General features: G+C 62.4%; 53 protein-coding genes, 2 tRNA genes and 1 pseudogene (2 of these 56 cut by a window edge). 27 read left to right on the top strand and 29 right to left on the bottom strand.

Annotated features, from left to right (window positions below):
- From JQ574_RS19930 to JQ574_RS19915, 4 genes are all read right to left on the bottom strand, one after another.
- Positions 1-269, bottom strand: partial view of a hypothetical protein gene (locus JQ574_RS19930; RefSeq protein ID WP_212204764.1) — the start only. 358 nt of this gene lie to the left of the window's left edge; the window shows 269 of its 627 coding nt (coding positions 1-269); the start codon lies at positions 267-269; the stop codon falls past the left edge of the window.
- An 80-nt stretch (positions 270-349) separates the two neighbouring features.
- Entirely contained in the window at positions 350-859 is a 510-nt protein-coding gene (gene gpt / locus JQ574_RS19925) for a xanthine phosphoribosyltransferase (RefSeq protein ID WP_192734055.1), read from the bottom strand.
- Between the two features lie 41 nt (positions 860-900).
- Positions 901-1,365, bottom strand: a complete 465-nt coding sequence (locus JQ574_RS19920) for a GNAT family N-acetyltransferase (protein ID WP_212204762.1) — start codon at positions 1,363-1,365, stop codon at positions 901-903.
- Between the two features lie 5 nt (positions 1,366-1,370).
- Complete coding sequence (locus JQ574_RS19915) at positions 1,371-2,108, bottom strand: molybdopterin-binding protein (protein WP_212204760.1); 738 nt, start codon at positions 2,106-2,108, stop codon at positions 1,371-1,373.
- Positions 2,109-2,442: 334 nt separating this feature from the next.
- Between JQ574_RS19915 and JQ574_RS19910 the strand changes: the two genes are divergently transcribed.
- The 3 genes from JQ574_RS19910 to JQ574_RS19900 all read left to right on the top strand — a co-directional run bounded on the left by JQ574_RS19910 (position 2,443) and on the right by JQ574_RS19900 (position 5,776).
- Positions 2,443-3,861: a circularly permuted type 2 ATP-grasp protein gene (locus tag JQ574_RS19910; protein ID WP_192734058.1), complete on the top strand. Its 1,419-nt coding sequence runs from the start codon at positions 2,443-2,445 to the stop codon at positions 3,859-3,861.
- 2 nt (positions 3,862-3,863) lie between these two features.
- Positions 3,864-4,808: an alpha-E domain-containing protein gene (locus JQ574_RS19905; RefSeq protein WP_192734059.1), complete on the top strand. Its 945-nt coding sequence runs from the start codon at positions 3,864-3,866 to the stop codon at positions 4,806-4,808.
- Positions 4,809-4,939: 131 nt separating this feature from the next.
- Positions 4,940-5,776, top strand: a complete 837-nt coding sequence (locus tag JQ574_RS19900) for a transglutaminase family protein (RefSeq protein WP_212204758.1) — start codon at positions 4,940-4,942, stop codon at positions 5,774-5,776.
- A gap of 150 nt (positions 5,777-5,926) precedes the next feature.
- Here the strand turns inward: JQ574_RS19900 and JQ574_RS19895 are convergent, their stop codons facing one another.
- On the bottom strand, positions 5,927-7,537 hold the full coding sequence (locus tag JQ574_RS19895) for an ABC transporter substrate-binding protein (RefSeq protein ID WP_249119463.1): 1,611 nt from the start codon (positions 7,535-7,537) through the stop codon (positions 5,927-5,929).
- A 107-nt stretch (positions 7,538-7,644) separates the two neighbouring features.
- Here JQ574_RS19895 and JQ574_RS19890 point away from each other — a divergent pair, with 107 nt between their 5' ends.
- Positions 7,645-8,457 (top strand): class I SAM-dependent methyltransferase, encoded by an 813-nt coding sequence (locus JQ574_RS19890; RefSeq protein ID WP_212204754.1) that lies wholly within the window; start codon positions 7,645-7,647, stop codon positions 8,455-8,457.
- A 131-nt stretch (positions 8,458-8,588) separates the two neighbouring features.
- Complete coding sequence (locus tag JQ574_RS19885) at positions 8,589-9,611, top strand: AI-2E family transporter (RefSeq protein ID WP_212204747.1); 1,023 nt, start codon at positions 8,589-8,591, stop codon at positions 9,609-9,611.
- Here JQ574_RS19885 and JQ574_RS19880 read toward each other — a convergent pair.
- Entirely contained in the window at positions 9,608-11,401 is a 1,794-nt protein-coding gene (locus JQ574_RS19880) for a metallophosphoesterase family protein (RefSeq protein WP_249119462.1), read from the bottom strand. The two genes, JQ574_RS19885 and JQ574_RS19880, sit on opposite strands and share 4 nt — an antisense overlap.
- Positions 11,402-11,677: 276 nt before the next feature.
- Here JQ574_RS19880 and JQ574_RS19875 point away from each other — a divergent pair, with 276 nt between their 5' ends.
- The 8 genes from JQ574_RS19875 to JQ574_RS19840 all read left to right on the top strand — a co-directional run bounded on the left by JQ574_RS19875 (position 11,678) and on the right by JQ574_RS19840 (position 19,469).
- Positions 11,678-11,935 carry a hypothetical protein gene (locus JQ574_RS19875; RefSeq protein WP_212383793.1) on the top strand — a complete coding sequence of 86 codons (258 nt, stop codon included), beginning with the start codon at positions 11,678-11,680 and terminating at the stop codon, positions 11,933-11,935.
- A gap of 433 nt (positions 11,936-12,368) precedes the next feature.
- Positions 12,369-13,367: a glutaminase A gene (gene glsA / locus JQ574_RS19870; protein WP_212204745.1), complete on the top strand. Its 999-nt coding sequence runs from the start codon at positions 12,369-12,371 to the stop codon at positions 13,365-13,367.
- Positions 13,368-13,439: 72 nt separating this feature from the next.
- Entirely contained in the window at positions 13,440-15,092 is a 1,653-nt protein-coding gene (locus tag JQ574_RS19865) for an MFS transporter (protein WP_249119461.1), read from the top strand.
- Positions 15,093-15,572: 480 nt separating this feature from the next.
- Positions 15,573-16,136, top strand: coding sequence for an HdeD family acid-resistance protein (locus tag JQ574_RS19860; protein ID WP_212204743.1), 564 nt, complete (start codon positions 15,573-15,575; stop codon positions 16,134-16,136).
- Between the two features lie 13 nt (positions 16,137-16,149).
- Entirely contained in the window at positions 16,150-16,359 is a 210-nt protein-coding gene (locus JQ574_RS19855) for a hypothetical protein (protein WP_212204741.1), read from the top strand.
- A gap of 94 nt (positions 16,360-16,453) precedes the next feature.
- A complete protein-coding gene (locus JQ574_RS19850) occupies positions 16,454-17,755 on the top strand; it encodes a metal-dependent hydrolase family protein (RefSeq protein ID WP_249119460.1) in 1,302 nt (433 codons plus the stop codon).
- A 177-nt stretch (positions 17,756-17,932) separates the two neighbouring features.
- Complete coding sequence (locus tag JQ574_RS19845) at positions 17,933-18,691, top strand: proteasome-type protease (protein WP_212204737.1); 759 nt, start codon at positions 17,933-17,935, stop codon at positions 18,689-18,691.
- A gap of 13 nt (positions 18,692-18,704) precedes the next feature.
- The gene (locus JQ574_RS19840; protein ID WP_212383789.1) at positions 18,705-19,469 is read left to right on the top strand and encodes an SDR family oxidoreductase; all 765 of its coding nucleotides are present in this window, start codon (positions 18,705-18,707) and stop codon (positions 19,467-19,469) included.
- A gap of 176 nt (positions 19,470-19,645) precedes the next feature.
- Here JQ574_RS19840 and JQ574_RS19835 read toward each other — a convergent pair whose 3' ends face one another.
- Positions 19,646-20,869 (bottom strand): MFS transporter, encoded by a 1,224-nt coding sequence (locus JQ574_RS19835; protein ID WP_212383787.1) that lies wholly within the window; start codon positions 20,867-20,869, stop codon positions 19,646-19,648.
- Positions 20,870-21,050: 181 nt separating this feature from the next.
- Between JQ574_RS19835 and JQ574_RS19830 the strand changes: the two genes are divergently transcribed.
- The 3 genes from JQ574_RS19830 (at position 21,051) to JQ574_RS19820 (ending at position 23,513) form a co-directional block, all read left to right on the top strand.
- Positions 21,051-22,307, top strand: a complete 1,257-nt coding sequence (locus JQ574_RS19830) for a NupC/NupG family nucleoside CNT transporter (protein WP_212204733.1) — start codon at positions 21,051-21,053, stop codon at positions 22,305-22,307.
- Positions 22,308-22,412: 105 nt separating this feature from the next.
- Entirely contained in the window at positions 22,413-22,589 is a 177-nt protein-coding gene (locus JQ574_RS19825; RefSeq protein WP_212204731.1) for a hypothetical protein, read from the top strand.
- Positions 22,590-22,733: 144 nt separating this feature from the next.
- Entirely contained in the window at positions 22,734-23,513 is a 780-nt protein-coding gene (locus JQ574_RS19820) for a phosphatase PAP2-related protein (RefSeq protein WP_212204730.1), read from the top strand.
- A 72-nt stretch (positions 23,514-23,585) separates the two neighbouring features.
- On the opposite strand, the gene JQ574_RS19815 is transcribed toward JQ574_RS19820, so the two are convergent.
- A complete protein-coding gene (locus tag JQ574_RS19815; protein ID WP_212204728.1) occupies positions 23,586-24,653 on the bottom strand; it encodes a glycosyltransferase family 4 protein in 1,068 nt (355 codons plus the stop codon).
- Positions 24,654-24,943: 290 nt separating this feature from the next.
- Between JQ574_RS19815 and JQ574_RS19810 the strand changes: the two genes are divergently transcribed.
- From JQ574_RS19810 to JQ574_RS19795, 4 genes are all read left to right on the top strand, one after another.
- Positions 24,944-26,707 carry an ABC transporter ATP-binding protein gene (locus JQ574_RS19810; RefSeq protein WP_212204726.1) on the top strand — a complete coding sequence of 588 codons (1,764 nt, stop codon included), beginning with the start codon at positions 24,944-24,946 and terminating at the stop codon, positions 26,705-26,707.
- 188 nt (positions 26,708-26,895) lie between these two features.
- The gene (locus tag JQ574_RS19805; protein WP_212204724.1) at positions 26,896-29,097 is read left to right on the top strand and encodes an amylo-alpha-1,6-glucosidase; all 2,202 of its coding nucleotides are present in this window, start codon (positions 26,896-26,898) and stop codon (positions 29,095-29,097) included.
- Positions 29,098-29,184: 87 nt separating this feature from the next.
- Positions 29,185-29,697 (top strand): PRC-barrel domain-containing protein, encoded by a 513-nt coding sequence (locus JQ574_RS19800; protein WP_212204723.1) that lies wholly within the window; start codon positions 29,185-29,187, stop codon positions 29,695-29,697.
- 12 nt (positions 29,698-29,709) lie between these two features.
- The gene (locus JQ574_RS19795; RefSeq protein ID WP_212204721.1) at positions 29,710-31,047 is read left to right on the top strand and encodes an MFS transporter; all 1,338 of its coding nucleotides are present in this window, start codon (positions 29,710-29,712) and stop codon (positions 31,045-31,047) included.
- Positions 31,048-31,160: 113 nt separating this feature from the next.
- On the opposite strand, the gene JQ574_RS19790 is transcribed toward JQ574_RS19795, so the two are convergent.
- Complete coding sequence (locus tag JQ574_RS19790) at positions 31,161-31,736, bottom strand: cupin domain-containing protein (RefSeq protein ID WP_212204719.1); 576 nt, start codon at positions 31,734-31,736, stop codon at positions 31,161-31,163.
- A gap of 159 nt (positions 31,737-31,895) precedes the next feature.
- The gene (locus tag JQ574_RS19785; protein WP_192734078.1) at positions 31,896-32,183 is read right to left on the bottom strand and encodes an usg protein; all 288 of its coding nucleotides are present in this window, start codon (positions 32,181-32,183) and stop codon (positions 31,896-31,898) included.
- Positions 32,184-32,559: 376 nt separating this feature from the next.
- Between JQ574_RS19785 and JQ574_RS19780 the strand changes: the two genes are divergently transcribed.
- From JQ574_RS19780 to JQ574_RS19770, 4 genes and pseudogenes are all read left to right on the top strand, one after another.
- The gene (locus JQ574_RS19780) at positions 32,560-32,877 is read left to right on the top strand and encodes a co-chaperone GroES (protein WP_212204717.1); all 318 of its coding nucleotides are present in this window, start codon (positions 32,560-32,562) and stop codon (positions 32,875-32,877) included.
- A gap of 91 nt (positions 32,878-32,968) precedes the next feature.
- Positions 32,969-34,615, top strand: a complete 1,647-nt coding sequence (gene groL / locus JQ574_RS19775) for a chaperonin GroEL (RefSeq protein ID WP_212204715.1) — start codon at positions 32,969-32,971, stop codon at positions 34,613-34,615.
- Positions 34,616-34,751: 136 nt separating this feature from the next.
- A pseudogene (locus tag JQ574_RS35170) lies at positions 34,752-35,030 on the top strand (type II toxin-antitoxin system RelE/ParE family toxin).
- Between the two features lie 9 nt (positions 35,031-35,039).
- Positions 35,040-35,324, top strand: coding sequence for a HigA family addiction module antitoxin (locus tag JQ574_RS19770; RefSeq protein WP_212204713.1), 285 nt, complete (start codon positions 35,040-35,042; stop codon positions 35,322-35,324).
- Positions 35,325-35,407: 83 nt separating this feature from the next.
- Here JQ574_RS19770 and JQ574_RS19765 read toward each other — a convergent pair whose 3' ends face one another.
- The 3 genes from JQ574_RS19765 to JQ574_RS19755 form a co-directional block, all read right to left on the bottom strand.
- Positions 35,408-36,559 carry a slipin family protein gene (locus JQ574_RS19765; RefSeq protein WP_212204711.1) on the bottom strand — a complete coding sequence of 384 codons (1,152 nt, stop codon included), beginning with the start codon at positions 36,557-36,559 and terminating at the stop codon, positions 35,408-35,410.
- 336 nt (positions 36,560-36,895) lie between these two features.
- Positions 36,896-36,959: transfer RNA gene (locus JQ574_RS19760), tRNA-Ser, on the bottom strand.
- Between the two features lie 8 nt (positions 36,960-36,967).
- Positions 36,968-37,036, bottom strand: a tRNA-Ser gene (locus JQ574_RS19755).
- A gap of 402 nt (positions 37,037-37,438) precedes the next feature.
- Here JQ574_RS19755 and JQ574_RS19750 point away from each other — a divergent pair.
- Positions 37,439-37,624: a hypothetical protein gene (locus JQ574_RS19750; RefSeq protein ID WP_212204709.1), complete on the top strand. Its 186-nt coding sequence runs from the start codon at positions 37,439-37,441 to the stop codon at positions 37,622-37,624.
- Positions 37,625-37,851: 227 nt separating this feature from the next.
- A complete protein-coding gene (locus JQ574_RS19745; RefSeq protein ID WP_212204707.1) occupies positions 37,852-38,046 on the top strand; it encodes a hypothetical protein in 195 nt (64 codons plus the stop codon).
- 107 nt (positions 38,047-38,153) lie between these two features.
- On the opposite strand, the gene JQ574_RS19740 is transcribed toward JQ574_RS19745, so the two are convergent.
- The 15 genes from JQ574_RS19740 to JQ574_RS19670 form a co-directional block, all read right to left on the bottom strand.
- Complete coding sequence (locus JQ574_RS19740; RefSeq protein ID WP_192734082.1) at positions 38,154-38,315, bottom strand: hypothetical protein; 162 nt, start codon at positions 38,313-38,315, stop codon at positions 38,154-38,156.
- 238 nt (positions 38,316-38,553) lie between these two features.
- Entirely contained in the window at positions 38,554-39,702 is a 1,149-nt protein-coding gene (locus JQ574_RS19735) for a DUF2778 domain-containing protein (RefSeq protein WP_212204705.1), read from the bottom strand.
- Between the two features lie 246 nt (positions 39,703-39,948).
- On the bottom strand, positions 39,949-41,250 hold the full coding sequence (locus tag JQ574_RS19730; protein WP_212204704.1) for an RtcB family protein: 1,302 nt from the start codon (positions 41,248-41,250) through the stop codon (positions 39,949-39,951).
- Between the two features lie 160 nt (positions 41,251-41,410).
- Positions 41,411-42,106 (bottom strand): DUF899 family protein, encoded by a 696-nt coding sequence (locus tag JQ574_RS19725; RefSeq protein WP_212295651.1) that lies wholly within the window; start codon positions 42,104-42,106, stop codon positions 41,411-41,413.
- Between the two features lie 81 nt (positions 42,107-42,187).
- Positions 42,188-43,726, bottom strand: coding sequence for a glycosyltransferase family 39 protein (locus tag JQ574_RS19720; RefSeq protein WP_212204694.1), 1,539 nt, complete (start codon positions 43,724-43,726; stop codon positions 42,188-42,190).
- A 7-nt stretch (positions 43,727-43,733) separates the two neighbouring features.
- On the bottom strand, positions 43,734-44,867 hold the full coding sequence (locus tag JQ574_RS19715) for a glycosyltransferase family 2 protein (protein ID WP_212204691.1): 1,134 nt from the start codon (positions 44,865-44,867) through the stop codon (positions 43,734-43,736).
- Positions 44,868-45,221: 354 nt separating this feature from the next.
- On the bottom strand, positions 45,222-45,416 hold the full coding sequence (locus JQ574_RS19710; protein WP_192734088.1) for a hypothetical protein: 195 nt from the start codon (positions 45,414-45,416) through the stop codon (positions 45,222-45,224).
- Positions 45,417-45,497: 81 nt separating this feature from the next.
- The gene (locus JQ574_RS19705; RefSeq protein ID WP_212204688.1) at positions 45,498-45,854 is read right to left on the bottom strand and encodes a hypothetical protein; all 357 of its coding nucleotides are present in this window, start codon (positions 45,852-45,854) and stop codon (positions 45,498-45,500) included.
- A 322-nt stretch (positions 45,855-46,176) separates the two neighbouring features.
- Positions 46,177-47,688, bottom strand: a complete 1,512-nt coding sequence (locus tag JQ574_RS19700; RefSeq protein WP_212383783.1) for a SulP family inorganic anion transporter — start codon at positions 47,686-47,688, stop codon at positions 46,177-46,179.
- 62 nt (positions 47,689-47,750) lie between these two features.
- Positions 47,751-48,629 (bottom strand): formylglycine-generating enzyme family protein, encoded by an 879-nt coding sequence (locus tag JQ574_RS19695; RefSeq protein WP_212204683.1) that lies wholly within the window; start codon positions 48,627-48,629, stop codon positions 47,751-47,753.
- Between the two features lie 134 nt (positions 48,630-48,763).
- Positions 48,764-50,131, bottom strand: coding sequence for an arylsulfatase (locus JQ574_RS19690; RefSeq protein WP_249119459.1), 1,368 nt, complete (start codon positions 50,129-50,131; stop codon positions 48,764-48,766).
- A 129-nt stretch (positions 50,132-50,260) separates the two neighbouring features.
- Positions 50,261-51,133: an ABC transporter ATP-binding protein gene (locus JQ574_RS19685; RefSeq protein ID WP_249119458.1), complete on the bottom strand. Its 873-nt coding sequence runs from the start codon at positions 51,131-51,133 to the stop codon at positions 50,261-50,263.
- Between the two features lie 2 nt (positions 51,134-51,135).
- Positions 51,136-52,113 carry an ABC transporter permease gene (locus JQ574_RS19680; RefSeq protein ID WP_249119457.1) on the bottom strand — a complete coding sequence of 326 codons (978 nt, stop codon included), beginning with the start codon at positions 52,111-52,113 and terminating at the stop codon, positions 51,136-51,138.
- Between the two features lie 9 nt (positions 52,114-52,122).
- A complete protein-coding gene (locus JQ574_RS19675; RefSeq protein ID WP_212204681.1) occupies positions 52,123-53,559 on the bottom strand; it encodes an ABC transporter substrate-binding protein in 1,437 nt (478 codons plus the stop codon).
- 524 nt (positions 53,560-54,083) lie between these two features.
- Entirely contained in the window at positions 54,084-54,806 is a 723-nt protein-coding gene (locus JQ574_RS19670) for a Crp/Fnr family transcriptional regulator (RefSeq protein WP_249119479.1), read from the bottom strand.
- Between the two features lie 343 nt (positions 54,807-55,149).
- Between JQ574_RS19670 and JQ574_RS19665 the strand changes: the two genes are divergently transcribed.
- A complete protein-coding gene (locus JQ574_RS19665) occupies positions 55,150-55,974 on the top strand; it encodes a DUF72 domain-containing protein (protein ID WP_212204675.1) in 825 nt (274 codons plus the stop codon).
- Between the two features lie 8 nt (positions 55,975-55,982).
- Here the strand turns inward: JQ574_RS19665 and JQ574_RS19660 are convergent, their stop codons facing one another.
- Positions 55,983-56,660, bottom strand: the 3' portion of a protein-coding gene (locus JQ574_RS19660; protein WP_212204672.1) for a tripartite tricarboxylate transporter substrate binding protein. 297 nt of this gene lie beyond the right edge of the window; 678 of the gene's 975 nt are visible here — the last part of the coding sequence; its start codon lies off the right edge, out of view — the gene reads right to left on this strand; its stop codon occupies positions 55,983-55,985.

Raw genomic sequence — 56,660 nt, 5'->3', positions numbered from 1 at the left:
CGGCAGAAGAAGCAGGGACGGTGGCCGGCCGCGAACGCGGTCGCTTCATCGAGGAAGAACAGTTCGGTCCAGCTGCGCGCCCCCATCACCTGGCGCCGCCATCCCCTGAACTCGCAGACACAGGTGATCCACGCCGGGCTCGCCCAGCGCTTGTTCAGCAGCGTCTTCGTCAGGGGATCATGGATGATGCCCCGATTGCCGGTGAACAGGCCGCGATGCGGATCGGCGATGATGTCGCCTGAGGGCGTGACGCGGTTTTGCAGCGGCATTGTGCGACCGCGAATGGCGAATAGCGAATGGCGAATGGTATGTCCCTATTCGCTACTCGCCATTCGCTATTCGCTCCCTACTACGCGCCGTCGCGGATCGGCGGCTGGAACGACAGCGCGGTGTCCCAGGGAAAGTGAATCCAGGTGTCCTGCGACACTTCGGTAATGAAGGTATCGACCAGCGGCTTGCCCTGTGGCTTGGCGTAAACAGCCGCGAAATGCGCCTCCGGCATCATCGAGCGCACCAGCCGCCCGGTCTTGCCGGTATCGACGAGGTCGTCGACGATCAACAGCCCCTTGCCGGTACCGCCGCCGAGTTTTGCCACATCAGCCGAAACGCCCTTGAGAGCCTTCAGGTCGCCCTGCCTGGTGTGGTCATAGCTCGCAATGCACACGGTATCGATGATGCGAATGCCGAGTTCGCGCGCCACGATCGCGGCCGGCACCAGCCCACCACGGGTAATCGCAATGATGGCATGAAACGGCCCGACCTCATTGAGCCGCCAGGTCAGCGCCCGGCAATCCCGGTGAAACTGATCCCACGAGACCGGAAAGGCCTTCTCCAGCGGCGGAGTGACTTTTTCACTCATGACTTCGCTCCAAAACGATCGGCCACCTTTGATCTCCTCAACTATAGCGACTTTGCCATCTCGCTGGTCGCCGACCAGCCCAGTTGCGCGTACAGCGGCCGTCCCATCCTGGTGGCGTGCAATATCGCGAAAGCCACGCCTCGCCTGACGAATTCCTGATCCGCCCGGTCCATCAGCGCCTTGGCAATTCCTTGTTTGCGATGCGACGGCTCGACAAACAAATTGAGCACATAGCCCCGCTTGTCCAGCGTCGGATGGGAGGGGCCCGGCGGCCACTCGATAACCATCAGCCCGATTCCCGCGATGGGCTTGCCGTGCTCCTCGACAATATAGCCGAAATACGATCCGTCGCCGAGGTGCTTGGCCAGCCAGGGTCGAAAATGCGCGGTCTGACTCTCCAAAATCGCTTCGGTCCTGCCCGGCGCGTCGGATTCGCGGAACATCTGTTCGCGGTGCCGGCACACCAGTTCGAGATCGTCGGCGCGGATCGGCCTGGTCGAAATCATCGGTGCTATCGCGGCGTATTCAAACCCGCCAGCATCTCCTTCACCGCAGCCATCGCGGCGGCGAGTTTTTCCGGATCGCGCGAGCGGACCACCAGATTGGTGTTCGGCTTCTTGTCTTCGTCCTGGAACGGATAACTGCCGATGATGGTGTCGGGATGGGCGTTGGCGATCGCCCGCAGGGGGCCGCCAATGTCGCCTTCCCGCGCGTTCGCCCGGACTGAATCCGACAGCATCCGCACGCCCGATTTCAGCTTCGGTGCGACGATGTCCATCATCGCCTGCATGATCGTGGGAATGCCGGCCATCACGATGACATTGCCGAGCTTGAACCCGGGCGCCAGGATGGTCGCGCTCTGGATCAGTTCGGCGCCGTCGGGGACGCGGGCCATGCGCAAGCGCGCCTCGTTCAGATCCTGCTCGGTCCAGCGCTCGCGGAATCGGGCCACCACCTCGGGGTGATGATCGATGCCGACGCCGAACGCCTTGGCGACGCTGTCGGCGGTGATGTCGTCATGGGTCGGCCCGATGCCACCGGTGGTGAAGACGTAATCGTAGCGCTTTCGCAGTGCATCAAGGGCGGCGATGATGTCGGCCTCCTCGTCGGCAACGACGCGGACTTCCTTGAGGTCGATCCCGATATTGGTCAGGTACTCGGCGATAAAGCCGATGTTCTTGTCCTTGGTCCGGCCGGACAGGATCTCGTCACCAATGACCAGAATACCCGCTGTGACGATCTCACTCATTTCCAATCCTCGTCTTATCCCGCTCGTATTCCGCAAAAGTGGTTACCCGGTTTTGCGACCAGAATACGAGCCATTTATCAGTGGCGCGCATTATCGGGCGGCTAACCGGTCCCCACTTAGCCGGAAAATGCGCGCTTGCCATGCGCATCCAACGCATTGAAGTCACGGGGCTTTGCTGCCGAAATAAGCACCCGGCAGCCGGTTTTTCAGGCAGCACGGGAAACAACCCCATACCAAATGCCCCAGCCCATGCATATCGCGCTGGCCCGGCCCTTGCTACCATCCCGTGAAGTCATGCACTGTGTCGCATGGCTTCGAAAGATAGTCAGGATTTATGGCAGTCGCGTTTGATGAAATGAACGGTCCCGGCGGGGATCTCCGCCCCGCCTACCAGGAACTCTCCCGGTGGTTGAAGGAGACCCCTCCGGACGCCCTTGAATATCGCCGCCAGGAAGCGGAGCTGTTGTTCCGCCGGATCGGCATCACGTTTGCCGTTTATGGCGACGCCGAGGCCCAGGAGCGGCTGATCCCGTTCGACGTGATCCCCCGGATCATGTCGGCCAAGGAATGGACGCTGCTGGAGAAGGGCCTGAAGCAGCGGGTCCGCGCGCTCAACATGTTCCTGCGCGACATCTATCACGGCCGCGACATCCTCCGCGCCAATATCATCCCCGACGACCTGATCTTCCAGAACCCGGTCTTCCGCCCCGAGATGAACGGCCAGGACGTCCCGCACGACGTTTACGTCCATATCGCCGGGATCGACATCGTCCGGGTCGACGCCGACAATTTCATCGTGCTGGAAGACAACGCGCGCACCCCGTCCGGCGTGTCCTACATGCTGGAAAACCGCGAAATCATGATGCGGCTGTTTCCGGACCTGTTCGCCCGCCACCGCGTCGCACCGGTGGAAAAATACCCCGACGAGTTGCTGTCGGCGCTGCGCTCGGTGGCGCCGCTCTCCGCTTCCGCCGAGCCTGTGGTCGCGCTGATGACGCCCGGCGTCTACAATTCAGCCTACTACGAGCACTCGTTCCTGGCCGACAAGCTCGGCATTGAGCTGGTCGAGGGCCGCGACCTCATCGTCAAGAACGACGAGGTGTTCATGCGCACCACCGAGGGGCTCAAACGCGTCGACGTGATCTACCGCCGCGTCGACGACGACTTTCTCGATCCCCTGACCTTCCGCCCGGATTCGGCGCTCGGCGTGCCCGGGCTGATGTCGGCCTATGCGGCCGGCAACGTCACGCTGGCCAACGCGGTCGGCACCGGCATCGCCGATGACAAGGCGGTCTATTCCTACATGCCGGACATCGTGAAATTCTATCTCGGCGAAGAGCCGATCCTGAAGAACGTGCCGACCTGGCGCTGCCGCGAGCCGAAGGACCTCGCCTACGTGCTCGACAACCTCGGGGATCTCGTGGTCAAGGAAGTGCACGGCTCGGGCGGCTACGGCATGCTGATCGGCCCCGCCGCCACCAAGGCGACCATCGAGGCGTTCCGCGACAAGCTCAAGCGCGAGCCGGAGGGTTTTATCGCGCAGCCGACGCTGGCGCTGTCGACCTGCCCGACCTGCACCGCATCGGGCCTCGCGCCGCGCCATGTCGATCTCAGGCCGTTCGTGCTGACCGGGCGCGATCACGTCACCATCGTGCCGGGCGGGCTGACCCGCGTGGCGCTGAAGGAAGGCTCGCTCGTGGTCAATTCGAGCCAGGGCGGCGGCACCAAGGACACCTGGATTCTGGACGAATAGAGATGCTGTCGCGCACCGCCGAAAACCTGTACTGGCTGGCCCGCTATGTCGAGCGCGCGGAATATCTCGCGCGCACCATCGATGCGACGTTGCGCGTGACCGCCCTTCCCGCCGCCTACATCGGCAAGACCAATGAATGGGATTCGGCGCTGTTGACCGCCGGCGTCAGCGCCAGCTTCTATGAGGCGTATCAGGAAGCCAACGAGCAGAACGTCGTCGAATATCTGGCGTTCTCACCATCGAACCCCTCCTCGATCAAGAACTGCATCGAGGCAGCGCGGCTTAACTCCCGCTCGGTACGCACCGCGCTGACGAGCGAGATGTGGGACACCATCAATTCGGCCTGGATTGAGCTGCAGGAGGTGTGGGGCAAAGGCACGTCGAGCCGCGAGGAACTCGCAAAATTCCTCCGCTTCGTGCAGGAGACATCGCTCCGCTTCGACGGCTCGGCCTACCGGACCATGCTGCGCAACGACGCCTACTGGTTCTCGCGGCTCGGGCTGCATCTGGAGCGCGCCGACAACACCGCCCGCATTCTCGACGTGAAATATCACGTGCTGCTGCCCGAGGAGGAGCATGTCGGCGGTCCGCTCGACTACTATCAGTGGACCTCGATCCTGCGCTCGGTGTCGGCGCTGACGGCCTATCACTGGGTCTATCGCGAGACGCTAAAGCCCTGGCTGATCGCTGATTTGCTGATCCTCAACGATACGCTGCCGCGCTCGCTGGCAAGCTGCTACAGCAATCTGGTGCGGAACCTCGACCAGATCGGCGTCGCCTATGGCCGCCAGGGCGCCTCTCAGCGCCACGCCCGCGGCGTCCGCAACCGGCTTGAACACAGCCATATGGACGATATCTTCCAGCATGGCGTCCATGAATTCATCCAGGAATTCATTGCTGATAACGCAAGGCTGGGTGAGATCATCACGAAGCAGTATCTGATTTGATACATTGTTCGTCATGCCCGGGCTTGACCCGGGCATCCATCAGGAATTGATGGTCCTCCTGAGAAGATGGATGGCCGGGTCAAGCCCGGCCATGACGAGCAAACAACTCCAGCTACGTTTTCGGTACCACCATGCGCCTGCGAATTGCCCACACCACCAGCTATCGTTATGAGCCCCCCGCCTCGGGCGTGATCCAGATCCTGCGGATGACGCCCGGCAGCCATGACGGGCAGTACGTCGCCGAGTGGCAGATCGACGTCTCCACCGATTCCCGGCTCGACATGCACCAGGACGCGTTCGGCAATGTCACGCATGTTCTGACCCACGGGCCGCTCGCCGACCTCACCATCAATGTCGAGGGCCTGATCGAGACCCACGACACCGGCGGCGTGCTGCGCGGCACCGACGAGCGTTTCCCGCCGAGCCTGTTCCTGCGCTCGACGTCGCTCACCGAAGTCAACCCGGCGATGGCGACCTTTGCCCGCGAGATGCGTTCGGAATCCGGCGACGATGTGCTCGGCTTCCTGCATGCGCTGATGGTGCAGATCAACGAGCACATGACGTTCGACGAGGACCCGACCAACAGCGGCACCTCGGCGGCGGAAGCCTTCGCGCTCAAGCGCGGCGTGTGCCAGGACTACGCGCATATCTTCATCGCCTGCGCGCGTTCGGGCGGCGTGCCGGCACGGTTTGTCTCCGGGCATTTCCTGCGCTCCGACGGCACCGTCAACCAGCAGGCCGGCCACGCCTGGGCCGAGGCCTTCGTGCCTGATTTGGGCTGGGTCGGTTTCGATGCGGCCAACGGCATCTGCACCACAGACGCCCACGCCCGCATTGCGATCGGCCTCGATTATCTCGGAGCGGCCCCCGTCCGCGGCACCCGCTATGGCGGCGGCAACGAGACGCTGACGGTCGCGGTCAAGGTCGAGCAGGCCGGGCGATCAGGGCAATGGCAGAGCCAGTCGTAGGGAACGACGCCCTCACCGTCATTGCCTGCGACAAACGCGAAGCGTTTGCGCAAGGAGCGCTTGCGACGAAGCAATCCATACTTGCTTTGCCGCACGATGGATTGCTTCGCTTCGCTCGCAATGACGTGGATAGTCCCCGCCCCGGATATTTTATTTATCCAGCCACACATCCTCAAACCGCAGATTGTTGTACTGGCTGTTGTCGTGCGGCTTGAAGTTCTTCACATGCGGCTGCCAGCAATTGCCGGCCGATGAGTGCAGGATGATCGGGCGCGCGGCGTCGTCGACCAGGATGCGCTCGATATCCCAGACGATCTTCCTGCGCTTCTCCTTGTCGAGTTCGCGCGATTGCGCCGCCAGCAGCTTGTCGACTTCGGCGTTGCAGTACTGGGTATAGTTGCGTTCGGACTTGCATGAATAGTTCTCGACGATGTTGCCGTCGGGATCGTCGACGCTGACGCCGGTGACGTTCAATCCGATTGTAAAATCCTTCTTCGCCAGCCGCGCATACCATCGCGGCGTATCGAGGATGTCGAGTTCGCCTGTTATGTAAATCTTCTTGAGCTGGTCGGCCAGGATGACCGCGGGGTCACGGTAGGTCGGCAGGTTCCGGGTCTGGATCTTGATCGGCAGCGGCTTGGCGTCGCTGTAGCCGAGCTTCTGCATGATCGCCTGCGCTTCGGAGATGTTCCTGGCGGTGTCAGGGCCGTAACCCATCAGCGACGACACCATTTCCGGCGACATGCCCCATTCGCCCTCGGGCTTTGCCAGCATCGCGCCGCCGAGCCGCGCGTTGCCTTCCATCAGGATGGTATTGAAGGCCTTGCGATCGAGCGCCAGCGACATCGCCTTGCGAATGTCGGGATTGTCGAACGGCGGGTTGACACGATTGACCAGCAGATTGATTTGCGTGCCGGTGCCGGTCATCTCGCAGATCGCGTTCGGTGCCCGCGCCTTGATGTCCTTCAGCAGGGGAACGCTGACGTCGGAGGGAAAGGTGATGTCGTAGTCGCCGGTCGAGAAGGCCAGCATCCGCGTGGCGCGGTTGTCGATCGTGCGCACCGTGATCTCGTCGAGATAGGGACGGTCCTTCTTGAAGTAATCCGGATTGCGCACGACGTGCATGGACTCGCCGCGCTTGAATTCGACGAACTTGAATGGCCCGGTGCCGATGGGCTTGCTTCGCATCACCGCCTGCGGCACGTGACAGGGATAGACGGCTGAAAACGCGCTCGCCAGCAGCACCGGCAGGCTCGGCTGCGGCTCGCTCAATTCGAACGTCGCCTCATGGTCGCCATTGATGCTGACGTCCTGCAGCTTGGTGTACCAGACCTTGCGCGGGTTGCGCCTGAAATCCTGCGTCTCGGTTTTGCCGATCAGCATTCGCCATGTGCACTGCACGTCTTTCGCCGTGAAAGGTTGGCCGTCGTGCCACTTCACGCCCTGCCGCAGCCTGAAGGTCAGTTTTGTGTTGGTGGCGTCCCAGGACCAGCTTTCGGCCAGATCAGGGATCACGGTCTCCATGCTCTCGTGCGGCTTGGCCGGATCGAACACGACCAGATTGTTGAACACCGCCGCAAACGGCAGCACCGAGGCGATGGTCGCCTCTTCAAGCAGTGACGTCGAGGGCGGATTGTCGTTGTGATAGAGCCGGAGCGTGCCGCCCTTCTTCTGCGCGGCGGCGGGACCTGCGGCGCATAGCGCAATGCACAAGAGCACTGGGAAAGCGAATTTCAACCTGCCGGAGCAAATGGCGCGCAATTTCCGCCTCCCAGAATGTTTTCTTTTTTCTTTAGAGCTGCCAAAATCTATAGGGCCGCGAGACAAGACTGCAAGCAAAACCACCATGCGCAACGCAGGAGACCGCGATGTCGGAAACCGACAAGCTGTTCGCAGGCTCGATTCCGGAAAACTATGATCGCCATATGGTTCCGTTGATCTTCGAGAGCTACGCGCAGGACATTTCACGGCGCGCAAGCGCATTGGCGCCGAAGTCCGTGCTGGAAACCGCTGCCGGCAGCGGCGTGGTCACGCGCGCGCTGGCGCCACTGCTGTCGCCCGATGCCAGGTACGTCGTCACCGACCTCAATCAGCCGATGCTGGATTATGCGAAATCAAGACAAGGCGCGGACAGCCGCATCATCTGGCAAAAGGCGGATGCGCAGGCGCTGCCGTTCGAGGACGCCGCGTTCGATCTCGTCTGCTGCCAGTTCGGCGTCATGTTTCTTCCCGATCGCCCGTCCGGCTACCGCGAAGCCCGCCGGGTTCTGAGGCCCGGCGGCTGTTTCCTCTTCAACGCCTGGGATCGCATCGAAGAGAACGTCTTCGCCAGCGACGTCACCGACGCCCTCGCGACGTTCTTTCCAAACGACCCTCCCCGCTTCATGGCCCGAACGCCCCACGGCTATCACGACACCGCGCTGATCCGCAGCGATCTGGCGAAAGCCGGCTTTACCGACGTGACGATCGAAACAAGGGAAGCGCAAAGCCGCGCTCCCTCTGCCCGCCATGTCGCGCTGGCCTATTGCCAGGGAACCCCGCTGCGCAACGAGATCGAAGCGCGGGGTCCGGACCGGCTGGAAGCCGCAACCGACCATGCGGCCTCTGTCATTGCCGTCAAGCATGGCAGCGGCGAGATATCGGCCAAGATCCAGGCCCATGTCATCTTCGCCCGGATCTAGCCTTCGCGATCCGGATTCAAGGCCGTCGTTTCACTTGCCCGGTGCATGCCACCCCTTGGTAATTGGGATTGGATGCCTGCTCTGAATTTCGCTACTAGTTGCCCGCCGGTAATGAGCCTAGCAGGCGTCGCATGAAGTTCGCGGTCGGAATCATTGCAGTGGTGCTGCTGGCAGCTGCTGTCAGGCAGGCAACCGCAGTGTTCGCGCCTTTGGCGCTGGCGCTTTTCATCATCGCGATCGTCTGGCCGCTGCAGAGCCGGCTGCAGGCGAAAATGCCGAAACTGCTGGCATTGGCGCTCACCATCGTCGTCACGATCGTGGTCTGTCTCGCTTTCGCCTCGCTCGCGGCCTGGGGCTTTGGGCGGGTGGGACGATCACTCATGGCCGATACGGTGCGCTATCAGGCGCTTTATGGCGCCATGGTGACGTGGCTCGACGGCCATGGCGTCTCCGTCGCCGGCTTGTGGGCCGAGCATTTCAACGTCACGTGGCTGATGCGCACAACGCAGTTCGTCACCGGCCGCGTCAATACCACACTCAGCTTCTGGGTGATCGCACTTGTCTATGTCGTGCTGGGACTTCTGGAAGTAGAGGATGCAAGACGAAGGATCGAGACGCTCGGCAAGCCCGAGGTTGCGCGCGTGCTGCTGGACGGCAGCGCGGCGACCGCGGCCAAATTCCGTAAATACCTCCTGGTTCGGACGCAGATGAGCGCCATCACCGGCCTGCTCGTGGGTGTGTTCGCCTGGATCACCGGATTGCCGTTCGCGCTGGAGTGGGGCGTGATCGCCTTCGCGCTGAACTACATCCCCTTTATCGGCCCCTTCATCGCAACGCTGTTTCCCACTTTGCTGGCGATGACGCAATTTGAGAGCTGGCAAGCCGTTCTTGCCCTCTTCGCGTGCCTCAACATCATCCAGTTCGTGGTCGGCAGCTATGTCGAGCCGCGCGTTGCCGGCAGCATGCTTGCGATATCGCCTTTGGTGGTGTTGTTCGCGATCTTTTTCTGGACTTTTCAGTGGGGCCTGTTCGGAACCTTTATCGGCGTGCCGATCGCACTCGCGATCCTCACCTTCTGCGCCCAGCATCCGTCAAGCCGCTGGATAGCCGATCTGCTCGGCGGATCGAAGCAATTAAGTGTCGAAAAAAGCTAACCGCCGGTCTCGCCGGCGATCTCGACGCGCTGCGGCGGGAGCAGACAGAGCTGCCCGCTTGCACCAGCGGCCAGCGTATGGATCAGAAAATGCGTCGGTTTGGCGTCAGGGCCGCCCATGACAGGCGACGGTGCAGAGATGATCTTCAGCGCACCGCAGGCGCCGATCCAATCGATATGACGATGGCCGTGCATGACTACGGCCCGCTTCGCGAAAGGCCTGAGTTTGCGAACGAACCAGCTGCCATTGACAAGCGCGGTTCCAATGCGTTCGGAAAAATTCGCAACCGGCATCGGATATTCTATCAGATGATGATGCAGCGCGACGATCCATTGCGCACGGGGAAAACGACCCAGCACCGCCGCGAGCCGGCGCATCTGTTCTACGGAAACCAATCCGAGCGCATTGGTGAAAGAAAAATGCGTATCGGCGTTGGAGTTCAGGATCAGGACGCCTAATCCGTCTTCCCGATCGGGTGGCAACAGCATCGGAAACAGGTCGTCGAACAGCCCGACCAGCCCGGCGGCGCGGCGCAAGCCACCGCGTTCGGCAAAGGCGGCGATCCGCTTTCGATGCGACGCCAGCGCCTCGTTGAGGGTGGCTGCCGGCTTTCCTGCGTCGTCGACGACATGCACGCGCTCCCCCTGCACCGCTGCGATTGCCGACAACGTTCGCATCTGTCGCAGCCGCTTGCCGGGGCTGAACGGCAAATCGAGCCGGGCCGGATTGGCGCGGTCGACGATGTTCACATCGTGATTGCCGGGCAGCATGACCATGAGAGCCGCGAGTTCACGATGCTGCGCCACCACGTCGAGGAATTCGGCCCATTCCGTTGCGCGGCCGGCGTCGGTCATGTCTCCGGTCACAAGGATGAGGTCGAGCGGGTCAGCGGCGTGGATCGCCGCAAGACGGACCATCAGCCGCGCAAGGCGCTGGTTACCACGCGGGCCGCCACGTCCGCTCTCGATGCGGAAGCCATATCGCTCGCCGATCACGTGAAGGTCCGACAGATGCGCGACACGCCAGGTCCGGCAACCGGACGGCGCGTCGTCGAATCCGGGAAGATCCAGCGGCTGATCCATGCTGGCATCCGCAAAGCCCCAGACCAGCGACGCGAATGCGAGATAACCCGATACCAATATGACCGCATTGGCCAACGTCGGAACGATCAGGCGGTGCAGAAGCACAAGGTCGGACACCGAACCGATCCACCGCGAGAAAGGCCAAACGAGAATCGCGACTGCCGCCGCACATAGGCAGAGCATAATGCCGGCGCCGGCGGAGCTCGCCGCACGCAACCGTGCCCGCCCCGCCGCGTCGGCGTTCCTGCCGAACATCAGTTCCGCCAAGTGCCGCAGCGCTTCGCGGCCAAACGCGTAACCGGGCTGGACGGCGAGCGCATTGAGCGACCAGAAATTCGTCTCAGCGGCCCGGAATAGCGGCCGCCATCCGAACCATCCGAGCGCGATGACCGTGACGAGCACCAGCGCAGCGCCTATCCCGGTCAGTTCCAGAACGTGTTCGGATAAGGATGAGAACCAGGCCGTCGCGATCAATGGCGCGAGACCGAGCAGCACCGCCGGCAACAGCAGCGAGACGGTCCAGGCGAACAGCAGTTTCGGCAGACTGATTTCAACCAGCAGACTGCCGGCGATCGCAAGCAGCGATCTCTGTCCGGGGCTGGAGGCGTCGTCCTCGATATCGCCCTGGCGCGGATCGACCAGCGAGCCGTCCTGAGAAGGAGTTGAATCAGGTTCCGCGGTCAGCCGCGTCATGATCGGAGCGCGCATCTTGCATCCGCGATAGGAGTGCCTGCTGCTTAACCGACGCTACCAGCCTCTCGACGGAATACCAACGCGCATCCGCTCCCCCCGGCGCCGCTCCTCCGCCTCGCGACACACATTCTAAGTTTCGACGAATATGCAGTTAGCGCCACCGGATCCCGTAATTTGTCACAAACTTTTGTAGCAAAGCACACAAGCCGCAAACCCTTCCATTCGATAGCACCGCTAACATTGAGCGCTAGTGATCAAGTCCCGCATTACAAACGGCAAGGGAGACTTGCTATGCGCACAAAGCTTATCGGCACGGCAGTTGCTTCGACCGCTTGTCTGGTCACGTTGAGCGGAAATGCCCAGGCGGAAATCTTGATCACGACCGCCACCATATCGCGAGGCGAGTTGGTTGTCGCCGGACGGGTCAGGCGACCGCGCGAACCCAATGTGGAGATCAAAATCAACCCAACTAAAACGGTGCAGGTGGAGAGCACATCGACGGGTGGTTTCAGGGGATCGGAGCAGAATTCCCCTCTACTTGTATCGTGAAGATCACGTCCGGGCCGGATACGAGAGACGTGGTGATACAGAACTGCGGCCTTCCCGGACCTGCTGGGCCGCCCGGTCCGGCAGGTCCTCCAGGCCCCGCAGGACCTATGGGCCCAGCCGGGCCGAAGGGAAACTAGCGGCTTCGGTGCCTGCCGCCGGCATGGACGTGGCGCGACTTAGTTCCCGGCATGTGCAGTTTGAGCCATCGCGTTGGGCGGATTTGCTACAACTTTTTATGACGAAGCACACGATGCGCAAACTACTGCGTCAGGTTGTATGCTTGACTCCGTGCACTTACGAGCGCTTGTTTGTCGGGCCGAATAAGAAGAGCTGAAAAGATCCCACGTGATCGCTTGCTCAATGAGCAGCCAACGTTGCCGACGTCCCGGCACCCACGAGCGGGATCGTATAAACAGGATTGAGGAGGAGTCCCATGGACTCGCCATCGATCACGCAACAAGCCGAGCGGCCATATGTTTCGACAGGGCATCTGCCTGAGCCAGAGACGGTTCAGGCACTCGTGTCCGAAGCGCAGCGGCGCTTCAAATCGAACAGCGACGGCGAAAACTCGCAAGTCTATCCCGCGCTGGCCAGGATCCCCAGTGATCTGTTTGGGGTCTGCGTCGTCGGCACCAGCGGACGCGTCTATGCCGCCGGGGACACCGACTACGAATTCTCGATCATGAGCGTGTCGAAACCGTTCGTGTTCGCGCTGATCTGCGAGACGATCGGACCGGAAGAAGCGCGCGACAAGCTTGGAGCAAACGCCACTGGCCTTGCTTTCAACTCCCTCGCCGCCATCGAGCACGGCAGCGGCCGGACCAACCCGATGGTCAATGCGGGCGCCATTGCAACGACGAGCCTTGCGCCCGGTTCGACCGCGGAAGAACGATGGCAATTCATCCACGACGGATTGTCGCGTTTCGCAGGGCGAACGCTACCGCTGAATAAAGAGGTTTACGCCTCGGCGTCGGATACCAACTTCCGCAACCGCAGCATTGCCCGCCTGCTGCAGAGTTTTGATCGGATCTATTGCGACGCAAAGGAAGCGACCGACCTCTACACGAGGCAGTGCTCGCTCAACGTCAGCGCCCGGGACCTCGCGGTCATGGGCGCGACGCTGGCTGACGGCGGCGTCAATCCGATCACCAGAGAACGCGTGGTCGATCCTGCTGTCTGCCATTACGCGCTGGCGGTGATGATCACCGCCGGACTGTACGAGACTTCTGGCGATTGGCTTTACGACATCGGCCTGCCCGGAAAGAGCGGAATCGGTGGCGGCATCGTCGCCGTTTCCCCGGGTAAAGGCGGCTTCGGAACCTTTGCTCCCCCGCTCGACGCTGCAGGCAACAGCGTCAAGGGACAGCTCGCCGCAAAATTCCTGTCACAGCGGCTGGGAATGGATCTGTTCGTGTCGCAACCGGAAGAATGAATCAGATGCCAAAGGGATTGGGGCGGGCCGTAAGACCCGACCGATCCGGAACCGAGCAAGCCGGAGGACGCCATGGCAACGCACTCGATTTCAATCGGCGACATCCGCGACGACGCGCAGGCGTCATGGGTGCCGATGATCGCCATTGCGTTCGGCCAGATGATCATGTCCTTCAACGTCGCTTCGCTGCCGGTCGCGATGGGAGGCATGGTGCAGAGCTTCGGCGTCCCGCCGACGACGGTGGCGACCGGCATCGTGGCCTACTCCATGCTGGTGGCCGGCTTCGTGATGCTGGGCGCGAAACTCGCCCAGCGGTTCGGCGCCGCCCAGGTCTTCCGCGCCGCCGTCGTCCTGTTCTGTGCCGCGCAGATACTGATGACATTCAGCCCCACCGCGCCCCTGATGATCACGGCCCAGGCGCTTTGCGGCGCGGCAGGGGCCGTGATCGTGCCATCGCTGGTGGCGCTGATCGCCGAGAATTATACCGGGCGCCAGCAGGCGACCGCCGTGGGTGCGCCTGGTTCGGCGCGGGCCGCTGCCGGCGTGCTGGCATTCATCATTGGCGGCGTCCTCGGCACATATATCGGCTGGCGTCCGGCGTTCGGAATCCTGATCGCCGCCTCCGCCATTGTTTTCGTTTTGAGCTTCCGCCTCAGGCCCGACCGCGGACGGCCGGACGTGCAGATCGATGTCACAGGCGTTGTGCTGGCGGCAACAGCCATCATCCTCATCAGTTTCGGCTTCAATAACCTGAACGGCTGGGGTCTGGCGCTCGCAACATCCAATGCGCCGTTCGACCTGCTCGGCCTTTCGCCTGCGCCGGTCATGATCGTTCTGGGTATCGTACTCGGCCAGGCCTTTCTGATCTGGACGCATCGGCGCCAGGCGGCCGGGAAGACGCCGCTGCTTGCCCTCGAGGTGATCGACTCGCCGCAGGAACGCGCGGCGGTCTACGGGCTGTTTGCCGTGGTCGCACTGGAGGCGGCGCTTAACTTTTCCGTGCCGTTGTACATTCAAATCGTACAGGGCCGCTCCCCTCTCGCGACCGCGATCGCGATGATGCCGTTCAATCTCACGGTGTTCTTCACGGCGATGCTGATCGTCAACGTCTACGACAAACTGACACCCCGCCAGATCGGCCGCTATGGCTTCGCCCTTTGCACGATTGCACTGGTGTGGCTCGCGTTCGTGGTGCGGAACGACTGGAGCGAGATTCCCGTGCTGTTCGGCCTCGTCCTGTTCGGTATCGGCCAGGGTTCGCTGGTCACGCTGCTGTTTAACGTATTGGTCACCGCCTCGCCCAAGGCACTGGCAGGCGACGTCGGATCGGCGCGCGGCACCACGCAAAATCTTGCCGCGGCCGTCGGAACGGCCATCGCCGGCGCGCTTCTTGTCGGCCTCCTGAGCACGATCGCCGTCAGCAGCATCGCCGCAAATCCGGATCTGCCGAAAGAACTGCAGAGCCAGGTCGATCTCAACAACATCACGTTCGTCAGCAACGAGCGCCTGCGGACCGTGATGGAGAACACTACCGCCACGCCGCAGCAGGTGCAGGAAGCGGTGCGCGTGAACACGGAGGCGCGGCTGCGCGCGTTGAAGATCGGCCTGCTCATCATGGCCGGCCTCGCCTTGCTCGCGGTGTTTCCGGCCGGACAGCTCCCGAATTACCTGCCGGGAGAAATCCCAAGTGACGACCCCGCGGTCGAAGGCGCGAAATCGACCTGATCACCGATTGCGAGACGTGTGTTTCTCCGCGGAGAAAAAATAACAAGGCGCCGGTCAAAGGAGTGAGCCCAATGGATGCAATCGAGCGTCGCAGCGTATTACGGGGCATTTTGTGTGTGGCCGCAGCCGCGGGTTTGGCCGCAAGTTCGCTGCCGGCCGTGGTCGAGGCCATGCCCCTCGCGCCACAGAAGGACCTCGGCAAAGATCTCGGCAGCAAGGATCCTGCCGGCGAGACGGATGATCTCACGGTACGTGTTCAGGCCGCCACCCGCCGGCCGCCCCCGCGCCCTGAGGCACGTCCGCCGCGACGGCGCCCAATCCACCGTCACCGCCGGCGCCGTTGGGTCTGTTATTGGCACCGCGGGCGCCGCGTTTGCGGCTGGCGATGGATATAGCCGATTTCAGGATGCTGATGAGACCCGAGCGGCCGATGCTGCGCCGCTCATTTGATCGCACAGGCTCCGATCCGAGGAGGACAACATGACCACTTATGACGGTAGTTCACGACTGCGCGCCGATGGTTTGTCCGCGCCACCATTTTGGATCTGCATCCTCCTTGGACTGGTGATGATCGCCGCGGGAATCCTGGTGTTGGGTGACGTCGTTCTGGTGACCGTCATCAGCACGATGTTCATCGGCTGGATCTCGATCATCGCGGGCGCCTTCGAAGTGATTCACGCGTTCTGGACCAAGGGATGGGGCGGCTTCGTATGGCAGGTGCTGCTCGGCATTTTGTACATCGCGTTCGGCGCGGTGCTGGTGAGCCAGCCGGTCGCCAGCGCCTTGATCCTCACCTATGTCCTCGGCCTGTTGCTGCTGATATCCGGCATCGTTCGAATTCTGCTGGGCTTCGGCCACTGGAAAGATGCGGGCTGGATCATGCTGCTGTCCGGCGCCTTCGGCGTCCTGGCCGGCCTCGTCATTCTGACGGGATTCCCGGTGACCGGTCTCTGGGTGCTTGGATTTGTCCTCGGCGTCGATCTGATATCTCACGGCATCGCGTGGCTGGCTTATGCGTGGTGGCCGTCGGCGAAAACGGCATAAGGGAGTGGTCGCTATGGTTGCACGTGCTGACGAAGGGTCCGTTTTTCTCGCGAAAAAGCTCGGCGGTCTGGTTCTGATCGTCCTGGGATGCGTGTTGCTGGTCGCAGGCATGAACCTCGAGTCAACGGCGTTATCGTTTCTTGGCGTCCTGTCCCTGATTGCCGGCGTGATCTTCTGGGTTCTCAAGATCATCAGGCGCAATGAGAACGGTCAGATTCGCTAACCAGATCAGATAACGGGGGCACACGGCTATGAGAATGTCTTGCTTGAGAATATTCCCCGGCAGTTCCGTGCTGGTAGTTCTGGCTGCAATCGGAATGAGCTTCTCCGCCCCGCCCTCCGCGCAAGCCCAGCAAGCTGCATTATTTCAGAACGTCAGGATCTTCGACGGAAAGAGTGGCGCGGTTTCAGCGCCGTCCAACGTCCTGATCCGAGGCAACACGATAGAGAAGGTTTCGACGGCGCCGATCGCGGTCGACGCTCAAACCGCAACGATCAATGGTGCCGGCCGCGTCCTGATGCCGGGCCTGATCGATGCGCATTGGCACGCGATGCTGATCCGCACGAACCCGGTAGAGGCGTTCGGTGACGTCGGTTTCAACAATCTGGTGGCTGGCGACGAAGCGACAGATACTCTGATGCGCGGCTTCACCACCATTCGCGACGTGGGCGGGCCGGTGTTCGGCCTCAAGCGCGCCATCGATGAAGGCATCGTCAAGGGCCCGCGTATCTATCCGTCCGGCGCCATGATCACTGTCACGAGCGGGCATGGGGATTTCCGGCAGCTGACTGATCTGCCGCGAACGATCGGCGGCATGCTTACCCGCATGGAGCAGATTGGCGGCGCCATCGTTGCCGATAGCCCTGACGAGCTGCGCGTGCGCGTACGCGAACAGCTCATGCAGGGCGCCTCACAAGTCAAGTTGACGGCGGGCGGCGGGGTGTCGTCCCCCTTCAGTCCGATCGACGTTAAGACCTTCACGGAGGCCGAAATGCGCGCCGCGGTCGAAGCGGCCGAAAATTGGGGGACATACGTCGCCGCGCACGCCTTTACGTCGACTGCGATCCGGAGCGCTATTGCGGCCGGCGCGAGGTGTATCGAGCACGGTTTCCTGATGGACGACGCAACCGCAAAATTGATCGCGGACAAGGGTGTTTGGCTGAGCATGCAGCCACTGCCGGAGGGGATGAGGCTGGGCCTTCCTGAGGGTTCTGTCCAGCGAGCCAAAGCGGAAGAGGTCTGGCCCGGGATAGCCCGCGCCTATCAGATGGCTAAGAAATACAAGATCAAGACGGCGTGGGGCACGGATGTGCTGTTCTCCCGCGAACTGGCGCAACAACAAGGAGCAATTCTGGCCTCGCTTACCCGTTGGTACACCCCCGCTGAAGCGCTGGTCATGGCGACATCGACAAACGCAGAACTGCTTGCCATGTCCGGGCTTCGCAATCCTTATCCCGGCAAGCTCGGTGTAGTGGAAGAAGGCGCGCTGGCCGACCTGCTGCTGGTGGATGGCAACCCCGTCGATAACATCAAGCTGATCGAAGACCCGGCAAAGAATTTCGTCGTCATCATGAAGGACGGGAAAATCTACAAGAACCTCCTTGTCGGTGGCAAATAGAACGACGGAGGCGTGTCGTAGGGTTCGGTCCGCAGCGCCGATCGAGCCCTCATTCCGCGCAATGCGTCTTTTTACCCATCCAGCGCATGCCACGGCCTGGGGAATTGGGGTTGGATGCCCCCGAAAAATTGGCTACTAGTGCCCCGCCGGTAGTTCGGACGGTTTCGGGGACGTGGAATGACCTATTGTTGCGGAGTGCTGGTACGGGACGGTCTGGTCATGATCGCGGATACCCGCACCAATGCCGGCCTCGACAACGTCTCGACCTTTCGCAAGCTGCACATTTTCTCAAAGCCGGGCGAGCGCATCATGGCGATCGCCAGCGCCGGCAATTTGGCGATCAGCCAGTCGGTGCTGTCAACCCTGACCGAGGGCATCGAAGACCCGCACAACGGCGAGGTCGAAACGCTGATGAACGCGCCGACCATGTTCCAGGCCGCCCAGCGCATCGGCCGCGCCATTCGCAGCGTCCACGCCACCGAGGGCGACGCGCTGCGCTCCGAAGACGTCAGTTTCGACGTCTCGTTCCTGTTCGGCGGCCAGATCAAGGGCTCGCGGATGCGGCTGTTCATGGTCTACACCGCCGGCAATTTCATCGAATGCACGACCGACACGCCGTACCTGCAGATCGGCGAGCATAAATACGGCAAGCCGGTGCTCGACCGCGCCATGCATTACGATGTCGAACTGTACGAGGCGCTGAAGACCAGCCTGATCTCGATGGATTCGACGATGCGCTCCAATCTCGGCGTCGGCCTGCCGATCGACGTATTGGTGGTGCGCGCGGATGCCTGCGAGGCCGATCTCAATCACCGCATCGAGGCCGGCGAGCCCTATTTCCACGATCTGCGTTCACGCTGGTCGGCGGCGCTGCGCGCAGCGCATCAGAATATTCCAAGACCACCCTACAAATCAGAAACAGAAACAAAGAAGTAAAGGCGAGGAAACAATGGCCGAAGCAGCAAACAAGATCGCAGTCGTCACCGGCGCGGGCACCGGCGTCGGACGCGCGGCATCGCTAGCGCTGATGAATGCCGGCTTCACCGTGGTGCTCGCCGGGCGCCGCATGGAGATGCTGGAGGAGACCAAGAAGCTCGGCGACAATGTCGGCAAGAGCCTGTGCGTTTCCGCCGACATGACGAGCCCAGCCTCGATCGCCGCCCTGTTCGACAAGGTCAAGGAAACCTACGGCCGGCTCGACGTGCTCTTCAACAACGCCGGCATGGGCGCGCCGCCGGTGAACTTTGAGGACCTCAGCCTCGAACAGTGGCAGGCAGTGGTGAACACCAACCTCACCGGCCCGTTCCTGTGCACCCAGCATGCCTTCCGCATCATGAAGGACCAGAACCCGCGCGGCGGCCGCATCATCAACAACGGCTCGATCTCGGCGCATGCGCCACGGCCGTTCTCGTCGGCCTACACCTCGACCAAGCACGCCATCACGGGCCTGACCAAGGCCACCAACCTCGACGGCCGCATTTACGACATCGCGGTCGGCCAGGTCGACATCGGCAACGCGGCAACCCCGATGACCGACCGCATGGTCGCCGGGCCCGGCGTGATGCAGCCCGACGGCACGATGAAACACGAGCCACGCATGGACGCAAAAGCGGTCGGCGACGCGGTGGCTTACATGGCCGGCCTGCCGCTCGATGCCAACGTGCTGTTCATGACGGTGATGGCGACCAAGATGCCGTTCGTCGGGCGGGGGTAGCCAAATCCACCGATGTCGTCCCGGCCTTGAGCTCAGATGCGCAATTGCGCATCGGGGGACCCATACTCCGCGGCGGTGATTGGGTTACGAGGCCTCTACCATTTGCGTTCTCATCGAGAATGCACGGCGTATGGGTCCCGGCTCAAGGCCGGGACGACGTGGTGAGGGTCGTCGCCCTACTCCAGCTTCTCCACATCCCGCAGCGTCGGAAACAGCTTCATCCACAATAGCGCGATCGCAATCGTGCCGACGCCGCCGAGCACGGCGGCCGGCATCGCGCCGAACAAGGCGGCGGTAACGCCGCTTTCGAACTGACCGAGCTGGTTTGACGCGTTGATGAACAGGAAATTGACCGCGCCGACCCGGCCGCGCATGTCGTCGGGCGTTGCGAGCTGCACCAGCGAGAAGCGGATCACGACGCTCACGACGTCGGCGGCGCCCAGCACCACCAGCGCCAGCACCGACAGCCACATCCAGTGCGACAGCGCAAACACCACCGTCACCACGCCGAACACGATCACGGCCTGAAACATCCGTATTCCGACGCGGTGGTTGATGGTGTGGTGGGCGAGGAACACCGTCATCAGCAGCGCGCCGATCGCGGGCGCGGCGCGCAGGATGCCGAGGCCGAGCGGGCCGGTCTGCAGGATGTCACGGGCATAGATCGGCAGCAGCGCGGTGGCGCCGCCGAGCAGCACCGCGAACAGATCAAGCGAAATCGTTCCGAGAATCGCCGGGTTGTTGCGGACGAATTTGACGCCGGCAAAGATATCATCCGGTGTCGCGGCATCCCGTACCACAGCCGGCTGCGTCAGCCGGATCGCCCCCATGATTGCTGCCCCGAATAGGAAAAACGCAGTCATGACCCCAAAGGCTGCGCTGGGGGCGATGGCATAGGCCAAGCCGCCGAGTGCAGGACCGGCGATGGTGGCGATTTGCGCCGCGCCGCTCGAGACCGCGGTGGCACGCTGCAGCGCGCCTTTCGGCGCGATCAGCGGCAGCAGCGCGGCCAATGCCGGGCTTTCGAAGGCGCCGGCTATACCGAGCACGAAGGATGCAATGAATATCTGCGTGACGCTAAGAAAGCCCGCATAGGCGCCCCAGGCCAGAAACAGCGCCGTCAGCCCCTCGGCGATCTGGCAGAGTTGCACCACCCGTTTGCGTTCGTAGCGGTCGGCGGCATGGCCGGCCACGAACAGAAACAACGCCGTGGGGAGGAATTGAACCAGCCCGATCATGCCGAGATCGAAGGCGCTGCCGGTCATGTCATAGACCTGCCAGCCGATGGCAACGGCCCCGATCTGGCTGGCGAAACGCGACAGGCTGCGCGACAGCAGAAACGACAGGAAGGAGGGATGCCTGAGCAGATCGCCGGCGCCGACAGGCATCAGGGAAGACATTTGAGGCCGGTATCCTGCTTTTCGAAGCGTGCGTCCGCTCGCATTGTTGTTGGTTACGCCGTGAACGACCCTGATCCCCCTGTCAATGCCCACGGGCTGTCAATGCCAGGCGGCGAAGGGCTGCCCGGCATTGCGCTTGCAAGTCCCCCGCTGCCATAATCGACCGGGGGACTTCGAGATCATGCTGCAACTGCAATCGGCTTTCGGCGTGCTGGCGTTGCTGGGAATCGCGTGGGCGCTCGGCGAGAACCGCCGCGCGGTGTCATGGCGGCAGATGGCGGTCGGGCTTGCGGTCACCGTGCTTACCGCGCTGGTGCTGCTCAAGCTGCCGCTGGTCGCAAAGGCGTTCGGCGCCATCAATGACGCGGTCAATATCATCGCGGCAGCGTCCCGCGCCGGCACCTCCTTCGTGTTCGGCTATCTCGGCGGCGGCACGCTTCCCTTCGACCTCAAGGCGCCGGGCGCCGATTTCATCCTGGCGTTTCAGGCGCTGCCGATCATCCTGGTCATGAGCGTGCTGACCACGCTGCTGTTCTACTGGCGGGTGCTGCCGCCGATCGTGCGCGGCATGGCCTGGCTTCTGGAACGCACGCTCGGCGTCGGCGGCGCGGTCGGGCTGTCCGCCGCCGCCAACATCTTCCTCGGCATGGTCGAGGCGCCCCTGTTCATCCGCCCATACCTTTCGCAACTCACCCGCAGCGAATTGTTCATGGTGATGACCGGCGGCATGGCCGGGATCGCCGGTACCGTGCTGGTGCTGTACGCCACGTTTCTCGCGCCATTGATCCCGGATGCGGCGGCGCATTTCGTCATTGCCTCGGTGCTCGGCGCACCCGCGGCGATTCTGATCAGCCTGATCATGGTGCCGGAGACGTCTGACAAGCGGACTGGCGGAATGCTGGCCGCTGCTGACACCGACATGGAAGTGAAGAGCACCATGGATGCGATCGTCAAGGGCACCACGTCCGGACTGGAGCTGCTGCTCAACATCGTCGCCATGCTGCTGGTGCTGGTGGCATTGGTCTATCTCGCCAACGCCATCCTCGGCCTGTTGCCCGAGATCGGCGGCGCGAAGATTTCGCTGCAGCGGCTGCTCGGCTATCTGATGGCGCCGGTATGCTGGCTGTTGGGCCTGCCGTGGTCGCAGGCGATCACGGCGGGAAGCCTTATGGGCACCAAGACGGTGCTCAACGAGTTGATCGCCTATGTCGATCTATCGAAGCTCGGTCCCGACGCGCTCGATCCGCGCTCGCGGCTGATCATGCTGTATGCGATGTGCGGCTTTGCCAACTTCGCGAGCCTCGGCATCATGATCGGCGGCCTCGGCACCATGGCACCCGGGCGCCGCGAGGAGATCAACGCGCTCGGGCTGAAGTCGATCGTCTCGGGCACGCTGGCCACCTGCCTGATGGGCGCGATCGTGGGAACGATCAGCTAGCGGCCGAGCCAGCCCTGAGTGATTTGGCTCACACACCAATCAGGGCGAGCGAGGTAATGTCCGCTCGGCGACGGCGCCGTGCCCGCCTCACCAAGGGAAACAACCATGACCCATTCAGTTCCTGCCAAAGACGAAGCATTGACATCAGCTGAACTCGACCGTGTTGCGGGCGGCATCATCATCGTCAGCGGACTGCAGCACCGGTTTACCTCCGCGCTCGAGCGGGTCGCTCTCAATCCGCAGCCGCTTCCGCCGGGGTTTGTCGCATTCGGCTACCGATAACAGCGTAGGCAAGCAGCGGCAGACGGCCTTTGTTTTAGAGCCGCCTGCTATCCAATCCTACGATCAGACCGCCGATGAGCCGCCGCAATTGGCGGCCGCGTGATGCCAGCCGTAGCAGATTTCGCGAACGGAGGAGCAGGCGCCATGGAACACACCATTCGGCTTTACCGCACGCTGTTTGGCACGCGCGCGTATGTCCGCTCGCTGTGCGAGGGCGCCGCTTTCCTCTCTGCCAGCAGCATCGCGATCTTCGCCGCTGTCACCTATGCTACGGTCCATGCCAGCAACCACGTCACGGATTTTGTGCTGAGCCGCGTCGGGCCCTACAACGTCCGCTTTCTGTTCATCTACGGTACGTTCACGGCCTTCGTCATCACGGCGGGACTGCTGGCCTGGCGGCCGAACCGGTTGCCGTTCGCGCTGAAGGCCACGGCGCTGTTCCTGGTGGTCCGCGCCGTATTCGTGGCGCTCACCCACATGGCGCCGTCCCCGATCGATCCGCAGCAGCCGGCGCCGTTCTTCAACTCCATTTTTTACGGCAGCGATCTCTTCTTTTCCGGTCACACCGGAATGCCGTTCCTGGCGGCGCTGGCGTTCTGGCACATCTTGCAATGGCGGGTATTCTTTCTCGCGCTGACCGCGTTCTTCGGCGCGGTCGTGCTGCTCGGCCACTACCACTATTCGATCGACGTGCTCGCCGCTCTGTTCATCACCCACGGCGTCTTTCAAACATCGCGCTGGCTATTCAGCCGCGACTACGCGTTGTTTCGCTCCACCGAAAATCAGACCGCACCACGGCCAAAGCGCGCAAGTCGCAGATCGTCCATTCCTGTCGCCGAACCTGGGCGTGTCGCCAGACCATTCGTGCTGCACGCCGTCGGCGACGACCCGGTGTCGAACGGTCAATCGAACACCGCGTCCTGACGCGCGAGCGCGTCCCGTCGATGACGCACGCCATCGACGGGTTTAAGAATCGAGCGCCCTGCTCCGGCAACGTTATTCGGCGCTGCTGACCAGTTTCATCCGCGGCTTCACCGCCTCGATCATGCCCTGATAGGTGTTGACATAGTCGAGCGCCATACGGCGAGCCGTAAAGCGCGTCTCGAAATGCGTGCGAATGGCCTGGCGATCCAGTTCCCCCAGCCGCCCGACATCGGCGACCGCGCTGATTTCATCCTCGACGATGAAGCCGGTCTTTCCGTCGTCGATGATTTCAGGAACCGATCCACGGTTGTAGGCGATCACGGGCGTGCCGCAGGCCATGGCCTCGATCATGACGAGGCCGAACGGCTCCGGCCAGTCGATCGGCAGCAGCAACCCGATCGCCCCGCTCAGGAACTCGGCTTTCTCGTGGTCCCCGATTTCGCCGATAAACTCGACCAGCGGATGATCCATCATCGGCTTGATGATCGCATCGTAATATTCCTGGTCGGCGCGATCGACCTTCGCCGCAATCTTGAGCGGGATGCCGCAGCGTATCGCGATCCTGATCGCCCGGTCCACGCCCTTCTCCGGCGCGATACGGCCGAGGACGGCCAGATAGCTCGGCTTCACCGCCTGGGGCGTCAGCAACTTCTCCGGCAGGCCGTGGTAGATGGTGTTGATGAAGTTTGCTTTCGGCACCGGCCGCCGCTGCGCATTTGAGATCGAAACAAGCGGAATCTTCGAGAATGTCGCGAACACCGGCTGATGCTCGGGAAGATCCAGCCGGCCATGAAGCGTGGTCACGAACGGCGTCGGCTGCCGCGCGAACAGCGAGAACGGATAGTAGTCGAGATGGAAATGAAGAAAGTCGAATTCTTCATCGTCACATTTTTGCCGTACGCGCTCGAGCATCAGCATGTGAAGTGCGTTCGGATCCCGCACCGACCCGTCCAGCCTCAGCGCCTTCGGCCACGTCGCATCCAGTTTGCCGGAGGTTCGGGAATCGCCGCTGGCGAATAGCGTGACCTCGTGTCCCAGAGCGACCAGTTCCTCGGTCAGCCAATAGACGACGCGTTCGGTGCCGCCATACAGCCTGGGCGGAACAGCCTCCGTCAACGGAGCAACCTGCGCGATGCGCATCCTAACAACCTCCTGATCGTGATTTTACCTTGAAAGCCCTCAACCCTCGTGGCGCGGCATCGCCAGAGTGGGAACGTTTACGCAGATGCGAAGTTCCCACATTGGTGCGCTCACTTCTCTCACACTGTCGTCTTGCTGATGCCATCACACGTGATCAGACTTCTTGAACGACCTTTGCTGCGAAATTGTTGTGCAGTTGAGGCGTTGCCGCGCCACTCGAATGACGCCCGTCGACAGGGTCGGGGTTCCGCCAGGATTTCCCGTTAATCTCCAACAGGTTTAGCAGACACATGGACAATCTATCGGGATACGCGAACCGACCATTCCCCTTTGTAATGCGCTATCTGCGCCGGCGGCCCGCGTCGCATCTGGTGATACTGTTCACGGTGGTGGCAGCCGTTGCCTGCTCGGTCGGCACACAATACGGCGTGAAGTATCTGGTCGACGCCCTCGCCGCCGGACCTGCGCATAGCGGCGGTGTATGGCTGGCATTCGTTTTTCTCATAGCGCTGATTGGTTCCGACGTCCTGCTGTGGCGCATCGCGAGCTGGACAGCGAGCTTCACGTTTGTCGGCGTCACCGGCGATCTGCGCCGCGACATGTTCCGCCATTTGACCGGACACGCCCCGAGCTATTTCATCGACCGGCTCCCGGGCATGCTGACAAGCCGGATCACGGCCACCTCCAATGCCGTATTCACGGTGGAGAACATGTTCGTATGGAACGTGTTGCCGCCCTGCATCGCCACAATTGTGGCAATCGCGCTGATCGGAACCGTCAGCCTGCCGATGGCCGCCGGCATGATCGTGATCGCAAGCGTGGTCCTCATCGCCATGTTCCGGATCGCGGCCGCGGGCAAGCCGCTACATGACGACTACGCCGACAAGGCCGCCGCCGTTGACGGCGAAATGGTCGACGTCATCAACAACATGCCACTGGTGCGGGCGTTCTGCGGGCTCGACCATGAGCACAACCGCTTCGACAACACCGTCGACCGCGAATTGACCGCACGGGGCCGCAGCCTGCGCTATCTGGAAAAGCTTCGGCTCACGCATGCCGTGATCACGCTGGCACTGACGGTGGCCCTGTTGTACTGGGCGGTCACGCTGTGGCAGAGCGGCAAGGCCACCACCGGCGACGTGGTGCTGGTCTGCACGCTCGGTCTTTCCATCCTGCACGCGACCCGCGATCTGGCGGTCGCACTTGTGGATGTCACCCAGCACACCGCCCGGCTCTCGGAGGCGATCGCAACGCTGCTGCAGCCGCATGAACTGCGCGACCATCCCGAGGCCGAACCGCTGATCAAGAGCGGTGCCGCCATCACCTTCAGGAACATCTCGTTCGGATATCCTGGCGGCGTCCAGGTGTTCGACAAATTCAACCTGAACCTCAAACCCGGGCAGCGCGTCGGCCTGGTCGGCCAATCCGGCGGCGGCAAATCCAGCCTGTTTGTGCTGTTGCAGCGCTTCTATGACGTCGACAATGGCAGTATCACCGTCGACGGCCAGGATATTTCGCGCGTCACCCAGCAAAGCCTCCGCGAAGCCATTTCGGTCGTGCCGCAGGACATCTCGATGTTCCACCGCACGATCCTGGAGAACATCCGCTATGGCCGTCCGACGGCAAGCGACGACGAGGTCCTGCGCGCGGCGATCGCGGCGCGGTGTGACTTCGTCGAAAATCTGCCCGACGGCCTTGCCACCATGGTCGGCGATCGCGGCGTCAAGCTCTCCGGCGGCCAGCGGCAACGCATCGCAATCGCGCGCGCGTTCCTGAAGGACGCGCCGATCCTGCTGCTCGACGAGGCGACGGCCGCGCTTGACGGCGAGTCCGAAGAAGCGATCCGCGAGGCGCTCGGCCGCCTGATGCGCGGCCGCACCGTGATCGCGATCGCCCACCGGCTCGCCACGCTGCGGAACTTCGATCGCGTCGTGGTTCTCAGGGAAGGCAAGATCATCGAGGATGGTCCACCGGACCGCCTGATGCGCGAAACCGGTCCGTACCGGCAGCTCGTGACGCAGGAAATGAACCGTCTCGCGATCCACGCAGCCTGAAATCGCGGAAACGAATGTAGAGCACAGTCAGATCGGCGTCGCGGCGTGCGGAGCGGTATCCGCCAGAGTGCTTTCCAGCGAATTGGATACCGGTTGGCGTCAATGAAACGCGTCAAATCAGGAATCTAGAGCCCGTTCCGTTTAATCGGAACGGAAAAGGCTCTAGAGTTACAGGACAGAGGTTACGCATGGCCACCAAAGCCAACGTCCAGCGGGCGGATACTCCTCTCGCCGAGCAGATCACGGAATCGCCGTTCTACATTCCCATGACCGGCCAGGCCGCACGGCCGCGCCGCACCCTCAAGCATGACGATACGTTCATCGTCCTCGACAGCCACGGCGACATCGGTGCTTCGGCCGGTGGACCCGATGGATTGTTCAATGCCGATACCCGCTATCTGGCGCGGCTCGAGCTCCTGCTGAACCAGACCCAGCCATTGCTGCTCGGCTCCAACCTGCGCGACGATAATTCCGCGCTGACGATCGACCTCACCAATCCCGACATCTATGACGGCGACCGGATCGTCCTGCAGAAGGATCTGATCCACATCGTGCGCACCATCTTCCTGTGGCGCGGCACCGCCTATCAGCGGATCGCCGTCCAGAACCATGGCGACCGGGCCGCACACATCGATCTGACCTTCCTGTTCGACAATGATTTCGCCGATCTGTTCGAGGTGCGCGGCGCCAGGCGCCCGCGCCGCGGCACCGGCACCAGCGAACTGCTCAGCCCCGCCGATGTCAGGTTCGAGTATCGCGGCCTCGACGGCGAGGCGCGAACGACCAATCTGCATTTCGACCCGCGCCCGACCCTGCTGGCGGTGAACAGCGGCAGCTATCATTTCGCGCTCGAGCCGCAGCAGCTTACCTCGGTGTTCGTTGCGGTGACCTGCAACTATGCCGCGGAGCATCGGCCGGCGCCGTTCATGCATGGCCTGCTCGCACATCGCCGCGAAATGCGCCGTTCGACCGCGGGCGCCGCCAGCGTCGAAACCTCGAACAGCATCTTCAATGAGGTGCTGTGCCAGTCGATGGCCGATCTCAATATGCTGATGACCGACACCGCGCATGGCCGCTATCCCTATGCCGGCATTCCCTGGTATTCAACCACGTTCGGCCGCGACGGCCTGATATCCGCGCTGCAGATGCTGTGGATTGACCCGCGTGTGGCCTGCGGCGTGCTCAAACGGCTGGCTGCCTATCAGGCCACGACCGTCGATGCCCTGAACGATGCCGAACCCGGCAAGATCCTGCATGAAATGCGCGGCGGCGAAATGGCGGCGCTGCGCGAAGTGCCGTTCGCGCAATATTACGGCAGCGTCGATTCCACGCCGCTGTTCGTGTTGCTAGCGGGATTCTATTTCGAGCGCACCGGCGACGAGGACACGCTGCGCGAACTGTGGCCCGCGATCGAGGCCGCGCTGGCCTGGATCGACGGTCCCGGCGACCCTGATCGTGACGGCTTTGTCGAATATCAGCGCGCATCCGACCAGGGCCTCGCCAATCAGGGCTGGAAAGATTCCTTCGACGCGATCTTTCATGCCGATGGCCAGTTGGCCGAAGGCCACATCGCCCTGTGCGAGGTTCAGGGTTACGTCTTCGCCGGCAAACGGCTGGCGGCACGTTGCGCGCGCCAGCTTGGCTTTGCGGAGAAGGCGCGCAGGCTCGATGAGGAGGCAACGGAGCTTGCCGCACGCTTTGAGGAGGCGTTCTGGTGCTCTGATATGGGCACCTACGCGCTCGCGCTCGACGGCGCCAAGCGGCCGTGCAAGGTGCGGACATCCAATGCCGGCCAGCTCTTGTTCACGGGCATCATTGGCGAGGACCGCGCGCGCATGGTCGCCGCCGACCTGATGCGGCCGCGCTTCTTCACCGGCTGGGGCATTCGTACCGTGGCATTGGGCGAGTCGCGCTACAATCCGATGTCCTACCACAACGGTTCGATCTGGCCGCACGACAACGCGCTGATCGCGCTGGGCCTTGCGCGCTACGGCCTGAAACATTCCGTCGAACACCTGTTCAAGGGATTGTTCGGCGCTGCGAGTTACATGGACCTGCGGCGATTGCCGGAATTGTTCTGCGGCTTCCATCGGGAGCGGCGGTTTGGCCCGACGCTCTATCCCGTGGCATGCTCGCCGCAGGCATGGGCGAGCGCGACGCCGTTCACGCTGCTGGAAGCTTCGCTGGGCCTGGAATTCGATGCGCGGGCCGGCGAAATCCGCCTGCGGAATCCCCGTCTGCCGGAATTCCTGAACGAGGTCGTGCTGCGTGACTTGCGGCTTGGCGATTCCAGCGTGGACCTTCGCCTGCGCCGTCACGGCGACGACGTATCGCTCGAAATGATGCGAACGCGGGGCCGGGTTCAGGTCTCGATCGTGTTGTCGCGCTGACCGCGACCGTACTTGGGGAAATGGTGACGAACCAGCTGCGGCCGGTTCGTCACCTCTGCGCAACCGTGAAGAGGTTCAGGAGACCGCATGCGTTCAGGGCAAAAAATCACGGCAGCCGTTCTGGTGTGGAGCGCGATATCCCTCGGCGCACTGGCGGTCGCGCAGGAACCAGACAAGGGTCCGCCGGCTCTCGCCGCACCAAGTCCGGCGGCAAAGGCCTCGCCGGATGCGCCGAAAGAGCCGGCGCCCCCGCCTTCCGTCACGGTCATCCGGGCGGCGGACGCACGCGGGATTCTCGGACGCGATGTCCGCAGCACGGCGGGCGAGAACATGGGGCGCATCGTCGACGTGATCGTCGATCGCTCCGGAACCGTGCGCGCCGCGGTGATCGATTTCGGCGGCTTTCTCGGCGTCGGCAGCCGAAAGATCGTCGTCGACTGGAACGCACTCCACTTCGGACAAGTTACCAACAAGAAGGAAAGCATGACGCTCGAATTGACGTTGGAACAGGTCAAGGCCGCACCCGAATACAAGGAAGATACGCCGATCGTGGTGCTCGGCGCCACCGGCAGTCTGCAACCCCTGCAATTCGATCACTGACCGCGGAGGAGAATGCCACTGTCCGCGCGCCCGAACCCATATCCCAAAGATTCTGCCAAAGATCTTGGCAAGGATTTTGCCGGTGAGACGCGGGGCGCGCCGTCCATCGATGAACGCGGCGACACGTCACCGCCGCCGCCGGCATCGCCCGAGCCGCACCCTTCGGCGCAAAGCCAGCGCGGCCTCGACTGGTTCATCTTCTTTCTCGCCGACGTCCAGACCGGCTTTGGTCCGTTCGTCGCGGTGTACCTCACGACGCAGAAATGGACCCAGGTCGAGATCGGGCTGGTGCTGTCGATCGGCGGTATCGTCGGGCTGATCGGCCAGATGCCGGGCGGCGCCATCATCGACGCTGCCCGGAGAGAACGGCTGGTCGCCGGTTTCGCGGTCGCAGCGATCGGAGTCGCAGCGCTGGCCTATGCGGCATGGCCGATCTTTCCCGTCATCGCGGCAGCGGCGACATTGCACGCCTTGGCGAGTTGCGTGCTCGGCCCGGCGATCGCCGCGATCAGCCTTGGATTGGTCGGACCGGCCGCGATCGGCGAACGGCTCGGGCGCAATGCGCGGTTCGCGTCAATCGGCAACGGCGTTGCCGCGGCGCTGATGGGGGCCTGCGGCTATTTCATCTCCAGCCGCTCGGTGTTTCTCGCCACCTTCGTTCTGGTGATCTTCACCATCATAGCGCTATCCCGGATCAAAGATCGCGAAATCGATCCGGAACAGGCCCATGGCGCGATCGTCCGCGCCAAGCCGGACCCCGAAGCCACCAGCGTGCTGCATCTGCTGCGCCAGCGCCCGCTGCTGATCTTTGCCGGCGCCGTGATGTTGCTGCAGCTCGCCAACGCCGCGATGCTGCCCTTGATGGCCGGTATCGTGACGACTCGTTCGACCCAGTGGGCGCCGGTACTGATCGCGGCGTGCATCATCCTGCCCCAGGCGATCGTGGCGCTGACGTCGCCATCGGTCGGCCGCAAGGCCCAGCAATGGGGCCGCCGGCCGCTGCTGCTGATCGGCTTCACCGCGCTCGCCATCCGCGGCGTGCTGTTCGCAACCGTCACCGATCCCTATCTGCTGGTCGCCGTGCAATTCTTTGACGGCGTTACCGCCGCCGTGTTCGGCGTTCTCATCCCGTTGACCGTCGCCGACATCGCCTTCGGCAGCGGCCATTTCAACCTCGCCCAGGGCGTGGTGGGGACGGCGGTCGGCATCGGCGCTTCCTGCAGCAATGTCCTGGCAGGCTATGTCAGCGACCATTTCGGACATAGCGTGGCCTTCCTCGGCCTGTCCGCGATCGGATGTTTAGGGCTTTGCCTGATCGCGTTCGTGATGCCGGAAACGAAACGGGCGTGAGGCCCCTTCGTCATTCCGGGGCGTGCAAGCACGAGCCCGGAATCTCGAGATTCTCAGGTGCGCAATTGCGCACCATAGTTCGACGCTACGCGTCGCCCCGGAATGACGGCGTCTTACGTCCCCAATTCCACCGTCTTGAATTCTGCCGGCAAAATCACTTCCAGCAATTCGACGTCGTCCGAATAGTCCAGGATCAGATGCCGGATGCGCGGCGGTTGGGTCCAGCAGCCGCCCTCCTTCATCAAGGTCTCGCCCTGGCCTTCCATGTAGGTCTTCACCCAACCCTTGAGCACATAGACCATCTGGAATTCGACGTCGTGATAATGCAGTTTTGAAACTTCCTCGGGGTTGCAGGGTCCGATCAGCCGGATCACATGCGCCTGCGCCAGGCCATGGGTCGCCGCGGCAATGCCGAGATCGCGGTACTGTGCATAGGTGCGCAGGCCGTCGGCCTTGAAATCCTCATCGCGGTGATGGCTGATGGCGATGTGCTGTTTCGGCCGAGCCTTCGGCTTTGCTACGGCCTTCGCCGCTGATTTGGCTGCCGCCTTCGATTTGGCCGTGGCGACGCGGCCTTTTGATGCGATGGTCTTGCGGGCTGTGGATTTGGCTGCCGTGCCGAGGCCCATCCATTTCTTTTTCACCGCGGTTTTGGCTGCGGCTTTCGATGTCGCTTTTTGCTTGGCCATTTTTCTTGCCTCCCCTGATCGTTTGGTGGGGAGAGGCTAGCACAAAATGCGTTTCGTAGGGTGGGTTCGCCGAAGGCGTAACCCACCGTTGAGGCAGCGACCGATGATGGTGGGTTACGGCTTCGCCTAACCCACCCTACAAACTACAATCCTTTCCGCTCAATGCAGCCTGAACACGCCGTCCACGGCGCGAAGCTCGGCCGGCTTGATCAGCTTGGAATGCGCGACCGTGACCGAATACAGCGGGCCGTCGAGCTTTTCCTGCCAGAAGGCCAGAAAATCTTTCAGCGCCGGAAATTTCGGAAACAGATCGTAGTTCTGCCAGACGTAGGTTTGCAGCAGTGAGGGATGATCCGGCAGCCGATAGAGAATTTCCGCCGTCGTCAGTCCATAACCCAGCACCTGCTTCCGGAAATCGTCGGAAACAACCCCAACCCGCGAGACCATGCCAACCTCCATTGTCGGAAGCGCATTTCACGTGGTGGCCACACCGAGCCACCCCGGCGGAGATGCGCTCACATGAGAGAAATGTGACGCACGATACCAACCCATCACAAGCCTAAATGTTTAATGAACTGTTGAAAATTCATGCGTTAGCAGCAGCTTACCGCAGGTGCTAATACGGGGTCGGCGGGCGTTTACCTCGATTAATCATGATGAATGAAATTGGCAGCCGTCATATTTGAGTGCCAATTTTTCTGCTAGAAGCCCTTGTCCCCCGAACAAGACTGGCCTAAATCACCCGCAGCCGGGTTGGCACTCGCCTGCTCGGACTGCCAAGACGCCAAAATCGACAACATTTGCAAAAGTTTAGGAGGACTGCATGAAATTCCGTCCGCTTCACGACCGCGTCGTGGTCAAGCGCATCGACGCCGAAGAGAAGACTGCTGGCGGCATCATCATTCCGGACAGTGCCAAGGAAAAGCCCTCGCAAGGCGAAATCGTCGCCGTGGGCCCCGGTGGCCGTGACGAAGCTGGCAAGCTGATCCCGATCGACCTCAAGGTCGGCGACCGCGTCCTGTTCGGCAAGTGGTCCGGCACCGAGGTCAAGATCGACGGCCAGGAGCTGCTGATCATGAAGGAAAGCGACATCATGGGCGTCCTCACCGACGTTCCCGCGACCAAGAAGAAGGCCGCCTAAGCCAAGTCCGCACACGCTCACCCCTGAGGAGCGCCTGCGCGGCGCCCCTCGAAGAGGGTGAGACACCAAGTTCAACTCAGGGAAATCAAATATGTCAGCTAAAGAAGTCAAATTCGGCGTTGATGCCCGCGACCGCATGCTGCGCGGCGTCGACATTCTCGCCAATGCCGTGAAGGTCACGCTCGGCCCCAAGGGCCGCAACGTCGTGCTCGACAAGTCGTTCGGCGCTCCCCGCATCACCAAGGACGGCGTCACCGTCGCCAAGGAAATCGAGCTCGACGACAAGTTCGAGAACATGGGCGCGCAGATGGTGCGCGAAGTCGCTTCCAAGTCCGCAGATGCTGCCGGCGACGGCACCACCACCGCAACCGTGCTCGCGGCTGCGATCGTCCGTGAAGGCGCCAAGTCGGTTGCCGCCGGCATGAACCCGATGGATCTGAAGCGCGGTATCGACCTGGCGGTGGAAGCCGTGGTCGCCGACCTCGTCAAGAACTCCAAGAAGGTCACCTCGAACGAGGAAATCGCCCAGGTCGGCACCATCTCCGCCAACGGCGACGCCGAAATCGGCAAGTTCCTCGCCGACGCCATGAAGAAGGTCGGCAACGAGGGCGTCATCACGGTTGAAGAAGCCAAGTCGCTCGAAACCGAACTCGACGTCGTCGAAGGCATGCAGTTCGACCGCGGCTATATCTCGCCCTACTTCGTCACCAACGCCGACAAGATGCGCGTTGAAATGGACGACGCCTACATCCTGATCAACGAGAAGAAGCTCTCCTCGCTGAACGAGCTGCTGCCGCTGCTCGAAGCCGTGGTACAGACCGGTAAGCCGCTGGTCATCGTCGCGGAAGACGTCGAAGGCGAAGCTCTCGCCACCCTCGTCGTCAACCGTCTGCGTGGCGGCCTCAAGGTCGCGGCCGTCAAGGCTCCGGGCTTCGGCGATCGCCGCAAGGCCATGCTGCAGGACATCGCGGTGCTGACCGGTGGTCAGGCGATCTCGGAAGATCTCGGCATCAAGCTCGAGAACGTCACGCTGCAGATGCTCGGTCGCGCCAAGAAGGTGATGATCGACAAGGAAAACACCACCATCGTCAACGGCGCCGGCAAGAAGGCCGACATCGAAGCGCGCGTGCAGCAGATCAAGGCGCAGATCGAGGAAACCACCTCGGACTACGACCGTGAGAAGCTGCAGGAGCGCCTGGCCAAGCTCGCAGGCGGCGTCGCGGTGATCCGCGTCGGCGGCGCGACCGAAGTCGAAGTCAAGGAGCGCAAGGATCGCGTGGATGACGCGATGCATGCGACCCGTGCGGCGGTTGAAGAAGGCATCGTGCCGGGCGGCGGCGTCGCCCTGCTGCGCGCCTCCGAGCAGCTCAAGCGCATCAAGACCGCGAACGACGACCAGAAGACCGGTGTCGAGATCGTGCGCAAGGCGCTGTCCGCGCCGGCCCGCCAGATCGCGATCAACGCAGGCGAAGACGGCTCCGTCATCGTCGGCAAGATCCTCGAGAAGGACCAGTACAACTACGGCTTCGACTCGCAGACCGGCGAATACGGCAACCTGGTCTCCAAGGGCATCATCGACCCGACCAAGGTGGTTCGTGCGGCGATCCAGAACGCAGCGTCGGTTGCGGCTCTGCTGATCACCACCGAAGCCATGATCGCCGAACTGCCGAAGAAGAACGCCGGCGGCGGCGCAGGCGGCATGCCCCCGGGCGGCGGCATGGGCGGCATGGACTTCTGATCCAGCCATCCAGGCGAACGTCAAAAGAATGCAAAACCCCGGCAGCGATGCCGGGGTTTTTGTTTGTGGGGGCCGAGGACGCCCCGCGCTGAATGCCTCTTGACCGTTACGCGATACGTATCGGATACTATTATCCATGATCCGCAGCTTTGCTGACAGGGCACCGAACAATTGTTTCGTGATGGCGCCTGTCCGGCGCGCTGGCGGAGCATCGAGGCCGTCGCGTTGCGCAAGCTCGATATGATGGACGCAGCGACCGCTTGGATGATTTGCTCTCGCCGCCGGGCAACCGGCTGGAAGCACTGAAAGGCGACCGCCGCGGACAGCATTCCATCCGTATCAACCGGCAGTGACGCGTCTGCTTCCGTTGGACATCAGACGGTCCGGGGCGGTGGAGATCGTGGACTATCATTAGGAGACGGCGATGGCGCGGTTACGAACCCATCCAGGCGAAGTGTTGAAAGAAGAATATCTGGTGCCACTGGGTCTCTCTGCACGAGCCTTGGCGAAGGAGCTGGATGTTCCGGCCAACCGCCTGACAGAGATCATGCGCGGCACGCGCGATGTCACGGCTGACACCGCGATCAGGCTCGGGCGTTATTTTCGTACCGACCCCCGCTTTTGGCTGAACCTGCAAGCGGCATACGATCTTTCCAAGGCCGAGAAGACTCACAGCTACAAGAAAATCGTGCCACGCTCGGCGGCCTGACGAGTTTACGAATAGCGCACAACTGACGGCCTACCCCGCCCGCCCCGCAGGCGAAGGGCCGCCCGTAGGCGACCCTTCTTTACTTACGCGCTTTCCGCGGGCTTCAGGCGAACCAGCTTGGTGAGCAGGGCATCAAAGCCCTGCCCGTCACCCGCGTGGAGGTCGATGCGGCCGACCTTCTCCACCAGCCGCTCGAGGGACTCCAGTTCCTTGAGCCGCAGCAGCAGCGGGTTCTCTTCCATCAGCTTGGCGGTGTTCAGAAGCGACCGCGTCGCCGCGGTCTCTTCCTGCCGGCGGATCAAATTGGCCTTCGCCACCCGCTCCGCCTCCACCACCTTGTTCACCAGCTCACGGATCTCGCCGGGCAGGATCACGTCCTTGACGCCGAGCTCGGTCACCTCGACACCGCTGTCTGCGATACGCGCGCGGACATAGTCGCGAAGCTCCGCATCGAGCGCTGCCTTTGCCGACAGCACCTCGTCGAGCGTGCGGCCTGCAACCGCTTCGCGGATCGCGAACTGCACCAGCCGGTACAGCCACGCATCCACGTCAGGCACCACGGCGACGACCCGCTCGGGATCGACGATCCGGCGAAACGCCGTCAGGGTCACCCGCAGCGCGATGCGGTCCCTGGTCAGCATTTCCTGCGCGGTGATCTCGACCGCCTGGGGCCGCAGATCGAGACGCTTGACCTCGACCTTGCGGCCGACGATCCAGAACGCGTGCCGGCCGGGCGCAAGCCGCTCCACCAGCCGGCCCTCGACATAGAGCAGACCGGCTTCGTGGTTCTCGACCACGGCCTCCGTCACGACCACCGAACGGTTACGATCAATCATCGCCAGATGACGCGCCGTCACCCTGACATCGCCGGTCAGGTCGATGCGTTCGACATCGACCGATGTCGCGACCTTCCAGTAGACGCGCGCCTGCCAGGGCGTCATCAGCTGCATCGGACGGCCGTCGAGGTTGACGATGGCAACTTCGTCTGCCTTGGTCTCGACAAGCTCGAACAGCTCGGCCGCCAGATCAGGCCGCGCAGCCTTCAGCACCAGGTAACGCTCCGCCGGAAATTCGGCGCGAACCACCTTGAATACTTCTGCCGTCAGTTCGTTGCGCGGATCGAACAGCCGATGCCGGCCGGGACCAAGCACGCGCTCGAGCCTGCCGTTCCGCGTCAGCAACGCGCGCTCACCATCCTTCACCGTCACATGCGTCATCAGGAAATGCCAGTTCATGGCACGCCTCCATCATGGGCTTTCCGGCCAGAGGTCGGAAAGCTGGTTTCGTCGAGAAGGAACGGAGGACGCGAACGGCGCTTCCTGAAAGCCCGGCGGGCCGTGGTTTGAGCTTGCATGACGACGGGCGCACGCGCGCAATCGCCCGACGAAGGTCGGGCGTTCGAACGGTATTCCCGGCGTCAGCGCAAGCGGTATCCACCGCGGCGCAGAGCCGTTCGTACAGTGTCTAGGTTCGGACGAAGAGCCTTGCGGCAATGCGGCCGGACTGCGACTGAAGCGCGCGTCCGGTCCCCTTCAATGGGAAATTCAGTTTTTTAGACTGAACCGGAGCGTTGGAACGGGATTCGAACCCGCGTCACGATGATTAGCAGTCATCTGCTCTACCACTGAGCTATCCTTCGGTTGTGCAAGAGACCGGAATCGAACCGATGCCTTCGGGTATCACCCCGATGCTCTCCATGAGCTACACCTCGCGTCTTCATTCGGCGGAACACGAAACCGGACACCGGCTCGCGCCAGTCGGGATCTCAGAGAGCCCGAACCCATGGCCTAGCGAAGGAGCGGGCTAATAAACGAAACATCTTTCAGTTGCAAGCGTGTTTTTCAAATTTCGGATGTGCTGTGACTCCCCGTCACAGCCATTCAGCGAACCAACGTGCCCATTCGGCGCACTTCGATGACGTGGTGCCGTCCGCTCGGCTGTCCGCGCCGTGACGCTGATGCACTCGCGAAGCCTACCCGCGTCGTGTCGCGCCTTGTCGATGCGCGCGACGGCCGGCGGTGTGGTCGCCGTCACTTCGCGACGAGAGGGTTGACGCTAAACGTGGCCGCACCAGCGTTGGATGATCGCGCCGGCTAAATCAAAGGAGAACTGTGATGACTGGAAATGCAATCAATGCGAAGAGCGCGCGCGAGCTATCCGCCGAAGCGCTCGATGCGGTGGCTGGCGGCTGGCTCCCGCTCCCCTTGCGCGCCTTCACCCAAATCAAAGCAGGAGCGGGTGGCCAGAACGATCCGGCCCAAATGTTTCAACAGATTATGCAGCAACTCACTCAGGGCTAAGCAAGAAGAACTGTGACGACCTGTAGGCGCGGGACCGTCGAACGATGGCGCTCGTCCGTAATCCGAAGCAGGCTCCTGGGGGCGCGGCTTTGTGCGGGGACCTGTGGCGCCTGTTATCCGGAAAGAGTGATCTTCGTGGGATGGAACGCCCGGAGCCCTTACGAGGTTAGATAGAATGCGCACCATCGCGGCGGCGCTGATCGGTGGCCTTGGATTGGAGGCGGCAGATGAAAATCATCGTGGACGAAGACGGAGAAATCATCGCCAAAGCAACGGATGACCATGTTCTGATCGGCGGCCACCACCGCCTCGCGGTGGCGGCCAGCCTCAATCGAAAACTGTTTTGGCGAGATAGCGGCGAACCTGTAAAGCTTGACCTATTCTTCAAGCATCATGGAAGTTCTCTTCGACATACAGCCTAAGGAGGCTGTACATCGCAGGGACGAGCCTCTGTTACGTTGTAGCCCGGAGCGCAGAAAGCCCCGCAAGTGGGACGGGGCCTCCATTCGTTTCTTTCAGACGGACTGCGTTATTTCGACATGTCCTGTGCAAACCTGACCGCCCCGTAGCCGGCGAAAAAGCCGGTGCTGAACGCCGCCGCACCCACCAATATGAAGATAAAGCCGCCATTGACCTCATCGAGTTCCGCATCAGTCACGGTATCCGACGCAGCGATTTCGATTTCATCCATAGTTACGCCTCCTACCTTGGGTTGAATGATACCGATGCACCAGTGCCTCGGTGATAGGAACGATGATCGATCGGCGGCGGTCGCACTGTTACGAAAATCACATTCTTCGGTGGGCCTAAGGCCGCGCCCGGAGACCCATCCACGGCCGATCGGTTAGGATCGCCAGCGTTGGATACCTTCTGCAACAATGATCGCTGCGGGGTATGGGCCCCTGCGTTCGGAGGGACGACGAGCGACGTCACTGAATCCTGGCAAGCACCGCAAGACGCCGGATGCCCTGGTTCCGGTACGCGTTCAGGAACGCGTAATAGTCCTTGAAGGAAACGCAGCCATTGGAATCGCCGCGGGCGCCGAGCATGTAGGTGTGTGCCAGGAGGCCGTCACGGTTGAAGATCTTGTCCTGCCCGCCGATCGGCGTCAGTCGCAACGCCGGCACGCCATGGAACAACGCCTCGCGCGGCTTCAGGTCATAGATATGCGGCGGCGTCACGCCCTGCATCCGCACATGCGCATAGCGCACATCGTCCATCTTGGCGCCGAGGCCCGAATGCGCCTCGAGAACGGTGCCATCCGGCAGATAGACCTTCTTCGCCGCGATGTCGTAGACCGCGGTCTGCTTGTCGTAGGGCGGCGAACCGCCCAGCATCGGATTCTGCGAACGGGTATCGGGGATGCTTCCGGTGACGCTGGCGTCGGCGGAAGCGTAGGCCAACAACCCGCCATGTGCGGGCTGCTTGCCCCACAATTTCTCGACCATGCTCGGCTTGTCGTTGGACGCAATCGACATCACCGCCGCCTTGGCGCGCTGCGCCATGTCGCGGACCGAAGCCCCGGATTCCTTCGCGGCGGGTTTGGCTTCAGCCTGCTTGGTCGCCGGAGCCGGAACGTTCAACGCGACCTGGGTCGGCGCCTGCGGAGCGGCTTCCTTCGGCTTCGGCGCTTCGGCAAGTTTGGGCGCTTCAGTCTTCTTCACATCGACCGGCGGCGAGACCTCCACCACTTGCGTGGCTTCGATCGCCCTGGACGCCTGGCCTTGCGGCGCCGAGGCTGCAAACCTTTCGTTAAACATAATCGAAGGAGAGACGGTCTCGGGCGCGGAAACTTTCGGGGCTGGCTGCGGCAGCGACGCGAACACGTCGTTGAAGGCGGGCCGCGCCGGACGCGACGCGACAATCGTGGAGCTTTTGACGACGGGCGGATCGAACGCCGCGCTGTTGACCGAGGGATAGATGCTGGAGGCGAAAATATTGCTGTAAACGGTCCAGGCGCAGCCGAGCACCACGGCTGCGATCGCGACGCCGCCGAGGAAATGCTGAGGAATGGCTTTCCGGGAAGATTTCTTGCGGTTGTGGGCCGCAAGGCCAAACGCGCCGGTACTCGTACTCATTCGCCTTGCGTCCAGAACAACTCTACTAAGTCCCTGTTTGGTGCCGCGCCCGAAAGGTTCCCAGGCAGCATCTCGCAAAGACACGGAGCGTCATTAAGGCGAGTTTTAGTTAAATGCAGATTAAACGCGGGCAGATCTAAGGCATGCGCAAATCATTGGAAGTTATGCGCAAATCAGCCCGTAAACATGCGGGGTTGCCCTGCGATCGGGACATCCGGCCGTCGGCCAGGTGTCCCATTTTGGCAATCAATCCTTGAACGGATCGAATTCGTTCTCGCCCGCCATGACGACGGCGAACGGACGCAGCGTGTGCTGCACCTTGATCGAGCCGGCATGCTCTGCAAGCACCTCCGGCAACCTTCGATACGCCATCGGGCTTTCGTCGAGATCGGCGCCGATCAATGTCACGCCGCGCGACTGCAGCCACGCATCCATCTCGACGCGCGTGAACCTGCGCTTGGCTTCCCTGCGGCCGAACATCCGGCCCGCGCCGTGAACCGTCGAGTAGAGCGACGCCTTCGCTTCGGGGCCATCGACGCCTTCGACGATGACGGCGTCATCTCCCATCGATCCGCCGATGAAGCCGCGCTGTCCCGGAAAGGCCGGCGTCGCGCCCTTGCGCACAACCCACAAATCCTTGCCTCCGTGATTTTCACGCCAGGCATAATTGTGATGGTTATGAACCATGTCGGTGACGTTGCCGCCGATGATCTTGCGCACGCGCTCAATCACCCACTCCCGGCCGGCGTAGGAATAGCGCCCGGCCAGTTGCATGGCCGCAATGTAGCGTCGCCCGATCTCGCTGTCCTCGTCGATAACAGCCGGCGGCACATTCATGCCATCCTTGCCGCCCGCAGCCTTGAGGTAGCGGGTCGCACTGGTGTGGCCGAGACCGCGGCTGCCGAAGTGAACGCCGATCCAGACAAAACCGGCTTCGTCGCGCATCAGGTCGACATAGTGGTTGCCGGATCCGACGGTGCCGAGCTGCGACACCGCCTTCTGCCGATACGCGCCCATGTCGGATTCGCGCCAGGCATCGCCGTCGTCGAACAGCTCGTGCTCGACGCGCTCCTCGTTGGTCCGCCCGACGCCAAAGGAAATCGTCCTGTGCACGTCCTTGATGATCGTGCCGACATGGCTTTCGATCCGGCTGAACGGCGTATCGAGACGCACCGCCATGTTGCCGCAGCCGATGTCGAAGCCGACGCCGGAGATGCTGATCTGCTTTTCATAGGCGATGACGCCGCCGACCGGCTGGGCATATCCCAGGTGACCGTCCGCGCAGATCACACCGGCCACGGCATTGCCGACCGCCATGCAGTTTCGCATCTGCGCGATCGTGGCATCCTCGTGCCGGCCGAAGATCTTGAGCGGGCTGTTCTGGTATTGCGCGGCCTGCGCCGTGAATTGTGCCTTGCGGGCAGCGTCGCGGAACGTGCACCAGACCGGGATCGGCCGCTGACCGGGGCGATCGATCTTCGCATCGGGATCGAGCCCGGCTTCGACCGCCAGGGCCCTTGCACGCTCCTGATAGGGATCGAGCCGCATTGCATCTTCCTCTTCCACGGTTGCCGGACGTCGCCGACCATACCTTACACCGAGCATAGGTCGTCGCACCAAAACCCGCTTAGGTTCATCGGCAGCGATGCTTTGATAGGACGCGGCCCGCCGTCAGCATCGCGTTCACTTCGGCTCGCAAAGCGAGCCTTCAATAGCTCAAGCTTGGATACCAGTCCTTGTCGCGGCCTTCAGGCGTGGTGTCCAGAAGGGCCCACAGCGGATCGAGGTCGGGTGCCCCACGCGGATCCTGGCCGGGGTCGGCGGTACCCTGCCCCATTTCGCCGGACAAGAAATGACGGATCGAACCGTCGCGGCGCGTGAACACGTTATAGCCGGGCATATCGGCATCTGCGGCGCTGACGTAATCGCGGGTGTAATCGCCGGACGGATCGGAATAGACTTTATGCCGCGTCCAGCCGCGCGCCTTCTTGGCTTCCACCAATCGCGCGATCGGCGAACGCGCCACGAATACGAATGCGATGCGCTGCTCGACATCGGGCAGCTTTCCTTCCCACGTACTCATGAACGAGGTGCACATCGGACACGGCTTTTCACGCTGCGGGCCGAACATGTAGCTGTAGATCACGAGCGTCTGCTTGTTGCCGAACAGGCCCGACAGCGTGGTAGGGCCGCCCTCGCCTTCGAACGAATAGGGCTTCGTCACCTCACCGCCGGGCGGCAATGCGCGGCGCATTTCGGCGACGCGCTCGATGTGGCGACGGAGTTCGATTTCCTCAGCGAGCAATTGCTCGCGGGCACGGCGATATTCAGCGCTTTCGTTGGGAATGCGCGCGGTATTGCCGCGGGCGAGTTCAGCGGCGGGTTTCAGGCTGGAACCGGACATGGACATGACCTCACGGTTGGACGGCGTGCTGGGTTCCCTACAAGACGATCCCAATGCGGCCGTTCCGACATGACCGTCGGACTATTTTCGGCGCAACCAAGCCGGCAAAATGCTGGTTTCCAACGCCAGCTCCGGCGGCGGGGAACGGTCGAGCACACCCCCCTTCGGTCCCTCCAGCAGATCGAGCGCGTAGGTCTCGACCACGAGCGGGCCGCGCTTGCGAGTGACCTCGCCAACCCTTTCGACGCGGGCGAACTCGTCCTTCAACGGATGAACGCCGGGCAAGGCCTCGCGAACATACAGCTGCCTGCCGCCGAGCTGCGCCGCCGTCGGCTCGGGCATGTTGACCCAGCGGATGCGCTGGCTTTGCTGCGCAACGCAAGTTCCCTTCGGCAGATAGAACGCAAGCCAGCCGGTGGTGCCGTAATCCGGCGCGAGCACGCAGGATGCGCCCGCGCGCGCCCGCACGGCCTCGATCTGGCTGGCGATTTCGCGCCAGCCGACGCCTACGCTGCGCACGGTGGCGTCGCGGCGATAACCCGAGAGCGCGCCGGTGTTGGCCTGCACGATCAGCAGCGCAAACATTACGATGCCTGTCGGCGCCGCCCAGCGCAGGCAGAAACTGACGGTGCGCTGCTCGCGCTTTTCCCATGGCACCAGATGGGCTGCATACGCCGCCGCGACCACAAACGCCGGATAGACCGGCGCGAACCAGTTGGCCTCGACGCGGGCGTGCAGCGAATGCCAGACGAAATAGGCGACGATGGTCCAGAACATGGTGCTGACCAGCACGCGCGCCGGCAGCGCGCCGGCGCGGCGCTGAAACAGTGCATACAGACCCATCGCGCCGAGAATCCATACCAGCGGCGTCGCGAACGCGATCTGCGTCGGAATCAGTTCGGCGATGAAGGCCGGCCTGAAATCCTCGATCCGCGCCCGGCCCATCTGCTTGATGAAAGACACCCAGTGATGATCGGCGTTCCACAGAATGACCGGCGAGAACATCAGGAGCGCGACGAGGCCGCCGAGATAGGGCCATGGCGAGATCAGCCAGCGCCGCAGTTTCGGAACCACCACCAGCCAGATCAGGATCGCCGGGCCGAAGAACAGCGCGGTGTATTTCGACAACAGCGCGGCGCCCGTGGCGAGGCCGACCGCCAGCCACCACGTACCGCGTCCGGTCTGAAGCACCTTGGCCAGCGAAAACAGCACGAAGCTCGAGGCGACCAGGAGCGGCGCATCCGGCGTGACGATCATGGTGCCGACCGCGGCCATCAGCGTGACGTTGAGCAGGATCGCCGACGTCGTCGCCACCCGCCTGCCGCCGAACAACACGGCCGCGGTCTGGTACACCGCCCAGCTCATCGGCAATGCCAAGAGGATCGAGACCAGACGGACGCCGAGTTCGGTGTCGCCCGCAATCATGGTGCCGAGGCGGATCACCAATGCCACCATCGGCGGATGGTCGTAATAGCCGCCGGCCAGATGCTTCGACCACATCCAGTAATAGGCTTCGTCGAAGGTGATCGGCGTGTAGGCGGCGGCTACCAGCCGTACCGCGACCAGCGCCAGGATCGTCAGAACCGTGTTGAGGACAAGCCGCGCCTCGTTCGGATTCATTTTTGGATCATCGCTTGCGCCAGACGAACAGTCCGGACATCGCGTAGTTCCAGACCACGCCCATCAGCGCGCCCGCCGCTCCCGCCAGCCACCAGATCGGCTCCTGGTCGTAGACCGAGAACGCGACGCCGACATTGGCGAACAGGCCGACGCTGCAGACGAGGTAAAACAGCAGCAGGCCGCGCAGGATGGCAAAGCCCTTCAGGCGTTGATCGCGATAGGTGAGAAAATTGTTCAGGATGAAATTGCTGGTCATCGCCACCAGTGCGCCGACGGCCTGCGACTCCGCAAACGGCATGTTGAAGAGCTGGTTCGCGATGAAGAGCGCCGCGAGATGCACGATGAGGCCGATCGAGCCGACCATCGCAAACAACAGAAAGCGCAGCGAGACCACGTCGTGAGTGAACTTGGCCAGCACCAGACCCAGGAAATCCAGCGCCACCATCGAATCGAGCTTGCTCTCGCCGTGCTGGCGCGAGCCGAAGGTAAAGGGAACCTCGACCGTGCGCAGCTTGCCCTGCGCGGTCGCGACGATATCGAGCAGGATCTTGAAGCCCTGGATCGAAAGCTGTGGCGCCAGTTGCTCGAAGCGGTCGCGGCGGATCATGAAGAAGCCGCTCATGGGATCGGCGATCTCGACCTTGAGCACGCGCCTTGCAACTTCGGTCGCGAGCGCGCTTATGCCGGCGCGTCCCTTGTTGAAACTGTCGGCGCTGCCGCCCTCGACGTAGCGGCTGCCGACCACAAGCTCGGCCTCGCCACGTTGCAAGAGGCCCACCATCTTCGGCAGCTGGGCCTCGTCGTGCTGCAGATCGGCGTCGATGACAGCCGCATAGGGCGCGCTGGCGGCGAGAATGCCCTCGATGCACGCCCCCGACAGGCCGCGCCGCCCGATCCGGCGGATGCAGCGGACGCGGGGATCCTTCTGCGCCAGGCCGCGCACCACTTCCCAGGTGCCGTCAGGGGAATTGTCGTCGACGAACACGACTTCCCAGGGGATGTCCTTGAGGGTCGCGTCCAGCCGCCGGTAGAGGACGGTGACGTTGTCGCGCTCGTTAAAGGTAGGGACGACCACCGAAAGCTGAGGCAAACCGGCGGCCTGCGACGGGTTTTCGGGGCCCGGTTTGATGGCTTGATTCATGGGGCCAGCGTATATCCGCAGCCGCTGGGGATGCCAAGACGCCGCCAGCACTAGTAATGGCGCCGCCAGCACCACCAACGGCGCCGCCAGCGCCACGAAAGACGGCGCCAGCAATCGAATCCGCCGCCAAAGCAGGGGCGCGGGACCGGGTTTCTGGACGGGGAAAACGGGCCAAAAAGACCCCCAAAATGCCAACGACCACGAACAGAGGGCGCGCGTACATCCGGCGCAGCCAAACTATTCATGGTCGTCCCAGCGCCGGAGCTTCTTAAGGCTCAACGTCGCCGTTACGAGCAAGATAGGGATGCCAGGGGCCTTCCGCAAGGGGTGGCCTAACCCCTCGCCCTGCGTCAGTTAATTCGGCACTTCCCGGATCACCGGTCCCCGTGGTGCGGGCGCCGCGGGCGCCATCTGGGACGGTTGCTGGACGGCGGCGGGCTTCGGCGCCGGCTTGCCAAACTGCCCGATCGGCCCATAGGCGATCGCAACCACCAAAACGATCGAGGCGACAATGGCACCCAAGATACCGGCTATCGACTCAGAATTCATACCCGACAATCCCCCGTCTGATCGGGAATCAATATCACGGAAGGCCGGAATGGTGGAATAGGCTGGCGAAAGCCGCCTTGGCTACTTCGACGCGGCTTTGCGCCTTGCGAACGCCGTCACGATGTCCTTCTGGGCGAAGGCGATGGCATCGTTGGCCGTCGTCAGGTTCGCGCCCGCATCCTTGTCCGGGGACTGGATCGCGAGAAAGCCGACCAGCGCCACCCGGAAATTCTGCCGCTCTGATGCACAGGCGGCTGCGATCAAGGCGCCAAATTCCTGTTCCGGCATGTTCTTGTTGCTCTCCCGCGGATACTCGCGGGCCAGGCAGTTCCAGTAGGCGTCGCGCCCCGAAACCGCCAATTTGCGCGCCTCACCAACTTCGTCGGCGAGAACAGGGAAACTCGTCATCACGACCAATGCGGCGATCAGGATGCGCATCCTTTTCTCCATTCTTGTTTTGCGTAGCCCGATCCCTGATCGAGACAAGCGTGCACAGCACGGATTCAGCGAGTTGGCCAATCACGATTGATTTGGCTGGTCGGAGTACGAGCTGTCGGAAAAGGTGCCGGATCCGCGATCAACGCATATCAGGAGCTTGTGCCGTGGCGCGCGCTTCGCTTTGACGCCGGCCCGGCCCCGCGCATGTAATGCCGCTCCGGCCGATAGCGGCCGGACCAGTTTCGCATCATCCTGCGGACGAATGTCGACAGCCATTGGAAGATCGCCATCGGAAGCTCCTTCTCGTTCCGCGTTCTGAAATTCAGGCGCCGAGCTGGCCGGTCAGCCGCTCGTGGAACAAGGAGCTGCGCTGGTCGAGTCCAACGAACGTGACTGACGCGCCATGGTCGCGGTATTTGGTTTCAATCGAATCCAGCGCCGCGACGCTCGAAGCGTCCCAGATCTGGGAATAAGTGAGATCGATCATGACGTGCTTGGGATCCGCGCCGTAGGAGAAGCGCTCGACGAGGTCGTTGCTGCTGCCGAAGAACAGCGGCCCATGGACGTGATAGCGAACCGAAAGGCCGTCTTCGCTGAGCGTGCGGTCGGCCCGGATGACATGGGCGACCCGGCGCGCGAACAACACCATCGCCAGCAACACCCCGACAGCGATCCCGATCGCGAGATTGCCGGTGGCAACCGTGACGGCAACGGTCAGGACCATCACCAGCGTTTCCGGGATCGGCATGCGCCTCAGCGTCGTAGGCCGGATGCTGTGCCAATCGATGGTCTTGAGGGCGGCGATCATCATGACGGCGGCGAGCGCCACCATCGGAATTTGCGCCATCAGGTCGCTCAGCGCGGTGACCAGCACCAGCAGCACGAGTGCCGCGACTGCCGTCGATATCCTGGTGCGGCCCTGCCCGATCTTCACGTTGACCACGGTCTGGGCGATCATCGCGCATCCGCCGATGCCGCCATAGAACCCGGCCGCGATATTGGCGACGCCGAGCGCCCAGGACTCCTTGCCCTTGTGCGAGCGGGTGTCGGTCAGGTCGTCGACCAGCTTGGCCGTCAGCAGCGTCTCCAGCAGGCCGACAAAGGCGACGCTGAGCGCGGTCGGCCAGATGATGCTGAGCGTCTGAAGGTTGAGTGGCACGATAAACACCGTAAGGCCCGGCAGTCCCGGCGCCATGGCGCCCTCGCCGCCGACATTGGGCACGGTCAGATGCCCCACCATCACGATCGCGCTCACGACGATGATGGCGACCAGCGGCGCCGGCACGGCCGTAGTGAAGCGGGGCATGATGAGGACAACGGCGATCGTCAGCGCGAACAGCGGATAGACCAGCCATGGCACATTGAAGATGTGAGGCACCTGTGCGGCGAAGATCAAAATGCCGAGCGCATTCACAAAACCGATCATCACCGAACGCGGAACGAAGCGCATCACCCGTGCCAGTCCGGCAAGCCCGAAGACGATCTGGATGATGCCGGCAAAAAGGATGGTCGGCAGGATGTAGCCGACGCCATGCACCTTCACCATCGGACCGATCACCAGCGCGATCGAGCCTGCCGCCGCCGTGACCATCGCAGGTCGGCCACCGAGCGCCGACATCACCAGGCACAGCACGATGGAAGAGACCAGCGCCACCTTGGGATCGACGCCGGAGACAAAGGAGAACGAGATCACCTCCGGTATCAGCGCCAGCGCGGTGACTATTCCGGCCAGCGACTCGCGGACGAAAAGATTGGGGGCACGAAGCACCGCGCCGATCGACGGCGAGTCTTCAAACTGGAGTTGCGCGTTGGTCGTGGTGCTGGCGGCTTGCATGGGAAACTTCCGAAAGATGTTTGGCGGTGCTCCGGCCTTGCCGGTCGCGAAAGGGATTCTCGTCAGGTGCCCGGTGGTTGACGCACGACGCAGCGGAAGCCGATATGACAGGTGGAGGAATCGACGGTTTCGCCTTGGCGCGCCGACGGCCGGTAGCGCAGGCAATAATTCGGCGCGCACAGATGCGAACCGCCCTTCACCACGCGGCGCACGGATTTGTCGTCACCGGGCTTCGCATGGCAGCACGATTGCTGTTGCTGCTCCTGCTCGGCGCCATACGGGCTCGACGTCCACTCCCAGGTGTTGCCGACCATGTCAAACAGGCCGTAGCCGTTGGCCGGAAACGCATCGACCGGCGACGTGCCCTCGTAGCCGTCGTCGGCCGAATTCTGGTAAGGGAAATGGCCCTGCCAGGTATTGGCCATGAACTGCCCGTCCGGATTGGAGGCATCGCCCCAGGGATAGACCTTGCCTTCCAGACCGCCGCGCGCGGCGAATTCCCACTCCGCCTCGGTCGGAAGCTCCTTGCCGGCCCACGCCGCATAAGCGAACGCATCTTCATAGGCGACATGCACGACCGGATGATTTTCGCAGCCTGCGATCGAACTCTCCGGCCCCTGCGGATGCCGCCAGTCGGCCCCGGGTTTGTATTCCCACCAGGCGAGGTTGTTGCGCAGGTTAACCGGACGATCGGGCTTCTTGAACACCAGCGAGCCCGGCACCAGCATTTGCGGATCGGCGTCGGGATACATCGAAGGGTTCGGCGGGCGTTCGGAATAGGTGACGTATCCGGTCGCTTCGACGAATTTTTGAAACTCGGCATTGGTGACGGGATAGGTGTCAATCCAGAAGCCATCGACGGAAGCGGGACGCACCGGGCGTTCTTCCCGATAGAAGCTGTTGGAGCCCATCAGGAAAGAGCCGCCCGGGATCCAGATCATGGAATCGCGGTTGATTGTGTCAGGCGTTACGCCCGTGTTTGGTTGGCCAGGGAGCGAGCAACAGCCCGCTCCCCGGCGATTGCCGGCTGCACCCTGCGCGACGTCGGCCGCTATCGTCGGTGCAGACATCGTCCTCAAGCCTTCTGGCGCTGCTTCGGCACGAAATCGAGAGCCGCGCCTGGCGGAATCAGCTCCTCCTTCTTGGCGCTCTCCTCGAAGTCGCGGATGATGCGCTGTGCGTGCTGCATCACCCACCAGCGAACGTAGCGCTGGTTGACGGCGTCACGCTCCTTCGGGTCTTCCTTCAGATGCGTGATGCGGGCAAATCCGAGCGCCAGCTCCGGATCATGGAAGTGCTGCTGCCGCTTGAAGTTGATCTTGAAGTCCTTCCACTTCACGGCGTGCAGTTCGTCCTTGAGCCAGACGATGCAGGACTCGCGGTTCGACGTTTCCTTCTTGCCGAGGAAGAACTCGCTCTGGTCGACGCCGTCGATCAGCCGATCCTTGGGTGCCTCGCAGCCGGTCATGGACAGCAGCGTCGTGAACATGTCGGTGACATGAACCATCTCGTTGCTTTCGGTGCCCGGCTTGATGTGGCCCGGCCAGCGGATCAACAGCGGCGTACGAATGCCGCCTTCCGCCGAACTGAAGTACGAGCCGTCGAAGAAGCCGCCGGTGCCGCGGCCGGCGAGATGGTCCTCGGCGCCGTTGTCACCGCACATCACGACGATGGTGTTGTCGCGAACGCCGAGTTCGTCGAGCTTGTCGAGCAGCACGCCGAAATCATGGTCCAGCATCAGCAGGCAATCGCCCCAGTCGCCATTGGTGCTCTTGCCGACGAATTCGTCGCGCGGGCTCATCGGGAAGTGCATCAGCGAGTGGTTGAAGTAGCAGTAGAACGGCTTGTCCGCCTTGACGGACTTTTCCATGAACTTGATGGCACGCTTCTGGTACTCGAGGTCGCAGGTCTTCTTGGTGTCCATGGTGAGCTGCTCGTCGAGCAGCGGCCAGGCACCCTTGCCCTTGACGCCTTCATGCATGTGCGAGAAGCCGTCGCGCTCCGCGACATAATGCGGGTCGGTCAGCCACATGCATTCGTCATAGGTGCGCAACGGGCCGTACCATTCGTCAAAGCCGTGGTCGGTCGGGAAGCGGCCGTCCTCGGCGCCGATGTGCCATTTGCCGTAGATCGAGGTCGCATAGCCGGCATCCGACAGGATGGTGCCGATGGTGCGTTCCCACTTGACGATGCCGCCGCCATTGCCGCCGAGCGCGATGGTGTGGTTGCCCGAGCGGATCGGGAAACGGCCGGTCATCAGCGCCGAACGCGTCGGCGTGCACTGCGGCTCGACGACGTAGTGCGTCAGCTTCGCGCCTTCCTTTGCGAACTGATCCATGCGCTTGGTATCGGCGCCGCGCAGAATGCCGCCGCCGTAGCAACCGAGTTCGCCCATGCCCAGATTGTCGACATGGAAAAACAGAATGTTTGGTTTCTTTGCCATTGAATGCTCCGATTTGATGGACGCCAGGCGTGAGTCATCGTTGACGCGCGCGCCTGTTTGCGGCCGTGCTTGATTGCTGTGATCGATTTTTAGGGTTCGCGCCTGTCAGGCCGCGACGTTCAAGTTACTTCAGAAGATTTCGCCTACTCCTTTCGGTCCCACTTTCATTCCAAAGCCAGATAGGCCTCGATCCTTGATCTCCGGCGCCATAGCGGCGAGCGACTCTTCGCGGATCAGGCCCTTGAGCTCCTGAACCAGGTTCATGAACTCCGGCGTGTCGGTCATCTCGGCCGTTCGTGGCCGCGGCAGCGGCACCTTGATGACAGCCTTGATGCGGCCCGGCCGCGCGGTCATGACGTAGATGCGGTCGGAGAGGAAAATCGATTCCTCGATGTCGTGCGTGATGAACAGCACCGAGATGCGGAACTGCTGCCAGATGTTGGTGAGGATCTCCTGCATCACGACCCGCGTCTGCGTGTCGAGTGCGCCGAACGGCTCGTCCATCAGCAGAACCTGCGGGCTGGTCGCCAGCGCGCGGACGATGCCGATACGCTGCTTCATGCCGCCGGACAGCTGGTCCGGATAATGGTTTTCGAACGAGAGCAGCCCGGCCAGATCGAGCAGCGCCCGCGCCGTGGTGTTGCGCTTGCTTTGCTCCACCCCGGCCATCTTGAGGCCGAACTCGACATTCTTGCGGACCGACAGCCACGGAAACAGCGAGTATTGCTGGAACACGACGCCGCGGTCTGAACCGGGCTTGGTGATCGCCTTGCCATCGAGCAACGCCTCGCCGCGGGTCGGCTTGACGAAGCCGGCGACGATGCTGAGCAAGGTGGACTTGCCGCAGCCGGAAGGCCCGATCAGCGAGACGAACTCGCCCGGCTGCACGTTGAGCGAGACATTATCGACGGCGACGACCTTGTTGTCGTTGGCACCGAACGTCACGCCCATATCGCGAACGTCGATGAAGCCCTTGTGGGTTTCGGCTTCAGTCATGGTCATGCTCATCGCCGGCCTCCGGGTGCGAATGCGAGCCAGGGCATCAGGAGGACGCCAACCATCCGGATGATGCCGCTGCACGCCAGTCCAAGGACACCGATCGTGATCATGCCGAGCACGATCGCGGGATAGTCCACCAGTGAGTAGGCTTCCCAGGTGAAGTAGCCGACGCCGAACTGGCCCGAGATCATCTCGGCGGCGATCAGCGAGACCCAGGCCACGCCCATCCCGACGGCAAGACCGGTGAAGATGTGCGGCAGCGAGCCAGGCAAGATCACGTTCATGAACAGCCGGATCTCGCTGGCGCCGAGACAGCGCGCCGCCCGTACCAGCACGCCATCCAGTGAATGGACCCCGTGAATGGTGTTGAGCAGGATCGGAAAGAACGCGCCGATAAAGGTAATGAAGACGATGCTGGCCTCGTTGTTCGGCCACAGCATGATCGACATCGGCACCCAGGCGATCGCCGGAATCGGCCGCATGATCTCGACGACAGGCATGAAGAAGTCACGCACGCGCTGGTACTTGCCGATCGCCAGCCCGAGCGGCACGCCGATGATCGTCGCGATCATGAAGCCGAGCAGAATGCGTCGCACGCTCATGGCGATATTGAAGAGGTATTTGTTCGACAGCCCGACCTGCGTCAGCTGCTGATACACCTCATAGGGCGTCGGAACGTTCTTGAAGCGGATGTAGAATTCCAGCCTGTACTTGGTGCCGAGATACCAGAACAGGAACAGGGCCCCGATCGAGATGCAGGCAAGCAATGCCGTGACCATCCGCTCGCGAGTCACGTATCCGAGCAGGCCCAGAAACACCTTGGTCAGCGAGACCGTGGGGATCGGCTCCGGTTCCGGCACCGGAATTTCCGCTGCGGGCATTTGGGCTGCTGAGGCTTTCACCTCCGCTGCCACCGGCTCAGGATCGGCGTGCTTGTCGACCATAGGGAGCGCCACAATCTTGGCTGTTGCCGTGCTGCCCATCGGATTCCCCTACTGCCCCAGGTTGATGGCGCCGAGGACTTCGGCATAGGTGGCAAGCTTGCCGCCATTCTTGGCCGCATAGGCTTCCGCATCCTTCTTGAGCAGGAACGGCACGACATCCGGCTTCTTCGGATCCTGGCCGCCGACCGAATAGAACGCGGCGTCGGCGAACACCTTGATGCCGAGCTCGCGGTCGACCAGATAGACGGCGTTGAACTTCTTGCCTTCGGAGCCGTACTTCTTCACGCCGAGCAGCGTGCAGACCGGTGAGCTGAACGGCACGATGTCGCCGCCCTGGATCCAGATCTCGCCGGTTTGCAGGGGATTGTTGACCGGCGCGTTGCAGACCGGATCGGTGCCGGTGACGTTATAGGTGTCATACGAAGCGAGCTGCTTGTCGTAGTCGAGCCCTAGTTCCTTGTAGGTCGTCCGTACATAGCTGTCGTTGACCCAGGCGCCGATGTTCAGTTCCTTGATCATGTTGAGCTTCTGCAGGATCGCGTAGTTGGCGCCGACAGCTTCGACCCATTTCGGCTTTATGGTCGCATCGAGCGTGTGCACCCCGCCGGGACCCAGGAAGATGTAGATCACTTCCTTGTTGATCTTAGTCCACTCCTCGATCTTCTCGGCCGCAAACTTCGGGTTCTTGCGCATCCAGTCGTTCGCCTCCATCAACGCCTTGATGTAGGCCACCACGATCTCCGGATATTTCTCGCCGAAATCCTTGCGCACGACGACGCCGTGGAAGGTCGGCACCTTGGTTTCGGCGCCGTCATAGATCTTGCGGGCAAAGCCTTTGAACGGCAGCAGTTCGGCGAACGGCACGAAGTCGCCATGCGCGTCGATACGCTTTTCCTGCAGATTGGTGGTGCCGACTTCCGGCGATTGCGAAACCAGGCTCCAGAAATCGGGCGGCAGGCCGCGCTTCTGCAGCGAGGTGAGCATCATGCCGTGCGCGGCGGAGCCGAACGGCACCGACACGTTCTTGCCCTTGAGATCGGCGAGTTCGTAGAACGGCGAGTCCTTGTGGACGACGATGCCATTGCCGCCGCCATAGGCGTTATAGGCGATGATCGCGACGAGCTGCGTTTCGTTCTTGGTCGCCTGCCCGGTGGCGCCATTCACCATCAACGGGTAGTCACCCATCATGCCGATCTGGATGTTGTTGGCCATCATGCCGTTGGTGATCGGCGGACCGGAAGTAGCGTTCTGCCAGCTCAGCTTGTACTGGATGTCCTTGTACTTGCCGGTCTTCGGCAGGTGCTTCTCCAGGAGTCCAAGCTCCTTCAGCACGACGCCGCCGGTCACGGTGTTGGTCGTCGTATTCTGTGTGCCGATCCCGATCTCGAGCGTCTGCGCGCTCGCCTGTCCGGGCGCCAATGCGATGGCTGCCGCAGCGATCAAGGGAAGGAGGCCAGAGAGTTTAGACGCAGGGCCGATGCTCATGAGACAAATCCTTTCGAACCAAACTGTGCGGTGTGACTTGCATGGCCCATGCTGAATCCCCCGGCCGCAGCGAAGGGCGGCAGGGTTACTCGGCGCTGAGCAGACTGACTGGCTTGATGACCTTGATGGTGCAAACGACATGCCATCAGACCAATCCTGACGGCGCGGACGGCTTTCGGTTCGCGAAGGCCCGGTTCGCGAAAAGCGTGGCTAACGAAGGGAGTGGTAGGCGTCATTTGCCGCTAACTCGCTTGCATCCATCACGGACGTGATTACGTCCGGTCAGCAAGTTCTGAACGGCCTCCCCAGAATCCGAAACGACGAACGCTTCGAACCAGCAACCTATTGCTAAGAAATTTGCGGATGCTCAATTAATGAACAGAATTTGCGCCCGTCTTGGTTATCCGGCGGGCTAAATGTCTATTAATTAGTCATTGCAACCAGACGGGACTCAGCCCGCCAGGCGTCTGGAGGCCCGCCGATATCAGCGGCGGTTTGACGCGGGACTCGCTTGGTCCCTCGCCTCAGATGTCGTCAGAGACCGCGGCCTTGGCGAGCTTGCCGTCGCGGATATCGCTCAGCCTATCCGCGTCCTTGATGACGAGGTTTGAGCCGTGCGCGTGCAGGATTCCCAGCTCGGTAAATCGCTTCAGGCTGATGGTGACGGATTGGCGCGTCACACCGGTCATGTGCGCGAGATCGGCATGCGTGAATGACGCCGCAATCAACGACCCCTCGCGCTCCTCAACGCCGTACAGGTTCATCAGATGCAGCAGCAGTTGCGCCAGCCTTTCGGTCGGCGAGCGCGTCCCGAGCATCTGGGCGAGTGCCGAATAGCACTGGCCCTTGAAAGTCAGGCCCTCGATGATTCCGATCGCGAGCGCGGGGATCGTGAGCACCATCCGGCGCAGGATATCGCCCGGCAAATGCAGCACGGTACTGTTGACGGCGGCGACCCCCGACCAGATGTGCAGGCCTTGCTTGAAGACCTCGGGGCCGCCGACGAAATTGCCGGAGTGCCAATAGGCGAGCGTGATCTCGCGGCCCGACGGGGCGATGTAGAACACCTTGATGCGGCCGCTCTCGATCAGGAAGATGCCGTCCTGCGGACTGCCCTGGCTGAACAGCTGGGCGCCGCGGTAGAGCACTTTTCGTTTTCCGGAGCCCAACACCTGCGCGATTTCAGACTCGGTGAGGCCGTGGAACAGCGACGGCGGCCCGCTCCGTTGCGTTCCACCATCGGTCATCAGCAAGGCCCCGAACTGGGCTTGCCCGCCGCCCTTGGTCTCTCGTTGCGATGGTTGATGCTTGCTTGTCATGTATCCGCTCGTAGCCAACTCCGAACCTGCGTCGATATGAACGGAAAAGTTCCTGGGCCTGCGGCCTGCTACGTTGCAAAGGTCTGCAATTGGCGCGCCAAGTTCTGCGTGATTGTCGGCCGAACCGGCGTCTGTGTCCATATATCGCGCCGCAGCGCCCGGCTTCTATCCCGCACTTCCGACGCATCTTTGCCTGCGGCAATCTGGCCAATTAGGGCCGATCTGGATTAAGATCGGCCCGCAATCATCCCTCCTTCGTAACGAGCCCCCGGTGAGCAAACCTGCAAAATCGTCCGCAAAAACCAGCGGCAACATTTTTATCGGCATCGGCGGCTGGACCTTCGAGCCGTGGCGCGGTGTGTTTTACCCAGAGAAGCTGACGCAGGCGAAGGAGTTGTCCTACGCTGCGTCGAAGCTGACCTCGATCGAGATCAACGGCACCTACTACGGCTCGCAGAAGCCGGAGAGTTTTCGCAAATGGGCGCGTGAGGTGCCCGACGGTTTCGTGTTCTCGTTGAAGGGACCGCGCTTCGCCACCAACAGGCGGGTGCTGGCGGAAGCCGGCGACTCCGTGAAGCGGTTCTATGATTCAGGCGTGCTTGAGCTCGGCGACCGGCTAGGCCCCGTGCTGTGGCAATTCGCGCCGACCAAGAAATTCGACGAAGCCGATTTCGGCAAGTTCCTCGAACTCTTGCCGCGCAAACTCGAGGGCCGCGCGCTGCGTCACGTGGTCGAGGTCCGCCACGACAGTTTTTGCGTGCCCGATTTCATCGCGCTGCTGCGAAAGTTCGAAACGCCCGTCGTGTTCGCCGAGCACGGTAAATATCCTGGTATTGCCGACATCGCGAGCGATTTCGTCTATGCGCGGCTGCAGAAGGGCAATGACGAACTAAAGACCTGCTACCCGCCAAAACAGCTCGACGCCTGGGCGAAACGGTTTCAAGCCTGGGCTTCGGGCAGTGAACCCGACGACCTGCCACGCGTCGATGCAGCCAAGCCGAAGAAGACGCCGCGCGACGTCTTCGCCTATGTGATCCACGAGGGCAAGGTGCGCGCGCCCGCGGGCGCGATGGAGTTGATCGAGCGGGTGAAGTAACCTCCTCGTCAGTCGAGCTTGATGCCGGCCTCGCGGATCAGCTTGGTCCAGGTCTCGTATTCGGACGCGACAAAGGCATTGAGCTTGTCGTCGGGCAGGTCCCAGACTTCGCCGCCGCTCTTCTCGAAGCGCTCCTTGAGATCGGGCAACGAGGCGCGGATATCGCGGCGCAGTTTTGCGATCACCTCCGGCGGCGTTTTGGCGGGCGCAAAGATTCCGAGCCAGGAATCGACGTCGAGCCCGGGAACGCCGGCTTCCGACATCGTCGGCACGTCAGGCGCCAGCGGGCTGCGTTTGGACGCCAGCACGGCGATGCCCTTCGCCTGCCCGGACTGCACATGGGGGAGGCCTGCCGCCATCGAGTCGAAGAACAGATCGATGCGGCCCGCCAGCAGATCGGTGAACGCCGGCGGCGACCCTTTGTAGGGCACTTCCAGCAGCTTCACGCCCGCAGCTTTCATGAAGGCCGCCGCTACCAGTTGCTGACCGGTGCCGACGCCGGCGGTCGCCACCGAGATCGAGCCCGGACTGGCTTTCGCCGCCGCGACGATGTCCGCCAGCTTGGGCTGCGGCAGATCCTTGCGGCCGACCATCACATAGCCGAACTTGTAGACCAGCGCGACCGGCACAAAATCCTTCAGTGGGTCGTAGCCGAGCTTGGAATACAGCGCCGAATTAAAGGCCAT

It is taken from the genome of Bradyrhizobium sp. AUGA SZCCT0158 (assembly GCF_018130065.1).
In the GTDB taxonomy this organism is placed as follows: Bacteria; Pseudomonadota; Alphaproteobacteria; order Rhizobiales; family Xanthobacteraceae; genus Bradyrhizobium.
Note: the sequence above shows the minus strand (reverse complement) of the source record. Positions and strands in the feature narration are given on the sequence as shown.

Excerpts from the sequence above, each read along its gene's own strand:
- gpt (WP_192734055.1), bottom strand. The coding sequence starts at position 859 with ATGAGTGAAAAAGTCACTCCGCCGCTGGAGAAGGCCTTTCCGGTCTCG.
- JQ574_RS19920 (WP_212204762.1), bottom strand. The coding sequence starts at position 1,365 with ATGATTTCGACCAGGCCGATCCGCGCCGACGATCTCGAACTGGTGTGC.
- JQ574_RS19915 (WP_212204760.1), bottom strand. The coding sequence starts at position 2,108 with ATGAGTGAGATCGTCACAGCGGGTATTCTGGTCATTGGTGACGAGATC.
- JQ574_RS19910 (WP_192734058.1), top strand. The coding sequence starts at position 2,443 with ATGGCAGTCGCGTTTGATGAAATGAACGGTCCCGGCGGGGATCTCCGC.
- JQ574_RS19905 (WP_192734059.1), top strand. The coding sequence starts at position 3,864 with ATGCTGTCGCGCACCGCCGAAAACCTGTACTGGCTGGCCCGCTATGTC.
- JQ574_RS19900 (WP_212204758.1), top strand. The coding sequence starts at position 4,940 with ATGCGCCTGCGAATTGCCCACACCACCAGCTATCGTTATGAGCCCCCC.
- JQ574_RS19890 (WP_212204754.1), top strand. The coding sequence starts at position 7,645 with ATGTCGGAAACCGACAAGCTGTTCGCAGGCTCGATTCCGGAAAACTAT.
- JQ574_RS19885 (WP_212204747.1), top strand. The coding sequence starts at position 8,589 with ATGAAGTTCGCGGTCGGAATCATTGCAGTGGTGCTGCTGGCAGCTGCT.
- JQ574_RS19880 (WP_249119462.1), bottom strand. The coding sequence starts at position 11,401 with ATGCGCGCTCCGATCATGACGCGGCTGACCGCGGAACCTGATTCAACT.
- JQ574_RS19875 (WP_212383793.1), top strand. The coding sequence starts at position 11,678 with ATGCGCACAAAGCTTATCGGCACGGCAGTTGCTTCGACCGCTTGTCTG.
- glsA (WP_212204745.1), top strand. The coding sequence starts at position 12,369 with ATGGACTCGCCATCGATCACGCAACAAGCCGAGCGGCCATATGTTTCG.
- JQ574_RS19865 (WP_249119461.1), top strand. The coding sequence starts at position 13,440 with ATGGCAACGCACTCGATTTCAATCGGCGACATCCGCGACGACGCGCAG.
- JQ574_RS19860 (WP_212204743.1), top strand. The coding sequence starts at position 15,573 with ATGACCACTTATGACGGTAGTTCACGACTGCGCGCCGATGGTTTGTCC.
- JQ574_RS19855 (WP_212204741.1), top strand. The coding sequence starts at position 16,150 with ATGGTTGCACGTGCTGACGAAGGGTCCGTTTTTCTCGCGAAAAAGCTC.
- JQ574_RS19850 (WP_249119460.1), top strand. The coding sequence starts at position 16,454 with ATGAGCTTCTCCGCCCCGCCCTCCGCGCAAGCCCAGCAAGCTGCATTA.
- JQ574_RS19845 (WP_212204737.1), top strand. The coding sequence starts at position 17,933 with ATGACCTATTGTTGCGGAGTGCTGGTACGGGACGGTCTGGTCATGATC.
- JQ574_RS19840 (WP_212383789.1), top strand. The coding sequence starts at position 18,705 with ATGGCCGAAGCAGCAAACAAGATCGCAGTCGTCACCGGCGCGGGCACC.
- JQ574_RS19835 (WP_212383787.1), bottom strand. The coding sequence starts at position 20,869 with ATGTCTTCCCTGATGCCTGTCGGCGCCGGCGATCTGCTCAGGCATCCC.
- JQ574_RS19830 (WP_212204733.1), top strand. The coding sequence starts at position 21,051 with ATGCTGCAACTGCAATCGGCTTTCGGCGTGCTGGCGTTGCTGGGAATC.
- JQ574_RS19825 (WP_212204731.1), top strand. The coding sequence starts at position 22,413 with ATGACCCATTCAGTTCCTGCCAAAGACGAAGCATTGACATCAGCTGAA.
- JQ574_RS19820 (WP_212204730.1), top strand. The coding sequence starts at position 22,734 with ATGGAACACACCATTCGGCTTTACCGCACGCTGTTTGGCACGCGCGCG.
- JQ574_RS19815 (WP_212204728.1), bottom strand. The coding sequence starts at position 24,653 with ATGCGCATCGCGCAGGTTGCTCCGTTGACGGAGGCTGTTCCGCCCAGG.
- JQ574_RS19810 (WP_212204726.1), top strand. The coding sequence starts at position 24,944 with ATGGACAATCTATCGGGATACGCGAACCGACCATTCCCCTTTGTAATG.
- JQ574_RS19805 (WP_212204724.1), top strand. The coding sequence starts at position 26,896 with ATGGCCACCAAAGCCAACGTCCAGCGGGCGGATACTCCTCTCGCCGAG.
- JQ574_RS19800 (WP_212204723.1), top strand. The coding sequence starts at position 29,185 with ATGCGTTCAGGGCAAAAAATCACGGCAGCCGTTCTGGTGTGGAGCGCG.
- JQ574_RS19795 (WP_212204721.1), top strand. The coding sequence starts at position 29,710 with ATGCCACTGTCCGCGCGCCCGAACCCATATCCCAAAGATTCTGCCAAA.
- JQ574_RS19790 (WP_212204719.1), bottom strand. The coding sequence starts at position 31,736 with ATGGCCAAGCAAAAAGCGACATCGAAAGCCGCAGCCAAAACCGCGGTG.
- JQ574_RS19785 (WP_192734078.1), bottom strand. The coding sequence starts at position 32,183 with ATGGTCTCGCGGGTTGGGGTTGTTTCCGACGATTTCCGGAAGCAGGTG.
- JQ574_RS19780 (WP_212204717.1), top strand. The coding sequence starts at position 32,560 with ATGAAATTCCGTCCGCTTCACGACCGCGTCGTGGTCAAGCGCATCGAC.
- groL (WP_212204715.1), top strand. The coding sequence starts at position 32,969 with ATGTCAGCTAAAGAAGTCAAATTCGGCGTTGATGCCCGCGACCGCATG.
- JQ574_RS19770 (WP_212204713.1), top strand. The coding sequence starts at position 35,040 with ATGGCGCGGTTACGAACCCATCCAGGCGAAGTGTTGAAAGAAGAATAT.
- JQ574_RS19765 (WP_212204711.1), bottom strand. The coding sequence starts at position 36,559 with ATGAACTGGCATTTCCTGATGACGCATGTGACGGTGAAGGATGGTGAG.
- JQ574_RS19750 (WP_212204709.1), top strand. The coding sequence starts at position 37,439 with ATGACTGGAAATGCAATCAATGCGAAGAGCGCGCGCGAGCTATCCGCC.
- JQ574_RS19745 (WP_212204707.1), top strand. The coding sequence starts at position 37,852 with ATGAAAATCATCGTGGACGAAGACGGAGAAATCATCGCCAAAGCAACG.
- JQ574_RS19740 (WP_192734082.1), bottom strand. The coding sequence starts at position 38,315 with ATGGATGAAATCGAAATCGCTGCGTCGGATACCGTGACTGATGCGGAA.
- JQ574_RS19735 (WP_212204705.1), bottom strand. The coding sequence starts at position 39,702 with ATGAGTACGAGTACCGGCGCGTTTGGCCTTGCGGCCCACAACCGCAAG.
- JQ574_RS19730 (WP_212204704.1), bottom strand. The coding sequence starts at position 41,250 with ATGCGGCTCGATCCCTATCAGGAGCGTGCAAGGGCCCTGGCGGTCGAA.
- JQ574_RS19725 (WP_212295651.1), bottom strand. The coding sequence starts at position 42,106 with ATGTCCGGTTCCAGCCTGAAACCCGCCGCTGAACTCGCCCGCGGCAAT.
- JQ574_RS19720 (WP_212204694.1), bottom strand. The coding sequence starts at position 43,726 with ATGAATCCGAACGAGGCGCGGCTTGTCCTCAACACGGTTCTGACGATC.
- JQ574_RS19715 (WP_212204691.1), bottom strand. The coding sequence starts at position 44,867 with ATGAATCAAGCCATCAAACCGGGCCCCGAAAACCCGTCGCAGGCCGCC.
- JQ574_RS19710 (WP_192734088.1), bottom strand. The coding sequence starts at position 45,416 with ATGAATTCTGAGTCGATAGCCGGTATCTTGGGTGCCATTGTCGCCTCG.
- JQ574_RS19705 (WP_212204688.1), bottom strand. The coding sequence starts at position 45,854 with ATGCGCATCCTGATCGCCGCATTGGTCGTGATGACGAGTTTCCCTGTT.
- JQ574_RS19700 (WP_212383783.1), bottom strand. The coding sequence starts at position 47,688 with ATGCAAGCCGCCAGCACCACGACCAACGCGCAACTCCAGTTTGAAGAC.
- JQ574_RS19695 (WP_212204683.1), bottom strand. The coding sequence starts at position 48,629 with ATGATCTGGATCCCGGGCGGCTCTTTCCTGATGGGCTCCAACAGCTTC.
- JQ574_RS19690 (WP_249119459.1), bottom strand. The coding sequence starts at position 50,131 with ATGGCAAAGAAACCAAACATTCTGTTTTTCCATGTCGACAATCTGGGC.
- JQ574_RS19685 (WP_249119458.1), bottom strand. The coding sequence starts at position 51,133 with ATGACCATGACTGAAGCCGAAACCCACAAGGGCTTCATCGACGTTCGC.
- JQ574_RS19680 (WP_249119457.1), bottom strand. The coding sequence starts at position 52,113 with ATGGGCAGCACGGCAACAGCCAAGATTGTGGCGCTCCCTATGGTCGAC.
- JQ574_RS19675 (WP_212204681.1), bottom strand. The coding sequence starts at position 53,559 with ATGAGCATCGGCCCTGCGTCTAAACTCTCTGGCCTCCTTCCCTTGATC.
- JQ574_RS19670 (WP_249119479.1), bottom strand. The coding sequence starts at position 54,806 with ATGACCGATGGTGGAACGCAACGGAGCGGGCCGCCGTCGCTGTTCCAC.